Here is a 55,193-nt window from a genome sequence, read left to right as displayed (position 1 = left end):
TTGAACGTACTCGCCTACAATCTCACGCGAGTGCTGAGAATCCTGGGCTTTAAAAAGACAATGAAGGCGATGCGGCTGGTGGGTGCGTGAGAACCCCTTTAGGCCCTGAAAAAAGCCATAAACTCGTCTGGAACGCGTTGGAGAGGCTCGCAGTCTCGTCGTCCCATTGATGGCCGCAAAGGCAACCAAACGCACTGCGGCGGTCAGCAATCATGCGTCGCATTGCAATCTCCTCGGGTTTCCACACAGCCTGGGTCGAATCGAACCCTTCCGTCATTCACCCTGTGCCGCTGCGCCGCCCGTGCATGCGCAACCGGCATGATGAGCGTGGTCGGCGTGACTGTCGTCCCATGCCGAACCGAGAATGATCTGGCAGAAGTTCAGCCGCCTGTACGACGGATCGCGCAACTCCAGCACGTCGGCCTTGACGTTGCCGAATGTCGTCTCGGGCTTCTTGATCGTTCCTTGCGCGAACGCGTCGATAATGCCGTTCTTGAAGGTCTTTTCGCGCGGGTGGGCCGCCACCACCTGGTTGCGCTGATCGTCACTGAACTCGTGGTAGCTCAGACCCAGCACGTCCATCTCGACCCCGGCGGTCACGAGCGCGACGACCGGCTTCATGTGTTCGGGAACACCCGGCGTCGTATGCAGCGCGATCGACGCCCACACCTGGTCGATGTCGTACTCGTTCATACGGTACTGGGTCATGAAATCGCGCGCCGCATTCGCACCGTCCACTTCGAAGCGATAGCTCTCGCTGCTATAGGCCGGCATCAGGCCCATGTCGTGGAACATCGCACCGAGGTACAGCAGTTCCGGGTCGTACTTCAGGCCTTTGCGGTTGCCGCTCAGCGCGCCGAACAGGAAAACGCGGCGCGAATGGTTGTACAGCAGATCGGTTTCGGTATCGCGAACCAGTTCGGTCGCGGCGCGTGCAATGGCGCTGTCGGGTATCTCGATGCCTGCGATGTGAGTGTTAGTCATGTCGGTTCCTTCGCTAATGGTTGGATAGAGGGCACATGCTCTCCAGTTGTCCGCCTGGTGCAGTGGGTTTGCATCCAGGCCTCGCGCTGAAACCAGTATTGGCTAACGGCTGCCGGCGGGCAACGAAGTTGGGCCGCTGAAGTCTGCCAACGTTGCCGTGTATGCTGCCAGCGCGCTTTGGCACGGCGAGGTGGCAGGCGGAATGGCTCGCCGGGCGGCCCACGCACCAATAGCCGACCGGGTTTTCCCACCCGGATCGCAGCTGCGTCGGTCACCTCCAATTCGCCCCGAATGCCGGTTCCCCCACATACCTTCGCCTTACGATTTGTCATCCTGACACCTCGGGCGTGTGTGGGGAGGTCGCCATGTCGGTTTATGTCGATGAAGGGTTTCGGCCCTGTGTCACGGAATGCGCAACCGTCGCGTTCCGGGTCTGCTGCGATGATCGCGTGCAGATTTTCGAAGTCAGCGCCGAGGCGTTGATCACCTTCTGCGGCGCGGCCAGCAAGCGCAAGCAGGACCTGCTCGTCGCGTTCGAAGACGCGCAGCAGGAGATCCTCTCCGTCGCGGCACGCAAATGGACGTTCCGGCCGACCGAGTCGGTGTGGCTCGGCCTCGACGAATTCCGAATGGTCAGACATTAGGTGTGCCAGAATCGCGCTCATGACCTGGATCGCCGCCCTGCCGATGTATAACGTCTCGCCCGCTCTCGCCTTCGAATGGCGCGAGTGGCTGACCGGCGTGCTGCTCCGGGTCAAGCCCGCCTGCCGCATCGTCGAACCCGACGAAGAATTGCACGGCTTCTGGCGCCGCCCCAATCTGCTGATCTCGCAGACCTGCGGCTATCCGCTGATGCATGGCTTGCACGAGCAGGTTCAGTTGATCGCCACGCCGCGCTTCGACGCGCCGGGTTGCGAAGGCGCGGACTATTCGAGCGTGCTGATTACGCGCGCCGACGCACCCTTTGACACGCTAAGCGCTTGCCGCGGTGCACGTGCCGCCTACAACCAGGACGATTCGAATAGCGGCATGAACGTGTTGCGCCACGCCGTGGCACCGCTCGCACACGGCGGCGCATTCTTCAGTGCTGTGGTGCGGACCGGTTCGCATCTCGGCTCGTTGCGTGAGGTCGCGGAAAATCGCGCGGACGTCGCCGCGATCGACTGCGTCACGTTCGCTTTCATCGCCGATGAAATGCCGGAACTCGCGCGGCAAGTGCGCCGGATCGGCGTGACGGCGCCGTCGCCGGGACTTCCGCTGATCGCGTCGAACACGGTGCCGTCGCAAACTATCGAAGCTCTACGCGAGGCGTTGAACGACTCCCTCGCCAGCCAGGCCGAACGCGCAAAACGCCTGCGTTTGCAGGGCTTTTCCACACTGACGCTCGCCGACTACGCACGCATCGAGCAACTCGAAAACGAAGCGCGCGCCGCCGGCTATCCGCGCCTCGCCTGAGCTTAAAGCCAGCTTTACGCCTGAGCTTTACGCCGACTGCACGTCCAGCACCAGAAGCTGCGCACCGTCGGCCACCTGATCGCCGACCGCATACAACACTTCCGACACCGTGCCCGTCGCCGGCGCGCCGATCGTGTGTTCCATCTTCATCGCTTCCATCACGATCAGCGGCGTGCCCTTCTCCACCACCGTGCCCGGTTCGACCAGCACCGCGATCACCTTACCCGGCATTGGCGCGGTCAGACGGCCCTCGCCGCCTTCCGCATCCGCGGCATGCGCGAGCAGGTTCTGCCATTCGAACGCCAACGTTTCGCCGAGGCAGAACACATGGAACGTGTCGCCATCCACGAACACGCGGCCGGTCGCGCGTGCATCGCCGATGGTCGCGCGGAATTCGTGCTCGCCCGCGCCGCCCGACCAGCTAAAGCCTTCGCGCACGCCGTCGTGTTCCAGCGTTTGCGTCGCGCCGTCGCGGGCGAACGTGACGGTGAACGTGCTTTCGTCGTCGAGATTGCGCCAGCCGAGCGTCTGCGTGTAGCCGCTATTGAGCCGCCAATGCGACAACGCATCCCACGGCGACGCGCCATGCACGGCCCCGCCTTCGCGTGTCAGCAGCGCGGCGCAGGCGAGCGCCAGCGCGTCCTTGAATGGCTTCTCCACCGGCGCGAACAGCGCGTCGTGATGACGTTCGATCAAACCGGTATCCAGATCGCCCGTAGCGAACGGTTCGCTCGTGACAATGCGCTGCAGAAACTCGACGTTGGTATGCGGGCCGACCACCTCGCACGCATGCAGCGCGCGGTTCATGCGCGCCAGCGCTTCCTCGCGCGTGGCGCCATGCACGATCAGCTTGGCGATCATCGGATCGTAGAACGGCGTGATGGTGTCGCCTTCGCGCACGCCGCTATCGATCCGCACCGGCGCCTTGCGTCCCGGCTCGCCCATGCCGATCACGAACTCCACGCCTTCCGGCATACGCAGATGCTTGAGCGTACCCGTCGACGGCAAGAAGCCGCGCGCCGGATGTTCCGCATAGATGCGCGCTTCGATCGCGTGCCCGTCGAGCTTGAGTTGTTCCTGCGTGAGCGGCAGCGGTTCGTCGCCGGCCACGCGCAGTTGCCATTCCACCAGGTCCTGCCCGGTCACCATTTCGGTGACGGGATGCTCGACCTGCAGGCGCGTGTTCATTTCCATGAAGTAGAACTCGCCGGTGGGCGTCATGATGAACTCGACCGTACCCGCGCCGACGTAATTCACCGCGCGCGCCGCAGCGACCGCCGCCTCGCCCATTTCGCGCTTGATTTCAGCGGACAAACCCGGCGCCGGCGCCTCTTCCAGCACCTTCTGGTGACGCCGCTGCACCGAGCAGTCACGATCGAACAGATACACCGCGCCGCCGTGGCGGTCCGCGAACACCTGCACTTCCACGTGACGCGGGCGTGTCAGATACTTTTCGATCAGCACGCGGTCGTTGCCGAAGCTGCTCGCGGCCTCGCGCTTGCACGACGCCAACGCGGCCACGAAATCCTCGCTGCGTTCGACGACCCGCATGCCCTTGCCGCCGCCACCGGCGCTCGCCTTCAGCAGTACCGGATAGCCGATCGTGTCCGCCTCACGGTGCAGCAACGCCGGGTCCTGGTCGTCGCCGTGATAACCCGGCACGAGCGGCACGGCCGCCGCATGCATCAGCGCCTTCGCGGCGGCCTTCGAGCCCATCGCGGCAATCGCCGCGACCGGCGGTCCGATAAAGACGATGCCGGCCGCCTCGCACTGCTGCGCGAAGTCTTCGTTTTCCGACAGGAAGCCGTAGCCCGGATGCACCGCTTGCGCACCGGTGGCGCGCGCGGCTTCGATAATGCGCTCGACGCGCAGATAGCTTTCTTTCGCGCTCGATCCGCCGATATGCACGGCCTCATCGCAGGCGGCTACGTGTTTCGCGTCGGCGTCCGCATCGGAATAGACCGCCACGCTCGCGATGCCGAGCCGCTTGCAGGTCGCGGCGACGCGGCACGCAATCTCGCCGCGGTTGGCAATCAGGATCTTGTTGAACATGAAATGTCTCGATGAAGTGTGCCGTTGTTCGGGGCTGTTTTTCGGGGCCCGCTTCTGGTCAGAGCCGTGCGGCGCTCCGGAGAAGATGCGGCGCTCACGCGTTCGTGCTGTTTCAGTCGCGCCAGGAAGGCGTGCGTTTTTCGAGGAACGACGCGACACCTTCGCGGCCTTCCGCGCCGGCCCGCGTGCGCGCGATACGCGCCGCCGTGTCTTCGATCAGCGCGTCGTTCAACTCGCGGCCCGCGATGTCTTGCACGAGCTGCTTGCACGCGCGCACCGCTTGCGGTCCGTTCGCGCAGAGCGTGCCGGCGATCTGCTGCACGGTCGCATCCAGCTGCTCCGCGTTGACCGCTTCGCTGACGAGGCCCAGGCGTAACGCCGTCGCGCAATCGAACTGCTCGGCGGTCGTGAAGTAGCGGCGCGACGCCTGCTCGCCCAACGCGCGAATCACATACGGCGCGATGGTCGCGGGAATCAGGCCGAGACGCGCTTCGGACAGACAGAACCGCGCGCTCTCCACCGCCACCACGATATCGCACGCGGAAATCAGGCCCATGCCGCCCGCGTATGCGTCGCCGTTCACGCGTGCGATCACCGGCTTGTTGCAGCGATAGATCGCCGCCAGCATGTTCGCCAGCAGCATTGCGTCGGCGCGGTTCTCGTCGTCCGAGTAACCCGCCATTTTCTTCATCCAGTTCAGGTCGGCGCCCGCGCAGAAGGCCTTGCCGTTCGCGGCGAGCACCACCGCGCGCACGTCGCTGCGCGTGTTCAGCGACGTGAAGGCCGAGGTAATCTCAGCGATCATCGTTTCGTTGAACGCGTTGCGCACGTCCGGGCGATTCAGCGTGACCGTGGCGATCCGGGCGGACACTTCAAGCGTCAGCGTTTCGTATTGCATCGTGGCTCCTGCGCGGGGTTGCATGACTGTGACCGTGCTCGTGCAGTGCGCACGTCACATTCTGAACACGCCGAAACGCGTTTCTTCGATCGGTGCGTTCATGCTGGCGGACAGACCGAGGCCGAGCACGTCGCGCGTTTGCGCCGGATCGATCACGCCGTCGTCCCACAGGCGCGCGCTCGCATAGTACGGGTGGCCCTGATGTTCGTACTGGTCGCGGATCGGTTGCTTGAACGCTTCCTCTTCTTCGGCGCTCCATGCGCCGCCCTTGCCTTCGATACCGTCGCGCTTGACCGTGGCCAGCACCGATGCCGCCTGCTCGCCGCCCATCACCGAGATGCGCGCGTTCGGCCACATCCACAGGAAGCGCGGCGAATACGCCCGGCCGCACATGCCGTAATTACCCGCGCCGAACGACCCGCCGATAATCACCGTGAACTTCGGCACCTTCGCCGTGGCCACGGCCGTCACCATCTTCGCGCCGTTACGCGCAATGCCTTCGTTTTCGTATTTGCGGCCCACCATGAAGCCGGTGATGTTCTGCAAAAACACCAGCGGAATCTTGCGCTGGCAGCACAGTTCGATAAAGTGCGCGCCCTTGAGCGCCGACTCGGAAAACAGAATGCCGTTGTTCGCGACGATGCCGACCGGGTGCCCCCAGATATGCGCGAAACCGCAGACGAGCGTGGTGCCGTAGCGCGCCTTGAATTCGTCGAACGCGGAATCGTCGACGATCCGCGCGATCACCTCGCGGATATCGAACGGCTTGCGCGTGTCGACGGGAATCACGCCGTACATGCTCTTCACGTCGTAGCGCGGTGGCTTCGGCTCCTGCAACGCGACCGGCACCTGCTTCACGCGATTCAGATTGCCGACGATGCTGCGCGCGATCCCCAGCGCGTGCGCGTCGTTCTGCGCGAGATGATCGACCACACCGGACAGACGCGTATGCACGTCGCCGCCGCCGAGATCTTCCGCGCTCACCACTTCACCGGTAGCGGCTTTCACGAGCGGCGGGCCGCCGAGAAAAATCGTGCCCTGATTCTTCACGATGATCGACTCGTCGCTCATGGCCGGCACATACGCGCCGCCCGCCGTGCACGAGCCCATCACCACGGCGATTTGCGGAATGCCCGCCGCCGACAGATTCGCCTGGTTGAAAAAGATCCGGCCGAAGTGATCGCGATCCGGAAATACGTCGTCCTGATTCGGCAGATTGGCGCCGCCGGAGTCGACCAGATATACGCACGGCAGATGATTTTCCGCGGCGACTTCCTGTGCCCGCACATGCTTTTTCACGGTGACGGGATAGTAGGTACCGCCTTTGACGGTTGCGTCGTTACAGACGATCACGCACTCCTGCCCCGCGATCCGGCCGATGCCGGTGATCACGCCCGCGCCCGGCGCGTCGTTGTTGTACATGTCGTACGCGGCGAGTTGCGAGAACTCGAGAAACGGCGTGCCCGGATCGAGCAGTTGCGCAATGCGCTCGCGCGGCAGCAGTTTGCCGCGGCCCGTGTGTTTGTCGCGCGCGGCCTGGCCGCCGCCCAGCGCGAGCTGGTCGATCTTCGCGCGAAGATCGGCGACCAGCGCTTCGAGCGCCGTCGCGTTGGCGCGGAAGTCGTCCGAGCGCGGATTCAGCTTTGATTCGATGATCGGCATGGCGTGCTTTCTCCTGAAGGGTTCACGCTCAAGCCGTCTCGGCAAACAGCTCGCGGCCAATCAACATACGGCGGATTTCGCTGGTGCCCGCGCCGATTTCATAGAGCTTCGCGTCGCGCCACAAGCGGCCGACGGGATACTCGTTGATATAACCGTTGCCGCCGAGAATCTGGATCGCTTCGCCGGCCATCCACGTGGCTTTTTCGGCGGTGTAGAGAATCACGCCGGCGCAATCCTTGCGCACCTGGCGCACCTGGCGCACGTGGTCGGTGCCGAGCGTGTCGAGTTGACGGCCCACCGCGTACAGATACGCGCGGCATGCCTGCAACGTGGTGTACAGATCGGCCACCTTGCCCTGAATCAGCTGGAATTCGCCGATGGATTGACCGAACTGCTTGCGGTCGTGGATATACGGCACGACCTCGTCCATGACCGCGACCATGATGCCGGTCGGGCCGCCCGCGAGCACCGCGCGTTCGTAGTCGAGGCCGCTCATGAGCACCTTCACGCCGCCGTTGAGCTGACCGAGAATATTTTCTTCCGGCACTTCGACGTTCTCGAATACCAGCTCACCGGTGTGCGAGCCGCGCATGCCGAGCTTGTCGAGCTTCTGCGCGACCGAAAAACCCTGCATGCCCTTCTCGACGATAAACGCGGTAATGCCGCGCGAATTCGCTTCGGGATCGGTCTTGGCGTAGACCACCAGCGTGTCGCAGTCCGGGCCGTTGGTGATCCACATCTTGGTACCGTTCAGCACGTAGCGGTCGCCCTTCTTTTCCGCACGCAGCTTCATGCTGACCACGTCCGAACCGGCGTTCGGCTCGCTCATGGCGAGCGCGCCGACGTGTTCGCCGGAGACCAGTTTGGGCAGATATTTCTGTTTTTGCGCGGCGGTGCCGTTGCGGTGAATCTGGTTGACGCACAGATTCGAATGCGCGCCGTACGACAAACCGACCGACGCCGATGCCCGCGAGATTTCTTCCATCGCGATCATGTGGGCGGTGTAGCCCATGTTCGCGCCGCCGTATTCTTCCGAGACCGTCATGCCCAACACGCCCAGATCGCCGAACTTGCGCCACAGGTCCATGGGAAACTGGTCCGTGCGGTCGATTTCCGCTGCGCGCGGAGCGATTTCTTTGGCAGCGAATCCCGCGATGCTGTCACGCAGCATTTCGATTTCTTCGCCGAGCGGGAATTGCAAACCGGGCAGGTTGCGCATTGCGGTGTCTCCAGAGTTCGTTGGCGGCCGGGCAGCCAGGTCAGGCTGCCGGCGAATCCGAGTGCGGCTCGGCGGACGGCGGCGGCCTTGTGGGCCGCCCCTGTCGTCACGCACGAGGCGCGAAACGTTCAAGCCGCATTTCACGCTAGATTGACGTAAGCGTCAATAGGTATTTTTGAGTGTTACTCATAAATCATCCGGGGCGCATCCGAAACGGGCGTGGCGTGATAGCATCGGCGTAGACAGGCTGATTCGGCCTGCGTTCCGGCCGTGCTTCCGGCCGCTTCCGCCTCTCAAATCTGAACTTGACTCATATGACGGTTGCCCTGAAGGTCGAGTTACCCGCCTCGCGCCGCCAGCCGGCCGGGCGCAAGTCACAGCAGCGCGTGAAGGAGATTCTTCAGGCGGGGCGCGACGTGTTCTCCGAGAAAGGCTACGAGCGCGCCACGACCGCGGAGATCGCGCAACGCCTCGGCATTTCCGAGGCGACCGTGTTCAGCTACTTTCGCGGCAAGCGCGAGTTGTGCGCACGGGTGATCGGCGACTGGTACGACGAGATCATCGAGGCGATCGAATCCGGCCTGCCGCGTGACGGCAACGTGCGTCAGCAGTTCGCGTTCATCGTGCGTACGCATTTGCGGCTGATGCTGGTGAACGGCACCGATCTGTGCGCGCTGGTGCTGTCCGAGGGGCGCGCGCGGCATCACGAGTTGAGCGAGGCGCTCACCGAGTTGCAGCGCCGCTATACCGCACCGTTGATGCGCGTCCTCGCGCAAGGCCAGGAGAGCGGACAGATTCGCGCCGACATGCCGTTGCGTTTGCTGCGGTCGATGGTGTTCGGACCGATGGAGCATGTGCTGTGGGACGCCACGCTGGCGAACCGGCATATCGACATCGACGCGACCGCCGATCAGTTGATCGACGTCCTGTGGGCCGCGCTCACGCCGGCGGACCCGGCGGTTAGCGCGTTGCAGCAGTTTCGGGCGGAAGTGGCGGAGGCGAACCGGCGGTTCGAGGCGGCGGCGAAAAAACGCTAACCTACCGCTTTCGAGTTGAAGCCTGAAGGAGCGTGCACGTGCCTGATGCAAAACCCGCAAAAGCTGCAAAACCCGCAAAAACTGCAAAAACCGTTAAAACCAGAGAAGCCGCGAAAACAGCTCAACCCGCAGGCGCTGCCACGCCCGCCAAAGCCGCTAAAACCAGCCCGACCGCCAACATCCGCGTCGGCATTGGCGGCTGGACCTACGCGCCGTGGCGCGGCCCGTTCTATCCCGCGGATCTCACGCAAAGCCGCGAACTCGAGTACGCGAGCCGGCACCTCACGTCGATCGAAATCAACGGCACGTTTTATGGTTTGCAAAAGCCGTCGAGTTACGAGAAGTGGTATCAGGAAACCCCGGACGATTTCGTTTTTTCGCTCAAGGCCCCACGTTACGCCACCAATCGAAAAGTACTCGCGGACGCCAGCGAGACGATCGAGCGTTTCTTCGCGAGCGGCGTGCTATTGCTCAAACAGAAACTCGGCCCGATCAACTGGCAATTCGCCACCACCAAGAAATTCGACCCCGAAGACTTCGAGGCCTTTCTGAAACTGCTGCCGCCGAGCATTGAAGGACAATCGCTGCGGCACGCAATCGAAGTCCGCAACGAGAGCTTCAAGACGCCGGAATTCATCGCGCTGGCCCGCCGATACCAGGTGGCCGTCGTGCTGGCCGGCGACAGCGATTACCCGCAGATCGCGGACCTGACCGCGCCGTTCGTGTACGCCCGCATCATGGGCACCACCGACAAACACGCCAAGGGCTACGCGACGAAAACCCTCGACGCCTGGGCCGAACGCGCGCGTCGGCTTGCCGCGGGCACGACGCCGGACGATCTGGAAACGTCCGCCGAGCCGCCATCGAAAATCGCCGCGCGCGACGTTTATCTGTACGTGATCAGCGGCTTCAAGGAACGCAATCCGGCCGCCGCCATGGCGCTAATCGAACGGCTCTGAGCGGGGCGCTCCGGCCCGTACCCTGACCGCCTGCTGGCGCGCATGACCACCCGCATGCGGGCCGTCATGCGCGAGTGTCATAATCCCGGCAGCGAATCCGCCCCCACTCACATACATAGACCGTGAGGCTGTCGCCTCACCCGGTCCGGGAGAATATCTTGAGCGCCCTCGACAATCCCCTGCACGATCAGGAAGTCGGCTCGGCCGACGCCACCCAGGACACCACGCGCATCGACGACACGCGCATCGGCGCGGTCCGTCCGCTGATTTCCCCCGCACTGCTGCAAGACGAATTGCCGGTCCCGCCCTCGGTGCAGACGCTCGTCGAAAAGACCCGCGCGGAAATCGCCGACATTCTCCACTGGCGCGACGACCGGCTCGTGCTGATCGTCGGCCCGTGTTCGATTCACGACCACGATCAGGCCATCGAATACGCCCGCAAGCTGAAGCACGCCGCCGAGTCGTACAAGGACGATCTGCTGATCGTGATGCGCGTCTACTTTGAAAAACCGCGCACCACGGTCGGCTGGAAAGGCTATATCAACGACCCGCGTCTGGACGGCAGCTTCCGCATCAACGAAGGCCTGCGGCTCGCGCGGCAATTGCTGCTCGACATCAACGGTCTCGGCTTGCCGACGGCCACCGAGTTTCTCGATCTGCTGAGCCCGCAATACATTGCCGATCTGATCGCGTGGGGCGCAATCGGCGCACGCACGACGGAGAGCCAGAGCCATCGGCAACTCGCTTCGGGCTTGAGCTGCCCGATCGGTTTCAAGAACGGCACGGACGGCGGCGTGCAGATCGCCGCGGACGCGATCGTCGCCGCGCGCGCGAGCCACGCGTTCATGGGCATGACGAAAATGGGCATGGCCGCGATCTTCGAAACTCGCGGCAACGACGACGCGCATGTGATCTTGCGCGGCGGCAAGCAGGGACCGAATTACGACAGCACATCGGTTGAAGCGACCTGTGCCGCGCTCAAATCAGCCGGTCTGCGCGAGCAGGTGATGATCGACTGTTCCCACGCGAACTCCGGCAAATCGCATTTGCGTCAACTGGACGTGGTGGAAAATCTGGCGCAACAATTGACGCAGCACGAGCGCCGCATTATCGGCGTGATGCTGGAAAGTCATCTGGAAGAAGGCCGTCAGGATCTGAAAGCCGGGGTGCCGCTGCGTTACGGCGTGTCGATCACGGATGCGTGCGTGAGCTGGACGCAAACCGAACCGGTGCTGGAGACGCTGGCCGCCGCCACCCGCAAGCGTCGCGCGGGCTGACGACAAAAACCCACGCGCCGCACCAGCCACCGATGGTTGATCTCACCGAGGGTTGGGCAGCGCGTGATTCCTCACGCCCGATGTTTCGCTAGTCACGCGCAAGGACTGCGCGCGCGCAAAACTCCGGCACGAGGCGCGTTGCATTACGACGCGTTGACAGCTTCCTTGAAAGCCTTGCCTGCGGTGAACTTCACCGTCTTGGCCGCTGCGATCTGGATCTCAGCGCCCGTCGACGGGTTGCGGCCCACGCGAGCTGCGCGCGCGCCGGTCGAGAAAGAACCGAAACCGACCAGTTGCACCGTATCGCCACCCACCACGGCTTTGGTCACCGCTTCGACGATTGCGTCGATGGTTTGGCCGGTGGCCGCTTTGCTTTCGCCCGTCGCTGCGGCGACTGCATCAATCAGTTCCTGTTTGTTCATAGCACTTCCCGTATGGTAATCATGGAACCGGCGCCACATCTGTTGCGCCGGGACCGACACACTAACGCATAGGCGCATATTCGCGCAAACCTTGGGTGTAAGCCTTGTATCACCCGCCCAGCGGCAATTTGACGATTTTTTTCGGCAAAGTGCCATAAGAATCGTGCGCTTACGTGATTCTCGCGCCCGGCAAGCGTTAAATCCGAATCACAATCCGTTGCAATTTCAGTGCTTTAGCGCGACACACGCCGATGCCGGCAGGCTTTTTTACTATGTTATGGTGGATCGCCTGAAACACCGCCAGAACCGGTGGCAGCGCCCGGTAGTAAAGAATTCGGGAGAATAAAAAAATGAAATTTCGCCATATTGCAACATCCGCACGGCTCGTCCTGGCGCCCTGCGAGGTCGCTTCCGCCGCCGCAAGCGGTTGCGCGAGCCGCGTGACGGCGAGCGCTTCGACGTCGTCAGCCTCAATCAATATGCATTAATCGACGAGCGGCACAAGTGACATATCGCCCGAATTCGCCAGGTCGGAGTTACCGCACCGGATTTATTTCTGCGTTAATCACCCTCAAGCTTGCCCCGGTCCTGCCGATATACAAAGCTGCGTTGGCGGCGCAAACGTTAAAAGGACGGGAATGGATCGACTAGCCAGATTGAGGGAGGCGCTATCTGTCGCGCAAGGCGATCCGGAGCTCGTGCGTTCGCAGCTCCAGGCGTTCGGCCGGCAGATCCCGCTGCTCTATTTCATCCTGCTGGTCAACACCATGGCCGTCGCGATCACCCACGTGCATTGCGCGCCGGCCTGGCTGGCCATCTACGCGCCGATCGCCCTCTGCGCGCTGTGCGTGGTACGTTGCGTGCGCTGGTGGCGCGCCCGCCACCGCGTACTGACTCACGACAAGGCCGTGCCCGAATTACGCAAGCTGATCTGGCTGGCGAGCATTTTCGGTGTTGCGTTCAGCACTTGGGCGCTGCTGCTGTTTCCGTACGGCACCGCGTACGAACAGGCGCACGTCGCGTTCTATATCGCGACCACCGTGATGGGCGGCGTGTTCTGCCTGATGCATCTGCGGGCGGCGGCTCTGCTCGTATTGTCGATCGTGATCCTAAGCTTCGCGACCTTCATGGTGTTCACCGGGTCGCCGGTGTTCATCGCGATGGCGATCGACATGATGCTGGTCGGCATTGCCCTCGCCTTTATCGTCGAGCTGTATTACCGCACGTTTACCGGCGTGGTGCACGCGCAGAGCGAGTTGCTGGCAAGCCAGCAGAAAACCCAGCGTTTGAGCGACGACAACTTCCGGCTCGCGAGCATCGACAGTCTGACCGACCTGCCCAACCGGCGCAGTTTCTTCGCGTCGTTGCGCGCGCTGTCCGAACAGGCGCTCGGCAGCAGCGGCGGCGGCTTCAACGTGGGGCTGATCGATCTCGACGGCTTCAAGCAGGTTAACGATATCTACGGCCACGCGAGCGGCGATCTGGTGCTGCAGGAAGTGGGCGTGCGTCTTCTCGCACTGGCGGAACCCGGCATCTTTTTCGCGCGGCTCGGCGGCGACGAATTCGGCGTGCTGGCGCAGCACAAGCAGTCGAACGAAACGCTGGTCGAATTGGGGCAGCGCATTTGCGACACGCTGAGCCAGCCGTACCGGGTGGCCGGCAATGTCGCGGAACTGTCGGGCACGATCGGCTGGGCCGCGTTTCCCGAAGCGGGCACCACGGTCGCGCAGGTATTCGAACGCGCGGATGCGGCGCTGTACGTCGGCAAGGAAAGCCGCCGCGGCACGCCGGTGATCTTCTCGACCGAACATGAAACGCGGATTCGCCGCTCGAGTCTCGTGACGCAGGAACTCCGCCACGCGGATCTCGACGCGGAACTGTTCCTGGAGTTTCAGCCGATCTACGACGTGATCTCGCAGCGCACGATCGGGCTCGAAGCGTTGGGACGCTGGCACAATGCGCGGCTCGGCGCGGTCAAGCCGGAGGAATTCATCCGGATCGCCGAGCGTACCGAACTGATTTTGCGCGTCACCGAAGTGCTGTTGCACAAAGCGCTCGACGAAGTCGCGCGCTGGCCCGCCGAGCTTTATCTGTCGTTCAACCTGTCCGCGATCGACATCTGCACGTCGGCGCGCGCGCGCCGTCTGATCGACATCGTGCAGGCGAGCGGCGTGCCGCCCCACCGCGTGTCGTTCGAAATCACGGAGACCGCGGTCACGCGCGACTTCGAACAGGCGCGCGCCTCGCTGACCATGATCAAGAAAGCCGGCTGCCGTGTGTCGCTCGACGACTTCGGCACGGGCTATTCGAGCCTGAGCTACGTACACCGGCTGCCGTTCGATACGATCAAGATCGATCGTAGCTTCATGACGGATGTGGATACGAACAGCGCATCGAAGAAAATCGTCAAGTCGGTGCTCGATCTGTGCCGCAATCTTGGGCTCGAATGCGTGGTGGAAGGATTGGAAACGTCGTCGCAAGCGGCGGTCGTGACCGCGCTCGGCGCGCGCGCCGTGCAGGGTTATCTGTTCAGCCGGCCGATGCGGGCGAGCGCCATCGCCGCTTATTTGCAGACGGCGCTCGGACAGGGTTATGCGGTCGAGGGGCAGGCGTAGTTGGGTGGCGGGTGCGCCTCGACCACGGCTGAACGGCGGCGGCTGCGACTACGCATCTCGCAGTCCGACCCGAAACCCGAACCGCGGCTAACCCGCCGCCGCCGGATACTCCAGCTTCGGATACCAATCGCTGCCCCGTCCGCCCGGCGTCATATCGAGCACGGTCCAGATCGGCATCACATCGGGCGCGCCGCGCGGGTCCTGGCCGGGATCGGCGGTCGACGGCCCCGTCTCCTCCGCCCAGAAGTGCCGCACCGTACCATCGGCGGCGCGTGTGAACACGTTGAACGCCGGGTTGTCGTCGCCGGCGGGATCTTCCGCCGCGTAGTCGCGATTGAAGGTGTTGCCGCCCGACGAAACCAGCCGCAAATGCCGCCAGCCCCGCTCTTTCTTGAACGCGACGAGCTTCTCGAGCGGCGCGCGGCCGATCACGACGAACGCCACGCGTTGCAGGATATCGGGCATTTCGCCGTCGTACGCGCTCAGCAGCGACGTGCACATCGGACAAGGTCGCGCGCGCTGCGGACCGAACATCCAGTTATAGGTGACGAGCGTGTCGTGCGCGCCGAACAGACCGGATAACGTCACGGGCCCCGCTTCACCGTCGAAGCGATAGTCCTGCGGCACGATGCCGCCCGGCGGCAGCGCGCGGCGCTGCGCGGCAACCCGTTCGATATGGCGGCGCAACTCGATTTCTTCGGCGAGTAAATCGTTGCGCGCGCTACGATAGGCCGCGCTCTCGTTCGGAAAACGCGGCGGCGAATCGGCGAGCAGGCGTGCCGGCTTCAGTGTCGGTGCGGATGTGGTTGCTTCGGTCATCAGCTATCTCCCATGCACGGTCGTTACGATTGCGGAAGAGGTTGATTCTCCCCCTACCTGCACGACGAATAACGCGCCCGCCAATCGACAACCCCGTTCGATTTTTTGGATTTCGTCAGCTTTAATGTTGGCCGCCCCGGCGCCGGCTGACAACGCACCGAACCAACCGCACGACAACCGCCTGCCCCAGCAAGGTATTCTTCTGCCCAGAAACAGCCCGCGCGCCCGCTGCGCAACGGCACGGCCACGGCGCACCACGCGCCGTCCTGAAAGGAGACACCATGCCGCTTCGTCTGCCGCCTCTGCCGGCGCTTCGCCTGTTCGAAGCCGCCGGCAGGCATCAAAGTTTCAAGCTCGCCGCCGCCGAGTTGCACGTCACGCCGAGCGCGGTGAGTCATGGCATCGTCGGGCTCGAGGAAGCGCTCGGCGTCCAGTTGTTCGTGCGCGAACCGCGCGGCATTTCGCTGACCGCGACGGGCGTGGATTACCTGTCCTATGTGTCCGAGGCGTTCTCGCTGATCGCGATCGGCACGCAGCGTCTGCCGAACCATCGCGCGAATCGCCCCATCGCGCTGAGCTGCGCGCCGACCTTCGCGTCGCGCTGGCTGCTGCCGCGCCTCGCCCATTTTCGCGCGCAGTGGCCCAATGTAAATGTGAGCGTCGACACTTCGCACCGGCAGGTAGGATTTCCCGTCGACGGTTTCGATTTCGCGGTCCGCATGAGCCGTTCGCCGGTGGCCGGCGCCGCGTGGACCCGACTATTCGGCGAGCGCCTCGTGCCGGTGTGCAGCCCAGCGTATCTGGGGAATCTGCGCGACGCGCACGGCCACCTCGACCTGCGACGCGCGACGCTGATTCACGTGAACGCCGCAAGCGAAGACTGGCAGGCGTGGCTCGATGCGACCGGCGCGGCCGATATCGAAACCGCCGACGGCCTGCGCGTCGACACGATCCAGCTCGCCTTTGAAGCCGCCGGCATGAGCCTCGGCGTCGCACTCGGACGCCGGCCGCTGGTGGATAGCGATCTCGCCAGCGGCGCGTTGGTGGAGGCTTGCGCGGAAACGATCGCGTCGGACACGGCCTACTGGCTGGTCAGCGCGGAAAACGCGGAACACCGCCCGGAACTGCTCGATTTCCGACGCTGGCTGGTCAGCGAGGCGGAACGGTTCGACGCGCAATCCGAAGCCGCCTGATACGAGCCACCCACTACGCCATGCGTAGCGTCTTGCTTTCCACGCCGCAAGCGAACAAGTGAGCCCCACTCACCTGTGGTCAAAATCTTTTCTTTTGCCGCTTCTGATGCTCGCTGCGACCATGGTGTCGAAGGAGATCAGAACCATGTCCACGACCCATAGCAAACGCTTTGCGCCCGTCTTCAACCCGACGACCCTCGTGATCCTCGCCGGCGCGCTCGTCTTGAGCGCGGCGATGGGTATCCGCCAGACTTTCGGGCTCTTCATCGGGCCGTTCTCGTTCGACCGCGGCCTGCCGGTCACGCAGATCGCGTTCGCCATCGCGCTGCACAACCTGGTGTGGGGCTTCACCCAGCCGTTCGCCGGCGCCGCCGCCGATCGTTACGGCTCGACGCCGGTGGTCGCATTCGGCGCGACGACGTTCGCCGCGGGCCTCGCATTCGCCGCGGTGGCGCCGAGTGGCGCGATGCTCATCATCGGCATGGGACTACTGGTCGGCATCGGCGTGAGTTGCACGACCTTCGGCGTGGTGTTGCCCGCGGTTGGTCGCATCGCCACACCGGAAAAACGCAGCATGGCGATGGGCCTCGTCAGTGCCGGCGGCTCCGCGGGGCAGGTGTTGATGGTGCCGCTCGCGCAAGGCGTGCGTCTCAGTTGGGGGATTGCCGCCTCGCTGTTCGTGCTGGCATTTCTGATGCTGATGGTTGCCCCGCTCGGCATGGTGCTCGACCGTCGCGCGCGAACCGGCATGCCGCTGCGGGAAACGGCCGCCGAACCGCTTCGCAAGGTACTGGGTCTGGCGCTACGGCATCGCGGATACCGGCTGTTGACGCTCGGTTTCTTCACCTGCGGATTTCAGCTCGCGTTCATCGCCACGCATTTGCCCGAGTATCTGACGCTCTGTCACATGCCGGTCGGTCTGGGCGCGACCGCGCTCGCACTGATCGGCCTGTTCAATATGGCGGGCAGTTGGGCTTGCGGCTGGCTGGGCGGCCGCTACCGTCAGCATCATGTGCTCGGCTGGCTGTATCTGATCCGCAGCGTGACGATCGGCACGTTCTTCGTGCTGCCGAAAACGTCTCTCTCGGTGATCGTCTTCGCCGCGGTGATGGGCCTGACCTGGCTCGGCACCGTGCCGCTCACTAGCGGACTGGTCGCGAAAGTGTTCGGCACGCGGCACCTCGGCACACTGTTCGGCGTGTGCTTTCTGAGCCATCAGATGGGCTCGTTTCTCGGCGCGTGGCTCGGCGGCCTGGTGTTCGATCTGACCGGCTCGTATTCGCTGCTGTGGGAAGCCACCGTCGCCGCCGGACTGTTGGCCGCGATGCTGCATTTCCCGATTAACGACGCCACGGTCGGCACGCCCGCGCTGCGCGCCGAACCAGCGGGGGCGTGAGCCGGCCGAGGACGGCGGACGGCTGCGACGGCGGCCGCGGCGGCGACTACAGCTACAGGCTTACAGCTACGGCTAAAGCCACCACATGGCAGCGGTCGGCGCGCGGAGGACAGCCAGCGCTACTCCTGCGTCTTCTGCGCCGCTTTCGGCACACGCCCCATCAAAAAGAACTCATCGTTCGGCCGCATGGAAATCACATTCGCCATGCGGTTCGACAAACCGAAAAACGCCGTGATCGCGGCAATGTCCCAGATGTCTTCATCGGTAAAGCCCTGCTCGCGCAACGCGTGAAAATCGGTTTCGTCGACGCTGCCTGACGCGCGGCACACCTTCAGCGCGAAATCGAGCATCGCCTTCTGGCGCGCGCCGATATCCGCCTTGCGGTGATTCACGGCGACCTGATCCGCCAGCAGCGGCGCTTTTTCGTAAATGCGCAGAATCGCGCCGTGCGCGACCACGCAATACAGGCACTCGTTGACCGCGCTGGTGGCGACCACGATCATCTCGCGCTCGCCTTTGGTGAGCCCGCCCTCCTTCAGCATCAACGCATCGTGATAGGCGAAGAACGCGCGGAATTCGTCCGGCCGATGCGCGAGCGTCAGGAACACATTCGGCACGAAACCCGCTTTTTCCTGCACGTCGAGGATGCGCGCGCGGATATCGTCCGGCCAGTCGTTCGCTGCGGGAACCGGATAGCGGCTGATCGGGCTGGCTTGGGTCATGGCATGTCTCCTTGGTATTCGATTAGCTATGGCGACGATTCTAGCAACCGTCTGCTCACACCGTCGCGCACGCCGCTTCGGGAACACCTTTTTGGGCACGCTTTTCGGGCACGCTTTTCGGCCAACCTCGCAGCGCCCTTTTCCCGCCTGTGCTTAAATCGGTTTCTTGCGGTGCCATGCCATGCTCGCGTCATGGCCGGGCGGGTACACTGCACGCCGTCGCGTGGGAACGGAGCCTGCGCGGCCTGTTCACGGCGCGTCACCAGGCCGCGGCCGGTTACACCTTCTTTACTGCATTCCGAGGAGCGCGGTTGTGTGGCATTTTCCAGTGGCGATTCCACCCTCGCTCGGCGTTTGGGCCGTTTTCACGAGCGTGCTCGTCACGCAACTCGGCTTGCCGGTCCCTGCCGCGCCGATGCTGATTCTCGGCGGCACGATGGCGGCCATGGGCCAGACCTCGTATGCGAGCGTCGTGTTCGCCGCCGTGGCCGCCACGCTGATCGCCGATTCGCTCTGGTTCTTCACCGGCCGCGTCTACGGCCGGCGTCTGCTGAACTATCTGGTGCGCTTCTCGCTGTCGCTCGACACCACGGTGCGAGTAGCGCGCAACACGTATGAACGGCACGGCGCGCCGATCCTCACCGTCGCCAAGTTCCTGCCGGGGCTCGGCCTGATTTCCGCTCCACTGCTCGGCACGACCGCGATCAACGTCAGCGTCTTTCTGCTGTGGGACCTGATCGGCGCGGCGCTGTGGGCGAGCGTGTGGGTGATCGGCGGCGCGGCGCTGCACGACCAGATCGTGCAACTGATGCTGCTGGTGCGGCAGAACGGCGGCACGATCGTCGACGCATTCGCGGCGATCTTCGTGGCCGCCCTGCTCTACCGCTGGGTACGCCGCGCGCAGTTTCGCCGCTGGCTCGCGCACACGCGCATCTCGCCGGATCAGCTCGACGAATTGATGAAGTCGAACGAGCCGCCGCTAATTTTCGACGCCAGACCGCACAGCGTGCGCGCGAAGGAATCGCACCGAATTGCCGGCGCCCTGCCGCTGGACCTCGATTCACCTGAGCCGATTCCGCCCGAACTGCTGAAGCGGCCGATCGTCGTCTACTGCGTGTGTCCGAACGAAGCGACCGCCAAGCGGATCGTCAACCAGTTGCATCGCAAGAATATCCACCATATTCGTGCGCTGAAGGGCGGCCTCGACGCGTGGGAAAAGCGCGGCTACCCGGTGGAACCGTTGCCGCCCGATTTCTACACCGCGAAGGCTCACCTGATCGAGGATGAAGGCAACGAGGGCGAATATACGGTGCGCGCAAGACTCGCGGACTAAGCGGCCGTGTCGACGTCGGCGCGCTAAAAATCCCCTTGCGCACGTCGCTCAATGTGTGCAACATGCATATATGCATGTTGCACACATTGAGGTGTCCCCATGACGCAGCGCACAGAAAACCTGCTCGGCGTGCTCGCCTTGCTGGTCACGGACGAAATGAACGCGCCGCCCGACGCGGCGGCGCTCGCTGGCCCCACCGCGCGCGCCATGCTCAATGCGATCGGCCAATATCCGGACTCATCGATTGAAATACTGCGCGAGGCGGTCGACCTGTCGCATCCCGCCGCCGTGCGCGCAGTCGCAGGTCTGGTCGACGCAGGTCTCGTCGAGAAAAACGCGGGGGCCGACAAACGCGCCGTCGCGCTTTCTTTGACCGCCGACGGCAAACGCGAAGTCAAACGCTTGCGCACGGCGCGCGACAGGATGCTGCAGCGCGTGGTCGGGCGACTCGACGACAGCGAGCGCGAGGTGCTGGAAAGCCTGCTGATCAAGATTCTCTACAGCGAAACCCGCGACCCCGCTCACGCCATGCAGTTGTGCCGCCTGTGCGACGACGGTCCATGCCTGAAGGCCGGTTGCCCGGTCGAATGTCGCGAACAGGGGCTGCCGATGCCCGAACGGGGCGGTGCATGACTGCCGCCGCGCCGCCGGTACGCTGGCCGGCCATCGCCGCGCTGACCGCCGTGTCGGCGCTGGCGCAGATCGGCCAGTTCGGCATCGGCTTCATGGTGCTGCCCGTCTGGCTCTCGCGCAGCGTGGCCTGGACGCGCCGCGCGCCGGTCTGTTCTCGGCCGCGCAATGGGCCGGCATGCTGGCCGGTTTGTGGATAGCGCCGTGGCTCACCGCGCGCATCGGCGCGAAGCGCACCGTGTCGCTCGGGCTCGCCGCCACGATTGTTGCGTTCGCCACCATCGGCGAATTAGGGTGGCCGCTGTGGCTCGTGCCCGGTCTGCTGACCGGACTCGGCATCGGCCTGCGCTGGATCGCCAACGAAACCTGGCTCTATCGGCTCGTGCCGCCGGCATCGAGCGGACGGGTGGTCGGCGTGCATGAGGCGCTGATCGCCACGGCCGGTATCGTCGGTCCGGCATTGGCGGCGTGGTGCGCGGTCGACGGACGCGTCATCTTCGCCGCCGGAGCGGCGTTCACGGCTGCCGCGGCGCTGCCGCTGTGGCTGACCGCATCGGACGATAAGCGGCCTGCTGGTGAGCCTGTGAAGCCCGCTCGCAGCGACCGGCGCGTGCCGGTCGGTCCGCTGGTCAGCCTCGGCATGGTGGTCGTCGCGGCCGGCGGCATCGGCGACGGCGCGCTATACGGCCTGTTCCCCCAGTTCGCCGACGCCCACGGCCTCAACGCCACGCAGACGGCAACGCTGCTGATGCTGTTCGGCACCGGCGGCGTGGTGCTGCAATTTCCGGTGGGATGGTTCGCGGATCGTGCGGGGCTCGCCGCCGCCGTGATCGTCTGCGGGGCGCTCGGCACGCTGGCTATCTGCGGGTTCGCGAGCGCCGCGCCGGCCTCGGCGTTGGCAGCCGCGAGCGCGGTACTGCTCGGCGGCATGAACAGTTCGTACATCACGCTGGGGATGGTCGCGGCAGCCTGCAGCGAAAAGGCCGCGTTGACGCGCAATATGCGGCTGGTGTCGCTCACCTTTACCGCGAGTTCGATCGTCGGCCCGCTCGCGGCGGGATTCGCGATGAAAGCGCGCGGCAGCGACATGCTGATGTGGCAACTCGCGCTGATGAGCGGCGCGCTGGCGGTCTATACGCTGGGTTTGCGCGAAGGCCGGCGCCAGCCCGGTCGATCTTCATCGATGGGCTGAGCCGGCCTCGCGTCTACGACGAAAAACGCCTACGCGACGCGTGCCGCGCCCACCTTGCGCTGACGCCACAGACACAGCAGATCGCACGCGATATGCGCGGCGGCGATCGCCGTGATCTCGCTCTGATCGTAAGCGGGTGCCACTTCCACGACGTCCGCGCCGACCAGGTTCAACGCGCCGAGAGCGCGCACGATAGCGAGCCCCTGCGCCGACGACAAACCGCCCGCCACCGGCGTACCCGTGCCCGGCGCGAACGCGGGGTCCAGACAGTCGATATCGAAGGTCAGATACGCCGGACGTTCGCCGACGATCGCCGTGATCCGCTCCACCGCCGCGCGCGTGCCGTGCTCGTGAACCCACGCGGCGTCGAGCAGATTGATGCCCATGAAATCGTCGTTCCACGTGCGAATGCCGACCTGCACCGAGGTCTTCGGATCGATCAGGCCGTCCTTCACCGCCTTGTAGAACATCGAGCCGTGATTCAGGCTGTCGGGACTGTCGTCGGCCCACGTATCGCAGTGCGCGTCGAAATGAATCAGCGAAAGCGGCTTGCCGTACTTCTCCGCATGCGCGATCAGCAGCGGATACGTGATGTAGTGATCGCCGCCCAGCGTCAACATCTTCGCGTCGGAACGCAAAATGGTGCGTGCATGCTCGACGATCGATTCCTTGATCGTCAGCGGATTGTGCGCGTCGAACCAGCAATCGCCGTAGTCGGTCACGGCGAGATCGTCGAACGGATTGAAGCCCCACGGATACGGATGCAGCTCCGACAACTGCACGCTGGCCGCACGCACTGCAGCGGGACCGAGCCGCGCGCCCGAACGGAACGTGGTGGCCAGATCGAGCGGCACGCCGGAAACGACCACATCGACACCGTCGAGTTCGCGAGTGTACTTGCGGCGCATGAACGACAACACACCCGCATAAGTATTTTCGATCGACGAGCCATAAAGCGACGAACGGCGGATTGCACCGTCGCCATAGACGAGTTCAGTCATGGATGACCTGACACCTGATAAACATACCGGCGCCGCGCGCGAAGCTTCCCGTTGTGCGCGCAACGACCGGCTTCGGATTCATTGGGAACGCGGTGCTGTGCGCGTCACGCACAGCACCGCGGTGGCTTGCGAATCCTTTAGCGCAGCCGCACCAGCGTGGACTTCAGCTCGGTGTACTTCTCCAACGCGTGCAACGACTTGTCGCGGCCGTTGCCCGATTGCTTATAACCGCCGAACGGGAAATTCATGTCGCCGCCTTCGTCGTAGCAATTGACCCACACGGTGCCCGCGCGCAGTTTGCGCGACACTTCATGCGCGGTCGTGAGATTCGACGTCCAGAGCGCAGCGGCCAGACCGTACTCGCTGTCGTTGGCGATCTCGATGGCTTCTTCGACCGTGTCGAACGTAATCACCGACAACACCGGCCCGAAGATTTCCTCGCGCGCCACCTTCGCGCCCGTGGCCGGAATCTCGAAGATGGTCGGCTCGATATAAAAGCCGCCGGTTTCTTCCTTCACGCGCGCGCCGCCCAGCAGCAGCTTCGCTTCCGCGCGGCCCGCTTCGATATAGCCGAGCACGCGTTCGAGCTGAACCTTGTCGACGATCGCGCCCATGGACGTTTTCGGATCGAGCGGATTGCCCGGCGTGTAACTGCGCGCCGCCGCGATCAGCTTGTCGAGGAATACCTCCTTGATATCGCGATGCACCAGCAGGCGCGAGCCCGCCGTACACATTTCGCCCATGTTGTAGAAGATCGCCCCGGCCGCCGCGTTTGCCGCGCGGTCCATGTCCGGACAATCCGGCATCACGATGTTCGGCGACTTGCCGCCGAGCTCGAGCCACACGCGCTTCAGATTCGACTGCCCGGCGTACTGCATGATCAGCTTGCCGACATTCGTCGAGCCGGTGAACGCGAGACAGTCCACGTCCTGATGCAAGGCGAGCAGTTTGCCCGGTTCGCCCGCGCCCGGCACGACGTTGAACACACCGGCGGGAATGCCGGCGTCGAGCGCGAGTTGCGCAAGACGGATTGCCGTGAGCGGCGACTTCTCCGACGGTTTGAGCACCACGCTATTGCCTGCCGCCAGCGCCGGGCCGAATTTCCACGACGCCATCAGGATCGGGAAATTCCACGGCACGACCGCCGCCACCACGCCGATCGCTTCGCGCGTGACCAGTCCGACCAGATGATGATCGGCCGGCGCGACTTCACCGCCTACCTTGTCGATCGCTTCGGCGAACCACTCGACGCAATACGCGGCGCCCGGCACGTCGACCGAGGTGGTGTCGGCGATCGGCTTGCCGGCGTCGAGCGTTTCGAGCAGCGCCAGTTCGTCCATGTGTTCGCGGATCGAGGCGGCCCAGCGCAGCAGGATCGCCTTGCGCTTGCGCGGGTTCAAACCGGACCACACGCCCGAGTCGAACGCCCGGCGCGCGGCGGCGACGGCCGCGTCGACATCCGCTGCACCGCTGTCGGCGACTTTCGCGAGCAGCTTGCCGTCGATCGGGCTCAGGCAGTCGAAGGTGCGCCCGCCTGCGGCGTCACGGTATTCGCCGTCGATAAACGCGCGGCCTTCGATTGAAAGCGTAGCGGCTTTGTCTTGCCAGAAAGCGAGAGATTGCTTGTCCATCAGGATGCCTCATTGTTATGCGCACGACGCAGACCGGCATCGATTTCATGCGGCGTTGAACTGCAGCGTGGCGCGTTGGCGCGGAGTCTTCAGAACGTGGGCGGCGAATTGGCCGACACGACCTCGCAGAGATGCTCCGCGCTGGGATTGCGAAAACGGTGCGGCAAACGGCTTTCGAAGTAATAGCTGTCGCCGGGGTCGAGCAGCCACGTGACGCCGTCTACCGTCAGTTCGAGTTGCCCGCGGACCACCACGCCGCCCTCGTGCCCGGCATGCTCCAGCATTTCCGGACCGGTGTCCGACAGCGGTTGATAGACCTCGCGCAGAATGCCCATGTTGCGGTCTTTGATACTCGAGCCCGCCAGATAGAACTCGATCGATTCATTGCCGAGGTTCGGCATGTCCGCGCGGCGCGATACGACCGATCGTTCTACTTCGACCTCGAAGGTGAAGAACTCGGCGAGACTCATGGGTATGCATTCGAGCAATTTCTTCAGCGAGCCGACCGAGGGACTCACGCGGTTCTGCTCGATCAGCGAGATCGTGCCGTTGGTCACCCCCGCCCGTTTCGCGAGTTCACGCTGGGACAAGCCGTTCTTCTTGCGGATGTACTGCAGACGGGTTGCTACTTCTATGGACATCGCTAGGTTCTCTGACATGGAGGACGATCGGGGCGCGTGGACTCGGGCAACGTGTGCCCGCGAGTGTTGAATATTCTAATCACTTTAATCGTTGCGCCGCTGGGGAAAACCCTGAAAGGATTCCGAAATATGATTTACGCAACGAATGTTCCCACCGGCTGGGATTCTAGCCAGGCCCTCGGGAAAGCCCTGATAAATCTTTTATAAAAATGATTTGACGGCATTATTGGCTCGTATATGCTGGTTCACAGGCGATCTTCATACCAACGTCATGGAACCCGAAAAGGTGTTTTGCGGCGCAGCGAACCCGGTTCGCACCGGTAAGAGAGGATCATCCCAGCGTCCTGTTTCTTTAAACGCCTTGTGCGGTTTTCGAGCAGGCCGTTCAATACTTTCAACGTCGCCAGTCGAGTGTAATCGTGAGAGTCCGAGGCCCTTTGGTGAGATGGAATCGAAGTCAGGCGAGTTGTCCTCGCACTGACGGCGCCATCGCCGACGGCAGCAACGGCAGCCTTGCGTTCCGCCGCTTCCTGTCCGTCTTCACGATCCTGTCCCGCCGTTCCGTTCGACGTCACAACTCTATCTCCGCGCGCGCCTTCATTGCCGTTCGCACGGACGAAGTCGCGTCGCTGCTGCCGTAGCGCCTCCCTCCTTTTCGTCGTTCGATTCATCCGTTTGCGTGAGCGCGCTCTTTGGAGCCCTGCGTTCCCGCGTGTGCGGTGCCGTCTGCCGCCCATGCGCTTCACGCGACTCCGAGTGCTGGTGCACCGCAGCGGACTGAATCGAACGACCCGCCCTAAGACCACGCGCGGCGCGTTTTCGCAAACGCCCACCGCCTGCACCACCCCGGTGGCTTGACGCTCTGCGTCCGGCTGCGGAATCGTGCCGCGCTGTGTTTAACGTTGTTCGTGCCGCGTCCTGCGGGGAACACACACGTCTATCTGTTATGCGAAACAAACCCCTGGTCGGTATTAGCGCCGACAGAACGATGATGGGAGTCCACCCATCGCATGTAGTCGGCGAAAAGTACGTCGCCGCGATCGTGGACGGCTCGCAGGCGCTGGCCATGCTGCTGCCGGCGCTCGGCGAACGTCAGTCCACCGCCGAGGTACTGGCGACGGTCGACGGCCTATTCTTTACCGGCAGCTATTCGAATGTCGAGCCGCACCGCTACGGCGGCGAGCCCAGCGCGCCGGGCACGCTGCACGACGCCGCACGCGATGCGACGACGCTGCCGCTGCTGCGCGCGGCGATCGCCGCCGGGGTGCCGGTCCTTGCCGTGTGCCGGGGCTTCCAGGAAATGAACGTGGTGTTCGGCGGGACGTTGCATCAAAGCGTTCACGCGGTGGCCGGCTTGAACGACCATCGCGAGAACAAGGAAGACGACCTCGACGTGCAATACGCACCGTCGCATTCGATCACGCTGACGCAGGGCGGCTTGTTGCAGCGCCTCGCTGGCGGCACGAATGAAGCGCGTGTGAATTCATTGCACGGTCAGGGCGTCGAGCGGTTAGGCGCCGGCCTCACGGCCGAAGCCGTCGCGCCGGACGGCTTGATCGAAGCGGTGAGCGTAAGCGGTGCGCGTGCTTTCGCGCTGGGTGTGCAGTGGCACCCAGAATGGAAGCATGCGAACGACACGTTATCCACCGCGATCTTTCGCGCGTTCGGCGACGCCTGCCGCGATCGAATGCGCACCAAGGCCGGCTATGGCGCGGCATCCGCCGCCGCCACGCATGCCTGAGCCGGTCGCGCACCAAAACAGAGAGATAAAAATGCATGAAATCGACGATTTTCTGAAGAAGAACCGCGTCACCGAAATCGAAGCGATCATTCCGGATATGGCCGGAATCGCACGCGGCAAGATCATTCCGCGCAGCAAGTTCGAGTCCGGCGAGTCCATGCGCTTGCCGCAGGCGGTGATGATCCAGACCGTCACGGGCGACTATCCGGAAGACGGCACGCTCACCGGCGTCACCGATCCGGACATGGTCTGCGTTCCCGACGCCAGCACCATCCGCATGATTCCGTGGGCCATCGATCCGACCGCCCAGGTGATTCACGATTGCGTTCACTTCGACGGCACGCCCGTCGCGATCTCGCCGCGCCGCGTGTTGCGCCGCGTGCTGGAACTCTACAAGGCCAAGGGCTGGAAGCCGGTCATCGCGCCGGAGCTGGAGTTCTATCTGGTCGACATGAACAAAGACCCGGATCTGCCGCTGCAACCGCCGATTGGCCGTACCGGCCGTCCGGAGACCGGACGTCAGGCGTATTCGATCGAAGCGGTCAACGAATTCGATCCGCTGTTCGAAGACATCTACGAATACTGCGAGGTGCAGGAACTGGAAGTCGACACGCTGATTCACGAAGTCGGCGCCGCGCAGATGGAAATCAACTTCATGCATGGCGATCCGCTGAAGCTGGCCGACAGCGTGTTCCTGTTCAAGCGGACGGTGCGTGAAGCCGCGCTGCGTCACAAGATGTACGCGACCTTCATGGCCAAGCCGATGGAAGGCGAACCCGGCTCGGCCATGCACATGCATCAAAGCCTGGTCGACGAAGAAACCGGCCACAACCTGTTCACGGGTGCGGACGGCAAGCCGACCTCGCTGTTCACCGGCTATATCGCCGGTTTGCAGAAGTACACGCCGGCGCTGATGCCGATCTTCGCACCGTACATCAACTCGTATCGCCGTCTGTCGCGTTTCATGGCCGCGCCGATCAACGTGGCGTGGGGCTACGACAACCGGACGGTGGGCTTCCGGATTCCGCATTCGGGGCCGGCCGCACGCCGCATCGAAAACCGCATTCCGGGCGTGGACTGCAATCCGTATCTGGCGATCGCCGCAACGCTCGCCGCGGGTTATCTCGGCATGACGCAGAACCTCGAAGCCACCGAACCGCTGCTCAGCGACGGTTACGAATTGCCGTACCAGTTGCCGCGCAATCTCGAAGAGGGCCTGACGTTGATGGGCGCCTGCGAGCCGATCGCCGAAGTACTCGGCGAGAAGTTCGTGAAGGCTTACCTCGCCCTGAAGGAAACCGAATACGAAGCGTTCTTCCGCGTGATCAGTTCGTGGGAACGCCGGCATTTGCTGCTGCATGTCTAAGGCAAACGCAAGAAAACTGGAGGCAGTATGAGCTACAGAACAGAAGAAGTCGCGTACGTACAACCGGCCGTGCCGAGCGCCGCCGCCGCGCAGGCCGCGCAACAACGCAGCACCGCCGAATACCGCGCGCTCGACGCCGCGCATCACATTCATCCGTTCTCGGATATGGGCGCGCTGAACCGCGCCGGCAGCCGCGTGATCGTCAAGGCCGAAGGCGTCTACCTGTGGGATTCGGACGGCAACAAGGTGATCGACGGGATGGCCGGCTTGTGGTGCGTGAACGTGGGGTATGGCCGCAAGGAACTGGCCGACGCCGCGTATAAGCAGATGCAGGAACTGCCGTTCTACAACACTTTCTTCAAGACCACGCACCCGCCGGTGATCGAACTGTCGGCGTTGCTCGCCGAACTCGCGCCTGCGCCGTTCAACCACTTCTTCTACTGCAACAGCGGCTCGGAAGGCAACGACACCGTGCTGCGCATCGTCCACCACTACTGGGCGGCGCAAGGCAAGCAGTCGAAGAAGGTCGTGATCTCGCGCAGAAACGGCTATCACGGTTCGACGATCGCGGGCGGTACGCTCGGCGGCATGGGTTACATGCACGAGCAGATGCCTTCGAAGGTCGAGAACATCGTGCATATCGACCAGCCGTATTTCTTCGGCGAAGCGCAAGGCAATCTGACGCCGGAAGAATTCGCTCTGGCCCGCGCGCAACAACTGGAAGCGAAGATTCTCGAAATCGGCGCCGACAACGTCGCCGCGTTTATCGGTGAGCCTTTCCAGGGGGCGGGCGGCGTAATTTTCCCGGCCGCCACGTACTGGCCGGAAATTCAGCGGATCTGCCGCAAGTACGACATTCTGCTGGTCGCCGACGAAGTGATCGGCGGGTTCGGCCGCACCGGCGAATGGTTCGCGCATCAGCACTTCGGTTTCGAGCCGGACCTGATCACGCTGGCGAAGGGTCTGACGAGCGGCTATGTGCCGATGGGCGCGGTCGGTCTGCATGATCGCGTCGCCAAGGTCATTATCGAAAGCGGCGACTTCAACCACGGCCTCACCTATTCCGGGCACCCGGTTGCCGCCGCCGTCGCCGTCGCCAATCTCAAGCTGCTGCGCGACGAGAAAATCGTGGAGCGAGTCAAGACCGACACGGGTCCGTACTTCCAGAAGAAGCTGCGCGACACCTTCGCCAATCACCCGATCATCGGTGAAATCTCCGGCGCGGGCCTGGTGGCCGGTCTGCAACTCGCGCAAGACCCGCAAGCGCGCAAGCGCTTCGCAAACGGCGGCGACGTTGGCACGATCTGCCGCGACTTCTGTTTCAACGGCAACCTGATCATGCGTGCCACCGGCGACCGCATGCTCCTGTCGCCGCCGCTGGTGATCAACAAGCTGGAAATCGACGAGATCGTCACGAAGGCCAAAAAAGCCATCGATGCGACCGCACAACAACTCGGTATTTCGTAACGGCAGTCCGTTCCGGCATGCGCACCCACATCTCACGCTCATGCCGGTTCTTCACATCAAGGGAAAAAACCATGAGCGTTAGTCATCTTCGTCATGCGGTCGCGGGGGCCGCGCTGCTCGCCTTCGCGGGTTTTACGGCGCTGTCGGTTACGCCGGCCCTTGCGGCCGACACGGAACTGAATGTGTATAACTGGTCGGATTACATCGCGAAGGACACGATTCCGAACTTCGAGAAGCAGGACGGCATCAAGGTCAAGTACGACAACTACGATAGCGACGACACACTGCAGGCCAAGCTGCTCGCGGGCAGCTCGGGTTACGACATCGTGGTGCCCACGTCGAACTACATGGCCAAGCAGATTCAGGCCGGCGTGTATCAGAAGCTCGACAAATCGAAACTGCCGAACCTCGCGAATCTCGACCCCGTGCTGATGAAGATGATCTCCGACGCCGATCCGGGCAACCAGTACGGTGTACCCTGGGCCTACGGCACCGACGGTATCGGCTACAACGTGCAAGCCGTGCAGAAGGCGCTCGGCGCGAATGCGCCGGTGGATAGCTGGGCTCTCGTGTTCGATCCGGCCAACCTCTCGAAGCTGAAAGGCTGCGGCGTGTCGTTCCTCGATCAGGCTGTCGACGTATTCGCCGCCACGCTGCAATACATGCATAAGGACCCGAACAGCACGAACCCCGCCGACTATCAGGCTGCATTCGAAGTGCTGAAGAAAGTCCGCCCTTATATCACCCAATTCAACTCGTCGGGCTACATCAACGACCTCGCCAATAACGACGTGTGCGTGGCAGTGGGCTGGTCCGGCGACGTCGGCATCGCGAGCCGCCGCACCGAGGAAGCGAAACGTTCGTACCAGATCAAGTTCTCGAACGTGAAGGAAGGCGGCCTGCTGTGGTTCGACGTGATGGTGATCCCGAAAGACGCGCCGCACGCCGAAGCCGCCCTCAAGTGGATCAATTACATTGAAGATCCGAAGGTCAACGCGGCGATCACCAACGAAGTGTTCTACCCGACCGCGAACAAGGCCGCGCGCCAGTTCGTCACGCCGGCAGTCGTCCAGGACAAGACGGTTTATCCGGGCGACGACGTACTCAGCAAAATGACGCTGATGAAACCCATGCCGACCGATATTCTGCGCCTTGAAAACCGTCTTTGGGCGCAGCTTAAAACCGGTCATTGATTAAACCCGCCCGATAAAAACTCGATCCGCGCTCAGGGATCGCTCGAACCCTGAGCGCATGAATGGCAGTAACGGCAGTCAGCCTGCGCGCTATCGCGTCCCAGCCGCGCGCAGTCCCATGTATTCCGATCGCAGCGTACGTTGCGAGGCGCCTGGCGCGCCTCGTAGGGAGACACTTGCGCTCGCGATCCGCAAGGAATGGTTACATCATGAACTCGACGACTTTAAAAAGCGCAGCCGGCGCCACCCAGATGGCCCGCCCCGCAGTAGCGACAAAATCGAAACCGGATGAGTTCGTCCGCATCGAAAACGTCGTGAAGAAATTCGGCGACAGCACCGCTGTCGACAATGTCAATCTGAGCATCGCCAAGAACGAACTGTTCGCGCTGCTCGGCAGCTCAGGCTGCGGCAAGTCCACTCTCCTGCGCATGCTCGCGGGGCTCGAGACGGTCACGTCCGGGCGCATTTTCGTCGACGGCGAAGATCTCGCCGCGATGCCGCCGTACAAGCGGCCGGTCAACATGATGTTCCAGTCGTATGCACTGTTCCCGCACATGAGCGTGGAGGCGAACATCGCCTTCGGCCTGAAGCAGGAAGGCACACCGAAGAACGAGATCAAGGAACGCGTCGCCGACGCGCTGAATCTCGTGCAGATGAGCAAGTACGCCCAGCGCAAGCCGCACCAGTTGTCAGGCGGCCAGCAGCAGCGTGTGGCGCTCGCCCGTTCGCTGGTCAAGCGCCCCAAGCTGCTGCTGCTCGACGAGCCGATGTCGGCGCTCGATAAAAAGATCCGTCAGAAGACCCAGCTCGAACTGGTCAACATCATCGAAAAGGTCGACGTGACCTGCGTGATGGTCACGCACGATCAGGAAGAAGCGATGACCATGGCCGGCCGCCTCGCGGTGATGAGCGAAGGCCGCATCGTGCAGATCGGCTCGCCGAGCCAGGTGTACGAGTTTCCGAATAGCCGCTTTTCGGCCGAGTTCATCGGCTCGACGAATCTGTTCGAAGGGACGGTCGTGGCGGACGAGCCGGACCACATCTTCGTGGAGAGCGAAGAGCTCGAATCGCGCATTTACGTGAGCCACGGCATTACCGGTCCGCTCGGCATGCCGGTGGGCATCTCGGTGCGCCCCGAGCGCGTGAAGGTGTCGCTCGACAAACCGTCGACACCGCACAACTGGGCGCGCGGCGTGGTCTCGGATGTGGCCTACATGGGCAGCTATTCGCTGTATCACGTACGCCTGCCGAGCGGCAAGACCGTGGTGTCGAATCTCTCCAGCTCGCACCTGATGAGCGAAGGGGCACCGTCCTATAACGACGACGTGTTCGTCTACTGGTCGCCGGCTAGCGGCGTGGTGCTGACGCAATGAGCCATCCCACCTCCTCCCCCGCGGCGCTCGGCGCGCCGTCCGGCAGCCGCCTGTTCGGCTCGCTGAAAAGACGCCTCGCGATGTTCGTGCCGTCGGGCCGCACCACCGTGATCGGCGTGCCGTTCCTGTGGCTCACGCTGTTCTTCGCGTTGCCGTTCGTGCTGGTACTGAAGATCAGTTTCGCCGATCTGCGCCTGGGCATTCCGCCCTACACGGATCTGATGACGATCAAAGACGGCATCGTGCACTTCGCGATCCAGCTGGGGCACTACGCGTTCCTGCTGCAGGACGATCTGTATGTCGCCACCTATATCAGCTCGCTCAAGATGGCCGCTGTCTCGACCTTCTTCTGCCTGCTGATCGGCTACCCGATCGCGTATTACATCGCCCGCTCGGAACCGGCCAAACGCAACCTGCTGATGATGGGCGTGATGCTGCCGTTCTGGACGTCGTTCCTGATTCGCGTCTATGCATGGATCGGCATCCTGAAGGACGACGGCCTGCTCAATCACACGCTGATGTCGATCGGCATGATTCATTCGCCGTTGCGCCTCTACCACACGGATATCGGCGTCTATATCGGCATGGTTTATTCCTACCTGCCGTTCATGGTGATGCCGTTGTACGCGCATCTGGTGAAGATGGATCTGACGCTGCTCGAAGCGGCCTACGACCTGGGCTGCAAACCGTGGACCGCCTTCACGCGTATCACGTTGCCGCTGTCGAAGAACGGCATTATCGCCGGCAGTCTGCTGGTGTTCATTCCGGCGGTCGGCGAGTACGTGATTCCGGAACTGCTCGGCGGCGCCGACACGCTGATGATCGGCCGTGTGATGTGGGATGAATTCTTCAACGATATGGACTGGCCGATGGCATCCGCCGTCACCGTCGCGATGGTGTTGCTGCTGCTCGTGCCGATGGCCGTGTTCCAGTACTACCAGGTCAAGGAACTGGAGGACGCGAAATGATCAAGCCTAATAGAACGCTCTCCAATAGCGTGCTGACGTTCGGGTTTCTGTTTCTGTATATCCCGATCATCAGCCTGGTGGTGTACTCGTTCAACGAGTCGAAACTCGTCACCGTCTGGTCCGGCTTCTCGCTCAAATGGTATGGCGCCCTGCTGCACGACGACGAACTGCTGAACGCCGCGTGGCTCTCGATGAAGATCGGTCTGCTCACCGCGTTCGCCTCGGTCGTGATCGGCACGTGGGCCGGCTTCGTGCTGGCGCGCTTCGGCCGGTTTCGCGGCTTTACGCTGTTCGCCGGCATGATCAACGCGCCGCTGGTGATTCCCGAGGTCATTCAGGGCATCTCGCTGCTGCTGCTGTTCGTCGCGCTCGAACAGATGCTCGGCTGGCCGAAGGGCCGTGGTCTGTTCACGATCTGGATCGGCCACGTGATGCTGTGCGTCTCTTACGTGGCGATCATCGTGCAGTCGCGGGTGAAGGAGCTCAACAAGTCGCTCGAGGAAGCCGCGCTCGATCTCGGCGCCACGCCGTTCAAGGTGTTCTTCCTGATCACGCTGCCGCTGATCTCGCAAGCCTTGATGTCCGGCTGGCTGCTGTCGTTCACGCTCTCGTTCGACGACCTCGTGCTGTCCGCGTTCCTCTCCGGTCCCGGCTCGACCACGCTGCCGCTGGTCGTGTTTTCGCGGGTGCGTCTGGGCCTGAATCCGGAGATGAATGCGCTCGCCACGATCTTCATCACCACGGTGACGATCGGCGTGATTGCCGTGAACCGCTGGATGCAGATCCGCGAGCGTAAGCGCAACCGCGACATGCAGCAGGCGTTTGCCCTTGCCGAAGCGGCCGACCCTTTGCCTTCCGCACCACAACAAGCCGCCGTACGTAAATCGCTCGATACGGCACGCGCATAAGAAGTCCTTTTGCAATACGACCAATAAGGAGAATTTGCATGAGAAAGAAGCTCATCTGTCTGTTGGTGGCGGGGAGTTTGCCTGGCATGGCCATGGCGGACGCCACCAGCGACCAGATCAAGGCGCTCCAGGCCCAACTCAACGCACTGCAAAAGGAAGTGAAGCAGTTGCGCTCGGAAGTGGCGACCAAACCGAAGGCCAACGCGGCGATCGTGGCCACGCCGGCCCCTGCCCCGGCAGTGGCCGAGGCGCCGGTCGATATCTCGTCGCCGGACTATGGCAAGGCGCGCGCCACGTTGACCAACGACCAGGTCGACACGATGAAACAGCAGATCGCCAACCAGCAACTGAAGGTCGATTCGCTGGTCGATGCCGCCAACACCGGACCGCTCGCGGGCCTGTCGGTCACCGGCTATATCGATCCGACCTACATCTATAACCGCGCGGCCAGCAGCTCGTCGTTCCTGTTCGCGAACCACGAAAGCAGCTACAACTACTTCAACAGTACCTTCGGCGATCTGTACCTCGACATCAAGAAGACCTTCGGTGTCGGGCCGATGGCGCCGTCGGCCGAAATCACGTTGATGCCGAACCGCGGCAACGGCATCACGCTGCTGCAGAACGAACACGGCAATATCGGCAACAACATCCTGAACACGGCGGTTGTGACGATTCCGATGACGGCCACCACGACTTTCGTGGCCGGTCTGATGCCGAGCTTCGGCGGCTATGAAGTGCAGCAATCGAATCAGATGCTGACGCTCACGCATAACCTGCTGTACGACTTCTCCGATCCGGGCAGCTATCTCGGCGTCGGTGTGAACTACACGGGCGACGGCAGCAGCTGGGCATGGAAGTTCATGCTCGGCAACGAGCAATACCGTACGTACGGCTCGGTGGTGCAGACCGGCACCAATGCGCTGGGCGATCCGATCACGAGCAGCAACAAGATTCCGACCTTCACGGCTCGTGTCGACTACACGTGGTCGAGCGCGCTGGATATCGGCGGTTCGTTCAATATCGGGCGTCAGACGCTCTCCGCCGCGACGCAGAACGTGAACGGCAACACCATTCCGGTGTATGGCGTGGGCGGTCAGGCGTCGAGCGCGTTCGGCACGTTCTTCTTCGGCGAAGCGGATCTGGCTTATACGCAGGCGGATGTGCAGTACAACGCCGAAGTCGACTACGGCCAGCAGCAGAATGCCGCGTTCAACGGCGGCCAGGCGCAGTGGTACGGCCTGTCGTTGCTGGCGCATCGCAAGTTCTCGCTGCCGGGCCTCGGACGCATGGGTGTGACCGCGCGTTATGACGTGCTGGTCGACAGCAAGAACGGTGGTGGCGGCGGTGGCGTCGCGTTGAATGCGAACGGTATGGACACGGCTGACGGCTTCGGTATTGGCGCGGACTGCCTGGCCAATTCGAAGGGTAACGGCGGCCTCGGTTTCGAGTGTAAGGGCGCCACCCATCAGGACGTCTCGCTCGATCTGTTGTTCTACCCGACCCAGCAGGTCACGGTGAAGGTGGAATACCGGCACGACTGGGCCAACAAACAGGTGTTCCTGAAGAACGACGGCTCGTACGGCAAGTCCAACGACCTGCTCGGCACGCAGCTGATTTACTCGTTCTAATCCGCACGGCCTGGGCGCGCGCCGCGCGCTCAGGCACTCTACCCGCACACTGCCTATGCTCCGCTTCTCGAAACAGCCTCACGTCGCTTCGTATTACGCCGCCACGGCCAACGACACCACGCGCCATCCCTCGCTCGACGACTCGATCACGGTCGACGTCTGCGTGATCGGCGCGGGCCTGACCGGCATTTCCACGGCGCTGAACCTCGCCGAACGCGGCCATACGGTCGCCGTGCTCGAAGCGTCGAAAGTCGGCTGGGCGGCGAGCGGGCGCAATGGCGGGCAGTTGATCGGCGGCTTTGCGTGCGATATCGACACGTTCGCGAAGTTCATGCCGGCCGACGACGTGAAGCGGGTCTGGGACATGGGCCTCGAAACGCTCGATATCGTCAAGGAGCGGATCGCGAAGCATCGGATCGATTGCGACCTGACGATCGGTTATCTGACCGCGGCGAACAAACCGCGCGATACGGATGCGCTGCAAAAATGGCGCGACGAAGCCCAACGCCGCTTCGGCTACGATCGTTTCAGCTATGTCGACGCCGACGGCATCGGCCAGTACGTGCAATCGCAACGTTATCTGGGCGGTCTGTACGATGCGGACAGCGGCCACCTGCATCCGTTGAACTACACGCTGGGTCTTGCACGCGCGGCGCGCGAGGCCGGCGTACGGATTTTCGAAGACAGTTGGGTCACCGCGCTGCGTGAAGAAAACGGCCGGCACGTGGCCGAAACCGCGCGCGGCAAGGTGCATGCGCAGTTCGTCGTGCTCGCCTGCAATACCTATCTCGGTCAGCTCGCGCCGGAGGTGGCAAGCAAGATCATGCCGGTCGGCACCTATGTGATCGCCACCGAACCCCTCGACGCCGACCGCGCCGAAGCACTGATGCCCGCGAAGGCCGCGGTCTGCGACAGCCGCTTCGTGCTCGACTACTTCCGGCCCGCGCCGGACAATCGCCTGCTGTGGGGCGGCAAAGTCAGCTATTCCACGTTCGCGCCGCGCAACCTTGGCGAAGCAATGCGCCGCGATATGCTGAAAACTTTCCCGCAACTCGACGACGTCAAAGTCGACTACGCGTGGGGCGGTTTCGTCGACATCACCATGAACCGCGCGCCGCATTTCGGCCGCCGGTCACCCACTATCTATTTTGCGCAAGGCTTCTCGGGCCACGGCGTGAATACCACCGGTCTCGCCGGTAAGCTGATCGCCGAGGCGATCGACGGTCAGGCGTCGCGCTTCGATCTGTTCGGCAAGATCCGCCACCGCGACTTCCCCGGCGGCGCTACACTGCGCACCCCTGCCCTCGTACTCGCGATGGCCTGGTATCGAATGAAGGACCTGCTTTGATGAATGCACCGACTCCCGGCTTCAACACACTCGACCAACGCGCCGACGCGCTGATCGCCAACTCCTACTACGAGGCCAGCGCCCCCCGTCCGGCTGCCGACGACCCCACGCTCGACGGCGTGCAGGAAGCCGACGTATGCGTGATCGGCGCGGGTTTCGCCGGTTTGTCGGTAGCACTCGAATGCCGCGCGCGTGGCCTTTCGGTGATCGTGCTCGACGCGCACCGGCCGGGCTGGGGCGCCTCGGGACGCAATGGCGGCCAGACGCTGGTGGGTTTCGCGAAAGACGAGGTCCTCGAAAAGCAGCTCGGACTCGAGGGCGCGCGCGCCGCGTGGGCCATGTCGGTGGAAGGCGTGGCGCTGGTGCGCGAACGTATTGAACGCTATGGCATCGAGTGCGATTTCACGGCCGGCTATTTAACGGTAGCGACCAGGCCGAAACGCGTACCCGATTTGCGTGCATGGATGGAATCGGCCTCGCAACGCTGGGGCTACACAAAACTGTCGTGGCTGGATACCGATGAAATCCGCTCGCGGGTTGCGTCGCGTCGCTATCTCGCCGGTGTTTACGATCCGTTTTCCGGCCATCTGCATCCGCTCAAATACTGCCTCGGTCTCGCCGATGCCGCGCGCCGCGAGGGCGCGCAACTGTTCGCGCATTCGCCGGTGATCGAGGTGGTGCGCGGCGCCCGGCCGGTCGTGCGAACCGCACGCGGCGAAGTGCGCTGCCGCTTCGTCGCCGCGTGCGGCAACGCGACGATCGGCGACGTGCTGCCCGCGCCGATCGCGGCGCGTATCGCCCCGATCGCGTCGTATATCGTCGCCACGGAACCGCTCGGCCAGGCGCGCGCGGATGCGCTGATCCAGCACCGCGAAGCGATCTGCGACAACAACTTCTTGCTCGATTATTTCCGCCTCTCGGCGGATCACCGCGTGTTGTTCGGCGGGCGCGCGAGTTCCACGGGTGCGTCGCCGGTGCAACTCGGCGCGGAGATTCGCGAGCGCATGGTCGGCGTGTTCCCGCAACTCGCCGACGTGAAAATCGACTATGCGTGGGGCGGTTTCGTCGACGTGACGCGCAATCGCGCGCCCGACTTCGGGTCGATCGATCCGAATTATTTCTACGTGCAGGGGTTTTCCGGGCACGGCGTGGCGTTGACGGGCATCGCCGGGCGCGTCGTCGCCAAGGCCATGGCCGGCGAGACGGCGGCGTTCGATCTGTTCGCCCGCTTGCGGCACGCGCGTTTTCCTGGCGGGCCCGCGTTACGCGGCCCCGCGCTCGAACTCGGCATGATGTATCACCGGATCCTCGAACTGTTCTAAGCGGTTTCGAAGTGCTCCAGGAATAATACGGCGGCCGTTGCAACGACGGCCCGCTGATCTCCGTAAAAGGCGCTTCTTGCGTCTGCGCCGCATCCCCAACCTCATCGACCCACAGGCGTGCTGTAAGTCCTCCATGCCGACGTGACTTGGCGTTTACCCTCAACACACACTTTATCGACTATTTATCGATAATCTATCGTGTTACATTGCCTCGCCGTCATAAGTGGTATTACCTGTCCGGGCTGACAGGTTTGATGTTCACCGCATTCGCGCTATTAATCCGTCTAACGGCCGGCGTCGCGATTACGCGGGTGTCGACCGTCACAGCGCGATCTGAAACGTCGTGGCCGACCGCTTTACTATTTTTTATCGTCACCGCCATACTGGCGTGTCCGTTCGTATGCCGCTCCTGAGGAGGCGCCGATGACCCTTCTACTGACTCCCGAACTCGCTTCCCGATTCGCCAATCTCGCGCTCGCTCATCTCACGCGCGAGTATCCGAACAAGCTGACGCACTCGCTGGACGGCCCGCAAGACGTGCAGGGGCCGCGCGCATTGCACCCGATTTTTTACGGCAGCTACGACTGGCATTCGTGCGTACACGGCTACTGGTTGATCCTGCATCTCCTCGAGCGCTTTCCCGATCTGCCGGAAGCGGCCCGTATCGTTGCCGTGGTCGACGAGCATTTCACCGCGGCCAATGTGGCCGGCGAGTGCGCCTATCTCGATCTGGCGCATAACCGCGGTTTCGAGCGTCCTTATGGTTGGGCATGGCTGCTGGCGCTCAGCGCGCAACTCGAATCGCTGAAACTCTCGGACGGCGCGCGCTGGGCGAGAACGTTCAAGCCGCTCACCGAGATCTTTGTCGAACGGTTCGAGGAGTTTCTGCCGAAGGCCACTTACCCGTTGCGGGTCGGCACGCATTTCAACATGGCGTTCGCGCTGTCGCTCACGCTGGATTTCGCGCGGCAAACCTCGCGCGGATCGCTGGAGGCGTTGCTCGTCAACACGGCGGAGCGCTGGTTTCTGAACGACGTGGCCTGTCAGGCGTGGGAGCCCGCCGGCGATGAGTTCCTGTCGCCTTCGCTCATGGAAGCGGAGTTGATGCGGCGCGTCTTGCCGCCGGCGCAATTCGTCGACTGGTTCGGACGCTTTCTGCCGGACATTGGCGCGAAAAAGCCCGCTACGCTGTTCGAACCCGTTACCGTGACCGATCGCACGGACGGCAAGATCGCGCATCTGGACGGTCTGAATCTGAGCCGTGCGTGGTGTCAGCGCTCATTGGCACGCGCGCTGCCCGCCGGCGACATTCGCCGCACGGTGTTGTTCGAGGCGGCCGAGCGGCATCTGCATAGCGCGCTGCCGCATGTGGCGGGCGACTATATGGGCGAGCACTGGCTGGGTACGTTCGCGACGCTCGCGCTGGAAGCTTGATGGCGGAATTGAAATGAGTTGAAGCACGATTCGCCCGAGCGAATGTTCGCTCATTCATTCAGGCAAAGAAATAGCGGCGCTCCCAGCGCGAAACGGTTCGACTTTCCACCGATTCGCGCCACAAGCGCCGCTTTTCCACTACTGCATCGGATTGGACGCGTTTGCTGCGCCCGAGCCGGCGACCACGCCGGCTTATTGCATTACTGGGCCGTCAGCTTTTTCGGCTTCGGCGGCGCCTGAACCTTGTTGTACTGGAACTCGGGCGTTGCCTTCAACGCGTCTTTCGTCGCGCCGGCCAGATAGAAATTGCCGCCGCGAATATCCAGTGCGGCGATCGGCACCGCGACGTCATGCGACGCCACGCCGAGGAAGCCGCCAGCGGAGACGATGGCCGCGGACAGCGAACCGTCCGGTGCAACCACCAGATCGCGCACCGTACCGATCTTCTCGTTCTGATCGTTGTACACCGCCTTGCCCAGAATGCTCTTCTTCACGCTCCAGCCGCTCAACAGCGCGGTGGATTGTTCGACCGTGACGCTCAGCGGCTGCGAGCCGGCGACTTGCGCCTGCGCGCCCAGGCTGGTTGCAGCAACTGCGACCGCAATCACAAGCTTGCTCAAAGTCATATCGTTTACTCCGTTCTTAGTAGACTTGACCGGCGCGGAATTCGCGCCGAAGGAATCGCTGCATGACGATCATACAGACTGCGGGACGCGGCTGCACCCTGCCTGCCAGGACCGCATGCGCATAGCGGTAAAATCATGCATGGCGATGGCGTCCGCATTGAAGGTGGCAGTTTGACTGAGCTTGAACAGGGTTTTATCTTGACCCGGCATTGGCGCGACACGCCCGCCGGCACGGAAGTCGATTTCTGGCTGGCAACGGACAGCGGGCCTCGTCACATCCGCTTGCGGCCGCAACCATCGGTTGCGTTCATTCCCGCCGAGCATCGCGAGCGTGCCGAAACAGTGCTGCGCCGCGAAGCGCCGCTCGATCTGCGGCCGCTCGAATTGCGCGACTTTCAGCATCGGCCGGTCATGGGGCTTTACTGCCCGCAGTACCGGCAATTGACGGGTTTCGAAAAGCGCCTGAAACAAGGCGGTGTCGACGTTTATGAAGCGGACGTTTTTCCGCCCGAGCGCTACATGATGGAGCGTTTCATCACGGCGCCGGTGTGGTTCGGCGGCGAAGCGCAGAACGACGGTCCGCTATTGAATGCGGAACTCAAACCGGCCACGGATTACCGGCCGCCTTTGAAGCTGGTGTCGCTCGATATCGAAACCAGCGCGCATGCCGAGTTGTATTCGATCGCGCTCGAAGGTTGCGGGCAGCGCCAGGTGTATATGCTCGGTCCAGCCAATGGCAACTCGGACACCGCAGGCACAGTGGACGAACTCGACTTCGACCTCGAATATTGCGAAACCCGCGCGCAGTTGCTGGAAAAGCTGAATGCCTGGCTGGCGCGGCACGATCCCGATGCGATCATCGGCTGGAATCTCGTGCAGTTCGATTTGCGGGTGTTGCAGCAGCACGCCGAACAATATCGCGTACCGTTGCGGCTCGGTCGCGGCGGTGCGGTGATGGAATGGCGCGAACACGGTCTCAAGCAGAATCACTTTTTTGCCGGCGCCGCGGGGCGTTTGATTATCGACGGCATCGAGGCGCTGCGTTCCGCGACTTGGAGCTTCCCGTCGTTCAGTCTCGAACACGTGTCCCGCTCGGTGCTCGGCGAAGGCAAGGCGATCGACAATCCGTATCAGCGCATGGATGAAATCCAGCGCCGCTTCGACGAGGACAAGCCCGCGCTTGCGCGCTACAACCTGAAGGATTGCGAGCTGGTCACGCGCATCTTCGCGAAGACCGAGTTGTTGCGCTTTCTGCTGGAGCGCGCCACGGTGACCGGTTTGCCCGCGGATCGCAGCGGCGGCTCGGTCGCGGCGTTCACGCATCTGTACATGCCGCGCATGCATCGGCAAGGCTACGTCGCACCGAATCTCGGCGACGTGGCGGGCGCCGCGAGCCCCGGTGGGTTCGTGATGGATTCTCGGCCGGGGCTCTACGATTCAGTACTGGTGCTCGACTACAAGAGTCTGTATCCGTCGATCATCCGCACGTTTCTGATCGATCCCGTCGGCCTCGTGGAAGGCATGCTGAATCCCGCCGACGATCACTCCGTGCCCGGTTTTCTCGGCGCCCGCTTCTCGCGTGCACACCATTGTTTGCCCTCCATCGTCGAGCAGGTCTGGCAGGGGCGCGAAATCGCGAAACGTGAGCACAATGCGCCACTTTCGCAGGCACTGAAGATCATCATGAACGCGTTTTACGGTGTGCTGGGTTCGACCGGCTGCCGCTTCTTCGACCCGCGTCTCGCCTCGTCGATCACCATGCGCGGCCATGAAATCATGCACACCACGCGCGAGTTGATTCAAGGCCAGGGCTACGAGGTGATTTACGGCGATACGGATTCGACCTTCGTCTGGCTCAAGCACGCGCATGACGAGGAGGACGCGAGCCGCATCGGCTGCGCGATCGTCGAGCATATCAATGCGTGGTGGCGGGAGAATCTGCAGGCGCGGTTCGGACTCGACAGCGCGCTCGAACTGCAATTCGAGCGGCACTATCGGCGTTTCTTCATGCCGACCATTCGCGGCGCCGAGGAAGGCAGCAAGAAACGCTACGCCGGTCTGACGATTCGACCGGACGGTAGCGAGGATATCGTCTACAAAGGGCTCGAAACGGTACGCACCGATTGGACGCCGCTTGCGCAGCAGTTTCAGCAGGAGCTTTACCGGCGCATTTTCAAACAACAGCCGTATCAGGACTATGTACGCGACTACGTGCGCGATACGCTCGCGGGCAAACTCGACGATCAACTGGTGTATCGCAAGCGTCTGCGCCGCGCGCTCGGCGAATACGAGCGCAACGTGCCGCCCCACGTGCGCGCCGCGCGCGTGGCCGACGAGTTCAATCGCCGCCAGGGGCGCCCGCTGCAATACCAGAACGGCGGCTGGATCAGCTATGTGATGACGGTTGCCGGACCCGAGCCGCTGGAAACATTGCGTTCCGCGATCGACTACGAGCACTATCTCACGCGGCAATTACAACCCGTTGCCGACGCGATTTTGCCGCTACTGCGGGATGATTTCACGACGTTGATGTCGGGGCAGAAACAGTTGTTTTGAGGCTGTGCCGGCCCGTAGACTGATCGGGCGCAGCCGCTAGCTCTGCTCGCCCGGCCCCTCCACCAGCGTCATCAACACCGGATATAACGCCTGCCCCGCCGCCATGATCGGGTTACCGCGCAACAAGCCGTCATTCGCGAGGAAATCGTTCACCGTGCCGCCCGCTTCGCGCACCAGCACGATTCCCGCGAGGCAGTCCCACGCATTGATGTGGGGCTCGTAGTAACCGATCAGGCGACCCGCCGCGACATAAGCCATCATCAGCGCGCCGGAGCCGTTGCGGATGAACATGCCGCCGTCGCCGAGCAGACGGCCGAGGAATGGCATGAACGCCTCGGGCTTCAGCCGATGAGAAAAGCCCACGCCCAACAGTCCCTCACGGACGTGACACGACGGGCTGGCATTTAACGGCGTCTCGCCGACAAACGCGCCTCGTCCGCGCGCGGCATGAAACAACTCGTTGCTGTTTGGATCGAACACCACGCCGATCAGCGGCTCGCCGTCCACCAGAATCCCAATCGACACGCACCACGCGTACAAGCCGTTCAGAAAGCAACTCGTCCCGTCGATCGGATCGACCACCCAGACCACCCGCTCGCTCGACAACGTAGCCGATACGCCGGCCGCGCTTTCCTCGCCGAGAAACGCGTCGTCCGGAAAAGCCTCGCTTACGGCCCGTCTGACTATGCCCTCCACGTCCCGATCGGCAATGCTGACGAAGTCCTGCAAGCCCTTGTGTTCGACTTCGAGCGCGGCGCGGTTGCGGAACATCTGCAACGCCCGTTCGCCGGCCTGCTGGGCGACCGCTCGCGCAAGCGTATAGCGGGCGTCGAGGTCGATCGAGAGCGGTGTGGGCGATTCAATGACCGTCATGCATGCGCTCCTGCAAACGCCGGGTTCTGAACGTTGAGTGGCAAACCGACTTGCACTTCATGCGCGAAAAACTGATCCAGACCATGGGACACGACAAAAGCTCTCCGGATTCCGGTTGAAGGTTATGACTGGCGCGATGGGCACGCGCGGCGTCGCAAAAGCATCTGTGTAACGCCGATTTGCACACGCGTGCAAGTTTGAGCGCCGAGCATACCACGCTCGGTTAACACGCGCGATCACGTCGAGAACTTCAGCTTTGAAACGATGGGTTGGCGCATAACGTAAACGCAAAAAAAAGAGGCTCGCCATCCGGCCCGTGGCCTGCCACTTGAAGGCGCTTTTTGAGGGAAATACGACCTTTGCGCCATTCGTCTCCCCTTCCATAATCTTCAGCGAAGATCACACCGGCACTCGAGGCAATTGCACCGATCCGGTTGCGCTTTCAACCATCGGCCTGATCCATCAAGAGACAAAAGAAAGGGACTTAAAGATGAGACTTAAGAACAAGTCGGCCTTGATCACAGGCGGCACTAGCGGTATCGGTCTGGCAACCGCCAGGCTCTTCATTGCAGAAGGCGCACGTGTCGCGGTCACGGGTCGAGACGAGGCCGCGATCGAGCGCGTGAAAGCCGAATTGGGCGAAAACGCGCTCGCTCTCAAAGGCGACGTCCGTTCAATCGACGACATGCGGGCGATTGCCGCTCAGGTGAAAGAGAAGTTCGGCGGCCTGGATGTCGTGTTCGCCAATGCGGGCTGGGCGTACCCGTCCGCAGTCGACGACATCGACGCACAACGCTACGACGAGATCATGGACATCAACGTCAAGGGCGTGGTGTTCACGCTTCAAGCCGTGTTGCCGGACTTGCGGAAGGGTGCCTCGGTCATTCTCAACACGTCGTTCGTCGCGCAGACCGGCAAGCATGGCATCTCGTTGACGGCGGCGGCCAAGGCCGCGGTACGGTCGCTTGCCCGCAGTTGGTCCTACGAGTTTCTCGACCGCAAAATCCGCTTTAACGCAATCGCGCCCGGCGCGATAGACACGCCTCTGCTCGGTAAGTGGGGCATGTCCGAGGAGCAGGTTCGCAGCGCCAAGGCCGAGTTAGCCGGGACCATTCCGGTGGGCCATATGGGCAAGGCCGAGGACATTGCCTACGCGGCGCTCTATCTCGCCAGCGACGAATCCTCCTACGTCGTCGGCACCGAACTCGTGGTCGACGGCGGCGCCTCGCAACTTTGAGTTTTCGGAACGCTTCACGTCATCCCGCCTGCGCCACTTTCCAACCCACACGCCCGTCACGCTTTTCGTCGTGGGCGCTATTTCAATCTGGTCCGACCTGGCTGCGCTTGCAGAGAGGGCCGACGCATAGGAAAAAGTCACTGTGACAGATCAAATCGACGACAACGCCTCAGCCCCACAACCGATCAACGCGCGCGCTTCCCGCCGCGATGTTCTCAAGCTTGGCAGTATCGCGGCGCTCGGCGCTCTTCTCGGAAGCGGAGCCTTACTCGGCCGCGCCACGCCCGCTCTCGCCGAAACGGCCAGTAAAGGAATACTTCCTCCGGACGTTCCGCTCGACATCGTCATTACCGTTTATCCCAACGGAACGCTGCTCGATTTTGCCGGCCCCAGCGAGGTCTTTCATTGGATGCCCAATACGACCATTCGCTACGCCAGTCTGGAGGGTGGTCCCGTCACCCTGGAATACGGGGTGGTGTATGGCAAGACCGAACGGCTCGCCGATGTCGCGAAGGCCGATCTGATTCTGGTTCCCGGCGGATCCGATCTAACGGCGCCGATGCAGCCGGCGTATCAGGCACAAATCCGGCGCCTGGCGGACGGCGCCAGATATGTGACCTCGGTTTGCAATGGATCGCTCGTGCTCGCCGCGACGGGCATTCTCAAGGGCAAACGGAGCGCCTGCCATTGGGCCTTTATCAACGACCTGACCGAATACGGTGCAATCCCCGTTGCTGAGCGCTTTGTGGAGGACGATAACGGCCGGTTCATGAGCGGCGGCGGCATTACGGCGGGCATCGATTTCGCATTGCGCGTCGCCGCGAAACTACGCGGCCAGCAAACCGCCGAATTCGCACAACTCCTGATGGAATACGACCCCGCCCCGCCGTTCCATTCCGGTCATCCCAGGGAGGCGCGGCCGGAAATCGTTGCGATGGTCGACAAAATATTGCCCGGCGCATCCAGAGGTCTCGCACGCATTCCGGGCATTCGCTGAAGCGCTCGCAGACAAGGTACGCGAGGCCACCCCGCTGGCCTCGATAAAGACCGCAACCCGCCTTGTCTGCTCCCTCGCTCCAATCGGTTGCGGCCCTCTCCCATTCACATCAGGATTCGACCTCATTCCATGCAACACACTCGTCTTTGTGCCGCTGCCCTCGCAGCCTGCTTCTCCCTTCTCGCTTTTTCAGCGGCGGCCACCGGCAATGGCTCGCAGCATCCTTCCCAGGCCGCTATCGGAGCAGAAAATGCACGATGGGCAGACGCCTTCGCGCGCGGGGATTATGAAGCGATAGGCCGCCTCTACACGAAAGATGGCGCGCTCTTGCCGCCCGGCGGAGACAGAGTCGTCGGGGCCAACGCCATTACCGAATACTTCACCAAGGGTTATGCGGGAGCCGCACCCGACACCGTCTCATTCGACCATCCCGAGTTCTACGGCGACGATCGGGTCGTGACCGAAGTCTCGGATGCCGATATCCGCGATCACGACGGAAAGCTCAAATTTCGCGGCAAGCAGATCCTCGTCTTTCTGAAGCAGGGCGGCGTTTGGAAACTGCATCGCGACATCTGGAATGCTTACGGCCCGTTGAAATCCGACGACCATTGAACGTCTGGCGAAAGTACTCCGCGCGGCGAGTCCGACATGCGCAGCTGGCCGCCGAATAATCAGCGCCCGGCGTTCAATCTGCTCGTGCGCCGAATGGATTGCGGCGGATGTCCATGCAGTTTGACAAACGCTCTCCTCATCCGCTCCGGATCGGAGAATCCCACGGCCAGCGCAATTTGTTCGATGGGTTCGCTACCATCCTGAAGGCGCAGTCGCGCGGCTTCAACGCGCAGACGCTCGACTGCCTTAGCCGGTGTTTCACCCGTTTCACGGCGAAATGCTCGTCCAAACTGTCGCAAACTTAATCTTGCGGCTTCGGCGAGTCGCTCCACAGGTAGCGCTTCCGCCAGATGTTCCCGCGCAAAATTCAGCGCAATGCGAATGCGATCCGACTCGGGTTCCATTTGCGACATGGCGGAGAATTGGGACTGCCCTCCCGGCCGGCGATACGGAACGACCAGGAGCCGGGCGGTTGCGCGCGCAACTGTCGCGCCCATATCGGCTTCGATCATGGCGAGTGCGAGATCTATTCCGGCGGCAATGCCGGCCGATGTCCAGATGCGCCCGTCGGCGATATAGATGCGATCGCCCTCCACCCGCGTGCGAGGAAAACGCGACTGCAACTGAGCCGCGTAGCGCCAATGCGTGGTCGCTCTCAGGCCGTCCAGCAAGCCGGTTTCTGCCAGCAGAAAGGCCCCCGTACATACGCTTGCCACCCGCGAGGCACGGGAAGCCAAGCGCTTCGCAGCGGCGACGTTCTCCGGTGTCTGCATCGGCCCGATCTCACCGCCTACGAATATGACGGTGTCGAACGTGCGGCTCCTCGTGGACTTCGTCTCGATCGGCAGGCCCGTATTGCCGATGACCGGGCCGCCGGGCTGCGAGACGACATGGAGAACGTAGGGCGTCTCGCCGGCGGCTAGCGCCACCTGATTGAATGCCGAAAGCGGTCCGGCAAGATCAAGCGCATCGTGGCCGTCACAAACGAAAAATCCAATTCGATGCGTCATGAAGTGGCGAGCGGGCGTCAGGGTGTGGTGACGTATTTTAACGAGAACCCTTGAATCACGCCATTCTGGAATTTCATATCCGATATGGCGGGCGACAGACCGCCGCGGGTCCGAAACAAGTCTCGGGTGGCATGCATATCCAGGCGCACCAGCAAGCCGAAAGCATCGGACCGCCAGGCTTCGCCGGCGGTCTCTATTTTTCCGGTCTTTACTTTTCCTTACCTGGAGATGACCTCCAGCTCAAGCCCCTTCGTACGCGGCCCCATCAACCCAATCGCCAGCATCACGATCAGCATCGCTCCCGCAATGAACACGAATACGCCGGTCGTACCGAACTGCTTCAATACGGACGCAATCAGAAACGCCGTGAAAATGGCCGAAAAGCGACTCCACGAATAGACGAAGCCCACTGCCCGCGCACGAATGCTGGTCGGAAAAAGTTCGGTCTGGTACGCATGGAAGCTATACGAAATGATATTCCCGGCCAGCGTCAGGCAAACCCCGAGACTGACCAGCAACACCGCCCCCGACGCCCGACTAAACCACAATCCGCAGACGATATTCGCGGCCGCCATCACCACGATCACCGTCTTGCGCTCGAAGCGGTCGCCGATAAAAAGTCCGATAACCGGACCGAGCGGCGCGGCCAGTGCAATCACGCTGGAGTACATCAAACTCGTGGTGATCGTAATGCCCTGCTTGATCAGCAACGTCGGCACCCAGTTGGCGAAACCATAAAAGCCCACAGTCTGGAAGATGTTGAAGATCGTCATCATCAGCGTGCGGTTGCGATACGGCGGCACCCACATATCGCGGAATCTGCCGCGCGGCGCCACCGGCACCGGCGGTGCGGGCAGCGGCAATTCGCGGCCGTATTCGCTGCGCACCTTCGCTTCGAGCGCGCTCATCACCCGGTCGGCTTCGGCGAGACGCCCCTGTTGCGCGAGCCAGCGCGGACTCTCGGGCAACGCACGGCGAATCCACCAGACGAACAGCGCACCGTGGGCGCCGATCAACACGACCCAGCGCCAGCCGTCGAGACCGAAAAGCGTGCGCGGCACCAGCAGATACGACAGGAACGCCACGACCGGCACCGCGGTAAAACCCACGGCCTGCTCGCAGGCGAACGCACGGCCGCGAATCTGTTTGGGCACCAGTTCGGAAATGTAAGTACCAATCGTCACCAACTCGACACCAATACCGATACCTGCAACGAAGCGCCAGAAGTTCAGCCCCGTGGCCGTCTCCTGAAACGCCATCACGACGTTGGCCGCGGTGTACCACAGCAGCGAATAGGTGAATACGGCACGGCGCCCGAAGCGATCCGCCAGAAAACCGCACGCGATCGTGCCGATAAAAAGGCCGCTAAACAGCGCGGCGATGAAACTCGCCACGCCGGTCGAGCCGAACAGACCATGCGTGGTCGCCGTCAGCAAGCCGCTTTTGACGAGGCCGGGGGCGACATAGCCCGAGTACAGCAGATCGTAGAGTTCGAAGAAGAAGCCGAGGCTCAGCAGCACGACCAGCTTCCAGACGGAACGCGTGGCCGGGAGCCGGTCGAGGCGCGCGGAAATGCTGCCGGCGTCGAGCGGCACGGCGGTCGCGTCAAAAGATGCGACGCCAGCGCTGCGCCGTGCGGCGGACTCGGCGTGATCGGGGGATGCCATGTTGTTTGTCTCCTGTGTCGACCGGCATCGGCGTATCGACCCGCGTGGCGCTTTAGCGCTTACCCGGATCCCGAATCGCCTATTCCGGTCCCATGCAACGTATTGCACGTGATACTGGCACACCGCAATGCGGCGCGCCGAAACCAGTCTTGTGCCGGCCTTCCTTTGATTCGCGCATGACGCGCACCACGATGCCGGGCCGCAAGGTCCGGCGAGCATTCTAGCCGTGCGCGCGCTTCAATTGTTCGAAGGTGGTGATTTTTCCGGCCAACGCGCTCGCCGCCACCGTGTACGGACTGGCGAGCCACACGTCGCCCGGTCCCGAACGCCCCGGGAAATTGCGGTTGATCGCGCTGATCGTCACCTCGTTCGCGTCGGCGGATTGCCCCGGTCCGCAATTCGCGCACGAGCCGCAACCCGGCATCACGAGCGTCACGCCTGCCCGCTCGAACACCGGCAGATAGCCTTGCGCCTCGCAATAACTGCGCACGGCCATGGTGCCGAATTGCAGAAACAGACGCGTGCCGTCCGCCACGCGAATGCCGCGCTCGACACCCCAGCGCAGCACCTCGTGGTAGTAGTCGAAGTCTTCGCGCTTGCCGGCGGTGCAGGAACCGCCATAGGCGATATCGATTGCGACCTCCTGCGCCAGTTGAGGAGCCGGCACACCGTTGCCGGGGTCGCCTGGGCGCGCGAGCATCGGTTCGATCCGGCTCGCGTCGATCCGGATCGTGTCGCGATAGATCGCGTCCGGATCGCTTTTCATCCAGCTTTCCACACTGAAATCGACGCCGCGCCGCTCCTTCAGAAACGCCGCGGTACGTGCATCCGGTTCGACGATGCCGGTGAAGCCGCCCAATTCCGCGACCATGTTCGTCAAGGTTGCGCGCTCATCGATCGACATCGCGCGCACCGCCTCGCCGCCATATTCGAACACGAGGCCGATCGCGCCACCCGAGCGGATCGCATCCATCTGCAGCAGAAACAGCACGACGTCCTTGGCGGTGACGCCGTCGCGCAGCTCCCCGTCGATCTCGATGCGCAAGGTCTCCGGCACCTTGCAGCGCACGTAGCCCGTCACCCAGCTATTGGCGATTTCGGTTGCGCCCGCACCGAATGCGAGGCAGCCGAGCGCGCCCGAATGCGGCGTATGCGAATCGGTACCGCACGCCACTTGCCCCGGCAACGCGTACTGCTCCGCCATCAACGCATGACAGATGCCTTCGGAACCGGGCAGCGTGTCGAGCGCACCGTGCGAGCGCACCGGATAGTCGCGCGAGAACGACGTATGCCCTTCCATCAGATTCGCGACGCCCGGCAGCAAGCCGTCGCGCACGTGCGGAATGCTCTGCGCCGCGAGCACCAGATGATCCTGAAACGCGATGATGTGATCCGGCTCATGCAACGGCGCGGGCTTGCCGAACGCGCGATGCATCAGATGCGCGCACATGCCGGTGAAGTAGTCGTGACTGAAGCGCCAGTCGGCGGCGATGAACACGCCGTCGCCACGCCGCGGGTTCGGCATGCCGGGATGCAGATGCCGCGCGATGATCTTCTCGACCAGCGTCATGGGTTCGGCAGACTGCGCGACTGCATTCGCGTTGGCGTTGGCGTTGGCATCAGCAGCGCCGGCCACCCGCGGCGCGGGCCAATCCGCGAACTTGCTATACGCCAGCAATCCGCCGCTACGAATGATCTGCTGCGTGAGTGCGTCGCGGCCTTCGAGAAACGCCTCGATCGGCACGGCCTCGCCGGCCATCAAGCGGTCGAGCACGGAGAAATCGGTGGTGGTGAGAATGCCGATGTTGTCGCAATTCTGCTGGTAAATGCGCTCGAAACTCTCCGCGACGATCAGGCGAATGCCCGCCGACAACTCCGCCAGCGGACTCGATTCGCGTGACGACCCCTTGCCGTAGCGCTTGCCTGCAACCGTGATCTGGAAGCCACCGTCTTTAACCGCATTGCGCCCGATCGGCAGGCGCTCGCCGGCCTTGAAGCCGACGTACGGATACTGGCCGAGACGTTCGTCGTAAGTGAGCATCACGGTGACGGGCGTGATCTCGTCGGTGGAGACGTTATCGCGCAGCGGCCCAACGTTCGCACGCGTGAAGTTGCCGCCGGCCAGTTGCGCGTCGATCACCGCGGGATCCTGGGACAGGAACAGCACGCGGCCGTCCAGACGAATCGTATCGCTCATGAGCACTCTCCTTCTGCTCACTATACGGCGCGCGCACGCGCCGCCGAAGTGCCGTTGCGGCAACCCAGACCTCTCGTTTCAGGAGGTTGCCGAAGGTTCGCGCGACGCCCGGGCAGCGCATGAGGCAGCAATTTATTCCGCATAGTCAGTTGACAATAATTCTCATTTACACTAAATTTGTAAGGCTTTAGTCAACTTTATCCATCCAATTCACATACACGGTCCGCATTTAATGCGAACTGCCAGCCAGGTGCTTCTCGTCACCCAGCCAGCTTACGGGCTCGTTTGATCGGGAGAACCACACGTGCATCACCTCAATACAGCGCGACGTCCGCTGTGCACCATGCTGTCCGGCGTATTTGGCGTAGTCGGTCTTTGGGCCGCGCAGTCGGCTCACGCAGCCGATAACACACCGGCTCAGAAAGCCACCGCGCAACAGGTCGCGCAGGTCGCGCCGTCTTCGCCAGCACCCAACGCGGCGCAAGCGACACAAGTGGCGCAGGCAACGCAAGCCGCGTCGCCAGTGCAACTCGTTGCGGGCAGACTGCTCGACCCGGTGACCGTCACCGCCACGCGCACCGCGTCCGCGCAAAGCCGCACGGCGGCATCCGTCTCGGTCATCACCGACCAGGACCTGGAAGAACAACAAGCCGAAAACATCAAAGACGCGCTGCGCTACGAGCCCGGCGTCACCGTGCGCCGCACGCCTTACCGGCCTGGATCGGCAGCGCTGGGCGGTGGTCGCGACAACGATTCGAGCATCAACATTCGCGGCCTCGAAGGCAACCGCATTCTGATGATGGAAGACGGCATCCGCCTGCCCTATTCGTTCACCTTCGGTCCGCTCGAATCGGGTCGCGGCGACTATGCGGATCTCGGCACGCTCAAGCGCATTGAAATTCTGCGCGGCCCGGCCTCGGCGCTGTACGGCAGCGACGGCTTGACCGGCGCGGTCAACTTCCTGACCAAAGACCCGCAGGATCTGCTCGACATCTACAACAAGCCGACTTATTTCTCGGTGCGCCCGAGCTATGAATCGGCCGACCGCAGTTTCGGTGCGACGGTGCAGGCGGCCGGCGGCAACGACATGATTCAGGGCATGCTGATCGCCGACGGCCGGCGCGGCCATGAAGTGGACAACCAAGGCTCGAACAATTCGGCAACGACCCTGCGCACCACGGCGAATCCGCAGGACACGTATTCCGAAACGCTGCTCGGCAAGCTGGTCGTCAAACCGACCGCGCACGACACCTTCAAATTCACCGCCGAAACCGTGCGCGAACGGATCGACACGAACGTGCTGTCGGCGATCAATCCGCCCACCACGCTCGCGCTGACCGGTAACGACAAGCTCGAACGCAACCGCTACAGCCTCGACTACGACTTCAATAACGAGGCCGCGCCGTTTTTCCAGACCGCACACGTTCAGGTGTACTACCAGGACGCCTGGCAGGATCAGAACTCGTATGAGACGCGCGGTTCATCGGCTTCGCGCACGCGTTTGAGCCACTACGGCGAGCGTGTATTCGGCGGCTCGGCGTTCGCGGAAAGCAACTTCCACACGGGCATTCTCTCGCACAAACTGCTGTATGGCGGCGACGGCAGCCTGGATCGCGTCACGGCGTTGCGCGACGGCACCGTGCCGGGCGTGGGCGAAGCCGCGTTCCCGAACAAGCCGTTCCCGGATACCGACTACCGTCTGCTCGGCGCGTTCATTCAGGATCAGATCAGCTATGGCGGCCTCACCGTCACGCCGGGTTTGCGTTTCGACACCTACGCGCTGAACGCGAAAACCGGCGACCCGCAATATCTCGGCAAGCCGGTTTCGTCGAGCGACAACGCGTTGTCGCCACGCCTCGCGGTGCTGTACGAAGTGTCGCCCGCGTTGATTCCGTACGCGCAATACACGCACGGTTTCCGCGCACCGTCGCCGGATCAGGTGAACAACAGCTTCGCGAATCCGCTGTACGGCTATACGTCGATCGGCAATCCGAACCTCAAGCCGGAAACCAGCGACACCATCGAAGCCGGTTTGCGCGGCAAGCTCGGCACGGGCCTCGGCCCGCTGCGCTATAGCGCGGCGATCTTCGCCGGCCGTTATCGCGACTTCATCGCGCAACAGACCGTCAGCGGCAGCGGCCGCCCGAACGATCCGCTGGTGTTCCAGTACGTCAACTATTCGCGAGCCTCGATTCACGGCCTCGAAGGACGCGCGGAATGGGCGCTGCCGTACGGCTTCACGGTCAAGACCGCGATGGCCTTCACCAAGGGCAGCGTGGAAGGCGGCAACAACGCGAATCAGCCGCTCGACACCATCAACCCGTTCTCGGCCGTGTTCGGCCTGCGTTATGAACCGGGCGAACGCTGGTTCGTGCAAACGGATCTGCTGTTTCAGGCCGCGAAGAAAACCAGCGACATCACGCCGAAAAGCTGCGCGTCGCAAACCTGCTTCGCGCCCGGTTCGAGTTTCGTCGTCGACCTGCGCGGCGGCTATCGCTTCAACAAGCACGTCGTCGCGTATCTCGGCGTGTACAACCTGTTCGACCGCAAGTACTGGAACTGGTCGGACGTGCGCGGCATTGCGGAGACGTCGCCGGTCAAGGACGCCTATACGGCGCCCGGCCGCAACGTGTCGGTCAGCATGAAGGTCGACTTCTGATGCAGCACGCGCACGCCGCTCTCCCCTCTTTCAACCCGCTATACGGCATTGCGAGGCACCTATCATGCTGAATTCCGCCCGTCACGATGCAGCTGCATTGACTCAGCTGCGTCACGATTTTCAAACCGTGAAGGCCGCGCAGAAACTGCGCAACCGCGAGGCCGCACACGCGCTCGGCATTAGCGAGGGCGAAGCGCTCGCGGCGTTCGTCGGCGAACACGTGGTGCGGCTCGAGCCGAACTTCGTCGAGCTGTACGAACAGATGCCGCAACTGGGCGCCGTGATGGCGCTCACGCGCAACGAGGCCGCCGTGCATGAAAAAGACGGCGTCTTCGAAGACATGAGTCACGACGGCACCGTCGGCCTCGTGCTCGGCAGCGCGATCGATCTGCGGGTGTTCTATCACGCGTGGGCGTCGGGTTTCGCGGTGCGCGACACCACCGCGCAAGGCGTGCAAAAAAGCCTGCAGTTCTTCGACAAACAAGGCCACGCGGTCCACAAGATCTTTCTGCGCGAGCACAGCAATCACGAAGCGTTCGACGCCTTCGTGGAACGCTGGCAAATGCGCGACCAGACGCCGGGCCTCGCCACGGAAGAAGCGTCCGCACCGCCCGCCTTGAAGCTGGACAGCGATATCGACGTCGCCGCGTTTCATGGCGCGTGGGACGCGATGACGGACACGCACCAGTTCTTCGGCATGCTGCGCAAGTTCGGCCTCGCGCGCACCCAGGCATTGCGGCTCGCCGAACGCCGCTACGCCTACCCGGTCGCCAACGACGCGCTGCAAGGCCTGCTCGAACGCGCCGCGCAGAGCACGCTGCCGATCATGGTGTTCGTCGGCAATCGCGGCATGATCCAGATTCATACTGGACC

The 55,193-nt window shown here is 62.9% G+C and carries 47 protein-coding genes (1 of these 47 only partly in view); 30 read left to right on the top strand and 17 right to left on the bottom strand.

What is annotated here, in order from left to right:
* Window positions 1-273 precede the first annotated feature (273 nt).
* The gene (locus BX591_RS20840; RefSeq protein ID WP_111933202.1) at window positions 274-984 is read right to left on the bottom strand and encodes an HD domain-containing protein; all 711 of its coding nucleotides are present in this window, start codon (window positions 982-984) and stop codon (window positions 274-276) included.
* Between the two features lie 365 nt (window positions 985-1,349).
* On the opposite strand from BX591_RS20840, the gene BX591_RS20835 reads away from it, so the two are divergent.
* Window positions 1,350-1,628 carry a DUF1488 family protein gene (locus tag BX591_RS20835; protein WP_111933201.1) on the top strand — a complete coding sequence of 93 codons (279 nt, stop codon included), beginning with the start codon at window positions 1,350-1,352 and terminating at the stop codon, window positions 1,626-1,628.
* Window positions 1,629-1,647: 19 nt separating this feature from the next.
* Window positions 1,648-2,439: a phosphate/phosphite/phosphonate ABC transporter substrate-binding protein gene (locus tag BX591_RS20830; protein ID WP_111933200.1), complete on the top strand. Its 792-nt coding sequence runs from the start codon at window positions 1,648-1,650 to the stop codon at window positions 2,437-2,439.
* Window positions 2,440-2,466: 27 nt separating this feature from the next.
* On the opposite strand, the gene BX591_RS20825 is transcribed toward BX591_RS20830, so the two are convergent.
* From BX591_RS20825 to BX591_RS20810, 4 genes are all read right to left on the bottom strand, one after another.
* Window positions 2,467-4,491, bottom strand: a complete 2,025-nt coding sequence (locus BX591_RS20825) for an acetyl/propionyl/methylcrotonyl-CoA carboxylase subunit alpha (RefSeq protein WP_111933199.1) — start codon at window positions 4,489-4,491, stop codon at window positions 2,467-2,469.
* A 112-nt stretch (window positions 4,492-4,603) separates the two neighbouring features.
* Window positions 4,604-5,389, bottom strand: coding sequence for an enoyl-CoA hydratase/isomerase family protein (locus tag BX591_RS20820; protein WP_111933198.1), 786 nt, complete (start codon window positions 5,387-5,389; stop codon window positions 4,604-4,606).
* A 54-nt stretch (window positions 5,390-5,443) separates the two neighbouring features.
* Complete coding sequence (locus BX591_RS20815; RefSeq protein WP_111933197.1) at window positions 5,444-7,051, bottom strand: carboxyl transferase domain-containing protein; 1,608 nt, start codon at window positions 7,049-7,051, stop codon at window positions 5,444-5,446.
* Window positions 7,052-7,079: 28 nt separating this feature from the next.
* Entirely contained in the window at window positions 7,080-8,270 is a 1,191-nt protein-coding gene (locus BX591_RS20810; protein WP_111933196.1) for an isovaleryl-CoA dehydrogenase, read from the bottom strand.
* 314 nt (window positions 8,271-8,584) lie between these two features.
* Here BX591_RS20810 and BX591_RS20805 point away from each other — a divergent pair, with 314 nt between their 5' ends.
* The 3 genes from BX591_RS20805 to BX591_RS20795 all read left to right on the top strand — a co-directional run bounded on the left by BX591_RS20805 (window position 8,585) and on the right by BX591_RS20795 (window position 11,543).
* Complete coding sequence (locus BX591_RS20805; protein WP_111933195.1) at window positions 8,585-9,307, top strand: TetR/AcrR family transcriptional regulator; 723 nt, start codon at window positions 8,585-8,587, stop codon at window positions 9,305-9,307.
* A 38-nt stretch (window positions 9,308-9,345) separates the two neighbouring features.
* Entirely contained in the window at window positions 9,346-10,266 is a 921-nt protein-coding gene (locus BX591_RS20800) for a DUF72 domain-containing protein (RefSeq protein ID WP_111933194.1), read from the top strand.
* Between the two features lie 158 nt (window positions 10,267-10,424).
* On the top strand, window positions 10,425-11,543 hold the full coding sequence (locus tag BX591_RS20795) for a 3-deoxy-7-phosphoheptulonate synthase (RefSeq protein ID WP_111933193.1): 1,119 nt from the start codon (window positions 10,425-10,427) through the stop codon (window positions 11,541-11,543).
* Window positions 11,544-11,686: 143 nt separating this feature from the next.
* Here BX591_RS20795 and BX591_RS20790 read toward each other — a convergent pair whose 3' ends face one another.
* Entirely contained in the window at window positions 11,687-11,965 is a 279-nt protein-coding gene (locus tag BX591_RS20790; protein WP_006049832.1) for an HU family DNA-binding protein, read from the bottom strand.
* A gap of 196 nt (window positions 11,966-12,161) precedes the next feature.
* Complete coding sequence (locus BX591_RS20785) at window positions 12,162-12,443, bottom strand: hypothetical protein (protein WP_111933192.1); 282 nt, start codon at window positions 12,441-12,443, stop codon at window positions 12,162-12,164.
* Window positions 12,444-12,603: 160 nt separating this feature from the next.
* Between BX591_RS20785 and BX591_RS20780 the strand changes: the two genes are divergently transcribed.
* Window positions 12,604-14,580, top strand: coding sequence for a putative bifunctional diguanylate cyclase/phosphodiesterase (locus BX591_RS20780; protein WP_111933191.1), 1,977 nt, complete (start codon window positions 12,604-12,606; stop codon window positions 14,578-14,580).
* Window positions 14,581-14,667: 87 nt separating this feature from the next.
* On the opposite strand, the gene BX591_RS20775 is transcribed toward BX591_RS20780, so the two are convergent.
* Window positions 14,668-15,399 (bottom strand): DUF899 family protein, encoded by a 732-nt coding sequence (locus tag BX591_RS20775; protein WP_111933190.1) that lies wholly within the window; start codon window positions 15,397-15,399, stop codon window positions 14,668-14,670.
* A gap of 281 nt (window positions 15,400-15,680) precedes the next feature.
* Here BX591_RS20775 and BX591_RS20770 point away from each other — a divergent pair, with 281 nt between their 5' ends.
* Window positions 15,681-16,592 (top strand): LysR substrate-binding domain-containing protein, encoded by a 912-nt coding sequence (locus tag BX591_RS20770; RefSeq protein WP_111933189.1) that lies wholly within the window; start codon window positions 15,681-15,683, stop codon window positions 16,590-16,592.
* A 145-nt stretch (window positions 16,593-16,737) separates the two neighbouring features.
* Complete coding sequence (locus BX591_RS20765; RefSeq protein WP_111933188.1) at window positions 16,738-17,988, top strand: MFS transporter; 1,251 nt, start codon at window positions 16,738-16,740, stop codon at window positions 17,986-17,988.
* 119 nt (window positions 17,989-18,107) lie between these two features.
* Here BX591_RS20765 and BX591_RS20760 read toward each other — a convergent pair whose 3' ends face one another.
* Window positions 18,108-18,710 (bottom strand): peroxidase-related enzyme, encoded by a 603-nt coding sequence (locus tag BX591_RS20760; protein WP_111933187.1) that lies wholly within the window; start codon window positions 18,708-18,710, stop codon window positions 18,108-18,110.
* Between the two features lie 313 nt (window positions 18,711-19,023).
* Here BX591_RS20760 and BX591_RS20755 point away from each other — a divergent pair, with 313 nt between their 5' ends.
* The 4 genes from BX591_RS20755 (at window position 19,024) to BX591_RS20745 (ending at window position 21,865) form a co-directional block, all read left to right on the top strand.
* Entirely contained in the window at window positions 19,024-20,043 is a 1,020-nt protein-coding gene (locus tag BX591_RS20755) for a VTT domain-containing protein (RefSeq protein WP_111933186.1), read from the top strand.
* A 99-nt stretch (window positions 20,044-20,142) separates the two neighbouring features.
* Window positions 20,143-20,676 carry a MarR family winged helix-turn-helix transcriptional regulator gene (locus BX591_RS20750; protein ID WP_111933185.1) on the top strand — a complete coding sequence of 178 codons (534 nt, stop codon included), beginning with the start codon at window positions 20,143-20,145 and terminating at the stop codon, window positions 20,674-20,676.
* Entirely contained in the window at window positions 20,673-20,873 is a 201-nt protein-coding gene (locus BX591_RS36970; RefSeq protein ID WP_244147062.1) for a hypothetical protein, read from the top strand. Before BX591_RS20750 ends, BX591_RS36970 begins: the two co-directional genes overlap by 4 nt.
* Window positions 20,852-21,865 carry an MFS transporter gene (locus tag BX591_RS20745; RefSeq protein WP_244147063.1) on the top strand — a complete coding sequence of 338 codons (1,014 nt, stop codon included), beginning with the start codon at window positions 20,852-20,854 and terminating at the stop codon, window positions 21,863-21,865. Before BX591_RS36970 ends, BX591_RS20745 begins: the two co-directional genes overlap by 22 nt.
* Before the next feature lie 29 nt (window positions 21,866-21,894).
* Here the strand turns inward: BX591_RS20745 and speB are convergent, their stop codons facing one another.
* The 3 genes from speB to BX591_RS20730 form a co-directional block, all read right to left on the bottom strand.
* The gene (gene speB / locus BX591_RS20740) at window positions 21,895-22,866 is read right to left on the bottom strand and encodes an agmatinase (RefSeq protein WP_111933184.1); all 972 of its coding nucleotides are present in this window, start codon (window positions 22,864-22,866) and stop codon (window positions 21,895-21,897) included.
* A gap of 137 nt (window positions 22,867-23,003) precedes the next feature.
* Window positions 23,004-24,497 carry an aldehyde dehydrogenase gene (locus BX591_RS20735; RefSeq protein ID WP_111933183.1) on the bottom strand — a complete coding sequence of 498 codons (1,494 nt, stop codon included), beginning with the start codon at window positions 24,495-24,497 and terminating at the stop codon, window positions 23,004-23,006.
* Window positions 24,498-24,586: 89 nt separating this feature from the next.
* Complete coding sequence (locus tag BX591_RS20730; RefSeq protein ID WP_035558221.1) at window positions 24,587-25,138, bottom strand: cupin domain-containing protein; 552 nt, start codon at window positions 25,136-25,138, stop codon at window positions 24,587-24,589.
* Between the two features lie 419 nt (window positions 25,139-25,557).
* Here BX591_RS20730 and BX591_RS37375 point away from each other — a divergent pair, with 419 nt between their 5' ends.
* From BX591_RS37375 to BX591_RS20670, 12 genes are all read left to right on the top strand, one after another.
* Window positions 25,558-25,779 carry a hypothetical protein gene (locus BX591_RS37375; RefSeq protein WP_418939842.1) on the top strand — a complete coding sequence of 74 codons (222 nt, stop codon included), beginning with the start codon at window positions 25,558-25,560 and terminating at the stop codon, window positions 25,777-25,779.
* A gap of 305 nt (window positions 25,780-26,084) precedes the next feature.
* Window positions 26,085-26,879 (top strand): gamma-glutamyl-gamma-aminobutyrate hydrolase family protein, encoded by a 795-nt coding sequence (locus BX591_RS20720; protein ID WP_111933181.1) that lies wholly within the window; start codon window positions 26,085-26,087, stop codon window positions 26,877-26,879.
* Between the two features lie 31 nt (window positions 26,880-26,910).
* The gene (locus BX591_RS20715; protein ID WP_111933209.1) at window positions 26,911-28,245 is read left to right on the top strand and encodes a glutamine synthetase family protein; all 1,335 of its coding nucleotides are present in this window, start codon (window positions 26,911-26,913) and stop codon (window positions 28,243-28,245) included.
* Between the two features lie 27 nt (window positions 28,246-28,272).
* On the top strand, window positions 28,273-29,712 hold the full coding sequence (locus BX591_RS20710; protein WP_111933180.1) for an aspartate aminotransferase family protein: 1,440 nt from the start codon (window positions 28,273-28,275) through the stop codon (window positions 29,710-29,712).
* A 71-nt stretch (window positions 29,713-29,783) separates the two neighbouring features.
* Window positions 29,784-30,905: a polyamine ABC transporter substrate-binding protein gene (locus tag BX591_RS20705; RefSeq protein WP_111933179.1), complete on the top strand. Its 1,122-nt coding sequence runs from the start codon at window positions 29,784-29,786 to the stop codon at window positions 30,903-30,905.
* Window positions 30,906-31,114: 209 nt separating this feature from the next.
* Entirely contained in the window at window positions 31,115-32,278 is a 1,164-nt protein-coding gene (locus tag BX591_RS20700; protein WP_111933178.1) for an ABC transporter ATP-binding protein, read from the top strand.
* Complete coding sequence (locus BX591_RS20695; protein WP_111933177.1) at window positions 32,275-33,246, top strand: ABC transporter permease subunit; 972 nt, start codon at window positions 32,275-32,277, stop codon at window positions 33,244-33,246. The genes BX591_RS20700 and BX591_RS20695 overlap by 4 nt, the downstream gene beginning before the upstream one ends.
* Window positions 33,243-34,154, top strand: a complete 912-nt coding sequence (locus BX591_RS20690; RefSeq protein WP_111933176.1) for an ABC transporter permease subunit — start codon at window positions 33,243-33,245, stop codon at window positions 34,152-34,154. The genes BX591_RS20695 and BX591_RS20690 overlap by 4 nt, the downstream gene beginning before the upstream one ends.
* Window positions 34,155-34,192: 38 nt before the next feature.
* Window positions 34,193-35,782: a DUF3138 family protein gene (locus BX591_RS20685; RefSeq protein ID WP_111933175.1), complete on the top strand. Its 1,590-nt coding sequence runs from the start codon at window positions 34,193-34,195 to the stop codon at window positions 35,780-35,782.
* Between the two features lie 55 nt (window positions 35,783-35,837).
* On the top strand, window positions 35,838-37,130 hold the full coding sequence (locus tag BX591_RS20680; protein ID WP_111933174.1) for an NAD(P)/FAD-dependent oxidoreductase: 1,293 nt from the start codon (window positions 35,838-35,840) through the stop codon (window positions 37,128-37,130).
* Window positions 37,130-38,452: an NAD(P)/FAD-dependent oxidoreductase gene (locus BX591_RS20675; RefSeq protein WP_111933173.1), complete on the top strand. Its 1,323-nt coding sequence runs from the start codon at window positions 37,130-37,132 to the stop codon at window positions 38,450-38,452. The genes BX591_RS20680 and BX591_RS20675 overlap by 1 nt, the downstream gene beginning before the upstream one ends.
* A gap of 423 nt (window positions 38,453-38,875) precedes the next feature.
* Entirely contained in the window at window positions 38,876-39,886 is a 1,011-nt protein-coding gene (locus BX591_RS20670; RefSeq protein WP_111933172.1) for a DUF2891 domain-containing protein, read from the top strand.
* Between the two features lie 200 nt (window positions 39,887-40,086).
* Here the strand turns inward: BX591_RS20670 and BX591_RS20665 are convergent, their stop codons facing one another.
* Window positions 40,087-40,512 (bottom strand): PRC-barrel domain-containing protein, encoded by a 426-nt coding sequence (locus BX591_RS20665; RefSeq protein WP_035558253.1) that lies wholly within the window; start codon window positions 40,510-40,512, stop codon window positions 40,087-40,089.
* A 171-nt stretch (window positions 40,513-40,683) separates the two neighbouring features.
* On the opposite strand from BX591_RS20665, the gene BX591_RS20660 reads away from it, so the two are divergent.
* Window positions 40,684-43,068 (top strand): DNA polymerase II, encoded by a 2,385-nt coding sequence (locus BX591_RS20660; RefSeq protein WP_111933208.1) that lies wholly within the window; start codon window positions 40,684-40,686, stop codon window positions 43,066-43,068.
* A 36-nt stretch (window positions 43,069-43,104) separates the two neighbouring features.
* Here BX591_RS20660 and BX591_RS20655 read toward each other — a convergent pair whose 3' ends face one another.
* Window positions 43,105-43,941 (bottom strand): inositol monophosphatase family protein, encoded by an 837-nt coding sequence (locus tag BX591_RS20655; protein ID WP_111933171.1) that lies wholly within the window; start codon window positions 43,939-43,941, stop codon window positions 43,105-43,107.
* 490 nt (window positions 43,942-44,431) lie between these two features.
* Between BX591_RS20655 and BX591_RS20650 the strand changes: the two genes are divergently transcribed.
* The 3 genes from BX591_RS20650 (at window position 44,432) to BX591_RS20640 (ending at window position 46,787) form a co-directional block, all read left to right on the top strand.
* Entirely contained in the window at window positions 44,432-45,178 is a 747-nt protein-coding gene (locus BX591_RS20650; RefSeq protein WP_111933170.1) for an SDR family oxidoreductase, read from the top strand.
* A 142-nt stretch (window positions 45,179-45,320) separates the two neighbouring features.
* Window positions 45,321-46,175, top strand: coding sequence for a DJ-1/PfpI family protein (locus BX591_RS20645; protein ID WP_111933169.1), 855 nt, complete (start codon window positions 45,321-45,323; stop codon window positions 46,173-46,175).
* A gap of 129 nt (window positions 46,176-46,304) precedes the next feature.
* Window positions 46,305-46,787, top strand: a complete 483-nt coding sequence (locus tag BX591_RS20640; RefSeq protein WP_111933168.1) for a YybH family protein — start codon at window positions 46,305-46,307, stop codon at window positions 46,785-46,787.
* Window positions 46,788-46,846: 59 nt separating this feature from the next.
* On the opposite strand, the gene BX591_RS20635 is transcribed toward BX591_RS20640, so the two are convergent.
* From BX591_RS20635 to BX591_RS20625, 3 genes are all read right to left on the bottom strand, one after another.
* Window positions 46,847-47,797, bottom strand: coding sequence for a GlxA family transcriptional regulator (locus BX591_RS20635; RefSeq protein WP_111933167.1), 951 nt, complete (start codon window positions 47,795-47,797; stop codon window positions 46,847-46,849).
* A gap of 218 nt (window positions 47,798-48,015) precedes the next feature.
* Window positions 48,016-49,464 (bottom strand): MFS transporter, encoded by a 1,449-nt coding sequence (locus BX591_RS20630; RefSeq protein ID WP_111933166.1) that lies wholly within the window; start codon window positions 49,462-49,464, stop codon window positions 48,016-48,018.
* 220 nt (window positions 49,465-49,684) lie between these two features.
* Window positions 49,685-51,661: an aconitase family protein gene (locus BX591_RS20625; protein ID WP_111933165.1), complete on the bottom strand. Its 1,977-nt coding sequence runs from the start codon at window positions 51,659-51,661 to the stop codon at window positions 49,685-49,687.
* Between the two features lie 343 nt (window positions 51,662-52,004).
* Between BX591_RS20625 and BX591_RS20620 the strand changes: the two genes are divergently transcribed.
* Both BX591_RS20620 and BX591_RS20615 read left to right on the top strand, forming a co-directional pair.
* Window positions 52,005-54,320 carry a TonB-dependent hemoglobin/transferrin/lactoferrin family receptor gene (locus tag BX591_RS20620; RefSeq protein ID WP_111933164.1) on the top strand — a complete coding sequence of 772 codons (2,316 nt, stop codon included), beginning with the start codon at window positions 52,005-52,007 and terminating at the stop codon, window positions 54,318-54,320.
* Between the two features lie 64 nt (window positions 54,321-54,384).
* A protein-coding gene (locus tag BX591_RS20615; RefSeq protein WP_111933163.1) for a hemin-degrading factor crosses the window boundary here: on the top strand, window positions 54,385-55,193 show its 5' portion. It continues 268 nt past the right edge of the window; only the first 809 of its 1,077 coding nucleotides appear in the window; the start codon lies at window positions 54,385-54,387; the stop codon falls past the right edge of the window.

Origin of the sequence: Paraburkholderia bryophila, assembly GCF_003269035.1 — a bacterium.
Lineage (GTDB): Bacteria > Pseudomonadota > Gammaproteobacteria > Burkholderiales > Burkholderiaceae > Paraburkholderia > Paraburkholderia bryophila.
Note: the sequence above shows the minus strand (reverse complement) of the source record. Positions and strands in the feature narration are given on the sequence as shown.

What these genes read in the sequence shown, in the direction of transcription:
- BX591_RS20730 (WP_035558221.1), bottom strand. Translation starts at nt 25,138, where the DNA reads ATGTCCATAGAAGTAGCAACCCGTCTGCAGTACATCCGCAAGAAGAAC.
- BX591_RS20790 (WP_006049832.1), bottom strand. Translation starts at nt 11,965, where the DNA reads ATGAACAAACAGGAACTGATTGATGCAGTCGCCGCAGCGACGGGCGAA.
- BX591_RS20675 (WP_111933173.1), top strand. Translation starts at nt 37,130, where the DNA reads ATGAATGCACCGACTCCCGGCTTCAACACACTCGACCAACGCGCCGAC.
- BX591_RS20830 (WP_111933200.1), top strand. Translation starts at nt 1,648, where the DNA reads ATGACCTGGATCGCCGCCCTGCCGATGTATAACGTCTCGCCCGCTCTC.
- BX591_RS20715 (WP_111933209.1), top strand. Translation starts at nt 26,911, where the DNA reads ATGCATGAAATCGACGATTTTCTGAAGAAGAACCGCGTCACCGAAATC.
- BX591_RS20620 (WP_111933164.1), top strand. Translation starts at nt 52,005, where the DNA reads ATGCTGTCCGGCGTATTTGGCGTAGTCGGTCTTTGGGCCGCGCAGTCG.
- BX591_RS20635 (WP_111933167.1), bottom strand. Translation starts at nt 47,797, where the DNA reads ATGACGCATCGAATTGGATTTTTCGTTTGTGACGGCCACGATGCGCTT.
- BX591_RS20640 (WP_111933168.1), top strand. Translation starts at nt 46,305, where the DNA reads ATGCAACACACTCGTCTTTGTGCCGCTGCCCTCGCAGCCTGCTTCTCC.
- BX591_RS20705 (WP_111933179.1), top strand. Translation starts at nt 29,784, where the DNA reads ATGAGCGTTAGTCATCTTCGTCATGCGGTCGCGGGGGCCGCGCTGCTC.
- BX591_RS20825 (WP_111933199.1), bottom strand. Translation starts at nt 4,491, where the DNA reads ATGTTCAACAAGATCCTGATTGCCAACCGCGGCGAGATTGCGTGCCGC.
- BX591_RS20735 (WP_111933183.1), bottom strand. Translation starts at nt 24,497, where the DNA reads ATGGACAAGCAATCTCTCGCTTTCTGGCAAGACAAAGCCGCTACGCTT.
- BX591_RS20750 (WP_111933185.1), top strand. Translation starts at nt 20,143, where the DNA reads ATGACGCAGCGCACAGAAAACCTGCTCGGCGTGCTCGCCTTGCTGGTC.
- BX591_RS20780 (WP_111933191.1), top strand. Translation starts at nt 12,604, where the DNA reads ATGGATCGACTAGCCAGATTGAGGGAGGCGCTATCTGTCGCGCAAGGC.
- BX591_RS20630 (WP_111933166.1), bottom strand. Translation starts at nt 49,464, where the DNA reads ATGGCATCCCCCGATCACGCCGAGTCCGCCGCACGGCGCAGCGCTGGC.
- BX591_RS20820 (WP_111933198.1), bottom strand. Translation starts at nt 5,389, where the DNA reads ATGCAATACGAAACGCTGACGCTTGAAGTGTCCGCCCGGATCGCCACG.
- BX591_RS20765 (WP_111933188.1), top strand. Translation starts at nt 16,738, where the DNA reads ATGTCCACGACCCATAGCAAACGCTTTGCGCCCGTCTTCAACCCGACG.
- BX591_RS20775 (WP_111933190.1), bottom strand. Translation starts at nt 15,399, where the DNA reads ATGACCGAAGCAACCACATCCGCACCGACACTGAAGCCGGCACGCCTG.
- BX591_RS20745 (WP_244147063.1), top strand. Translation starts at nt 20,852, where the DNA reads ATGCTGGCCGGTTTGTGGATAGCGCCGTGGCTCACCGCGCGCATCGGC.
- speB (WP_111933184.1), bottom strand. Translation starts at nt 22,866, where the DNA reads ATGACTGAACTCGTCTATGGCGACGGTGCAATCCGCCGTTCGTCGCTT.
- BX591_RS36970 (WP_244147062.1), top strand. Translation starts at nt 20,673, where the DNA reads ATGACTGCCGCCGCGCCGCCGGTACGCTGGCCGGCCATCGCCGCGCTG.
- BX591_RS20625 (WP_111933165.1), bottom strand. Translation starts at nt 51,661, where the DNA reads ATGAGCGATACGATTCGTCTGGACGGCCGCGTGCTGTTCCTGTCCCAG.
- BX591_RS20840 (WP_111933202.1), bottom strand. Translation starts at nt 984, where the DNA reads ATGACTAACACTCACATCGCAGGCATCGAGATACCCGACAGCGCCATT.
- BX591_RS20650 (WP_111933170.1), top strand. Translation starts at nt 44,432, where the DNA reads ATGAGACTTAAGAACAAGTCGGCCTTGATCACAGGCGGCACTAGCGGT.
- BX591_RS20770 (WP_111933189.1), top strand. Translation starts at nt 15,681, where the DNA reads ATGCCGCTTCGTCTGCCGCCTCTGCCGGCGCTTCGCCTGTTCGAAGCC.
- BX591_RS20695 (WP_111933177.1), top strand. Translation starts at nt 32,275, where the DNA reads ATGAGCCATCCCACCTCCTCCCCCGCGGCGCTCGGCGCGCCGTCCGGC.
- BX591_RS20685 (WP_111933175.1), top strand. Translation starts at nt 34,193, where the DNA reads ATGAGAAAGAAGCTCATCTGTCTGTTGGTGGCGGGGAGTTTGCCTGGC.
- BX591_RS20815 (WP_111933197.1), bottom strand. Translation starts at nt 7,051, where the DNA reads ATGCCGATCATCGAATCAAAGCTGAATCCGCGCTCGGACGACTTCCGC.
- BX591_RS20665 (WP_035558253.1), bottom strand. Translation starts at nt 40,512, where the DNA reads ATGACTTTGAGCAAGCTTGTGATTGCGGTCGCAGTTGCTGCAACCAGC.
- BX591_RS20805 (WP_111933195.1), top strand. Translation starts at nt 8,585, where the DNA reads ATGACGGTTGCCCTGAAGGTCGAGTTACCCGCCTCGCGCCGCCAGCCG.
- BX591_RS20690 (WP_111933176.1), top strand. Translation starts at nt 33,243, where the DNA reads ATGATCAAGCCTAATAGAACGCTCTCCAATAGCGTGCTGACGTTCGGG.
- BX591_RS20655 (WP_111933171.1), bottom strand. Translation starts at nt 43,941, where the DNA reads ATGACGGTCATTGAATCGCCCACACCGCTCTCGATCGACCTCGACGCC.
- BX591_RS20710 (WP_111933180.1), top strand. Translation starts at nt 28,273, where the DNA reads ATGAGCTACAGAACAGAAGAAGTCGCGTACGTACAACCGGCCGTGCCG.
- BX591_RS20835 (WP_111933201.1), top strand. Translation starts at nt 1,350, where the DNA reads ATGTCGGTTTATGTCGATGAAGGGTTTCGGCCCTGTGTCACGGAATGC.
- BX591_RS20680 (WP_111933174.1), top strand. Translation starts at nt 35,838, where the DNA reads ATGCTCCGCTTCTCGAAACAGCCTCACGTCGCTTCGTATTACGCCGCC.
- BX591_RS20720 (WP_111933181.1), top strand. Translation starts at nt 26,085, where the DNA reads ATGCGAAACAAACCCCTGGTCGGTATTAGCGCCGACAGAACGATGATG.
- BX591_RS20700 (WP_111933178.1), top strand. Translation starts at nt 31,115, where the DNA reads ATGAACTCGACGACTTTAAAAAGCGCAGCCGGCGCCACCCAGATGGCC.
- BX591_RS20760 (WP_111933187.1), bottom strand. Translation starts at nt 18,710, where the DNA reads ATGACCCAAGCCAGCCCGATCAGCCGCTATCCGGTTCCCGCAGCGAAC.
- BX591_RS20670 (WP_111933172.1), top strand. Translation starts at nt 38,876, where the DNA reads ATGACCCTTCTACTGACTCCCGAACTCGCTTCCCGATTCGCCAATCTC.
- BX591_RS20810 (WP_111933196.1), bottom strand. Translation starts at nt 8,270, where the DNA reads ATGCGCAACCTGCCCGGTTTGCAATTCCCGCTCGGCGAAGAAATCGAA.